The 57,671-nt window shown below is 39.8% G+C and carries 58 protein-coding genes and 1 tRNA gene (2 of these 59 cut by a window edge); 25 read left to right on the top strand and 34 right to left on the bottom strand.

Going from position 1 to position 57,671, the window contains the following annotated elements:
* Positions 1-429: the 3' portion of an NUDIX hydrolase gene (locus BM192_RS17720; protein WP_170844863.1), read on the top strand. Its footprint begins 126 nt before the window's first position; only the last 429 of its 555 coding nucleotides appear in the window; its start codon lies off the left edge, out of view; it ends in the stop codon at positions 427-429.
* Here BM192_RS17720 and dnaA read toward each other — a convergent pair.
* Complete coding sequence (gene dnaA, locus BM192_RS17715) at positions 426-1,856, bottom strand: chromosomal replication initiator protein DnaA (protein WP_037439593.1); 1,431 nt, start codon at positions 1,854-1,856, stop codon at positions 426-428. The two genes, BM192_RS17720 and dnaA, sit on opposite strands and share 4 nt — an antisense overlap.
* Positions 1,857-2,300: 444 nt before the next feature.
* On the opposite strand from dnaA, the gene BM192_RS17710 reads away from it, so the two are divergent.
* A complete protein-coding gene (locus BM192_RS17710) occupies positions 2,301-2,651 on the top strand; it encodes a HesB/IscA family protein (protein ID WP_037439595.1) in 351 nt (116 codons plus the stop codon).
* Between the two features lie 86 nt (positions 2,652-2,737).
* Positions 2,738-3,970, top strand: a complete 1,233-nt coding sequence (locus BM192_RS17705; RefSeq protein ID WP_037439596.1) for an ABC transporter permease — start codon at positions 2,738-2,740, stop codon at positions 3,968-3,970.
* A gap of 93 nt (positions 3,971-4,063) precedes the next feature.
* On the opposite strand, the gene rfbB is transcribed toward BM192_RS17705, so the two are convergent.
* The 5 genes from rfbB to BM192_RS17680 are packed head-to-tail and all read right to left on the bottom strand — an operon-like array spanning position 4,064 to position 9,031.
* On the bottom strand, positions 4,064-5,119 hold the full coding sequence (rfbB, locus tag BM192_RS17700; RefSeq protein ID WP_037439598.1) for a dTDP-glucose 4,6-dehydratase: 1,056 nt from the start codon (positions 5,117-5,119) through the stop codon (positions 4,064-4,066).
* Between the two features lie 22 nt (positions 5,120-5,141).
* Positions 5,142-5,708: a hypothetical protein gene (locus tag BM192_RS17695; RefSeq protein ID WP_037439600.1), complete on the bottom strand. Its 567-nt coding sequence runs from the start codon at positions 5,706-5,708 to the stop codon at positions 5,142-5,144.
* Complete coding sequence (gene galE / locus BM192_RS17690) at positions 5,709-6,731, bottom strand: UDP-glucose 4-epimerase GalE (RefSeq protein ID WP_037439602.1); 1,023 nt, start codon at positions 6,729-6,731, stop codon at positions 5,709-5,711. It abuts the gene before it with no gap.
* Positions 6,732-7,721, bottom strand: coding sequence for a UDP-glucuronic acid decarboxylase family protein (locus tag BM192_RS17685; RefSeq protein WP_037439604.1), 990 nt, complete (start codon positions 7,719-7,721; stop codon positions 6,732-6,734).
* Positions 7,721-9,031 (bottom strand): UDP-glucose dehydrogenase family protein, encoded by a 1,311-nt coding sequence (locus BM192_RS17680; RefSeq protein ID WP_037439606.1) that lies wholly within the window; start codon positions 9,029-9,031, stop codon positions 7,721-7,723. The genes BM192_RS17685 and BM192_RS17680 overlap by 1 nt, the downstream gene beginning before the upstream one ends.
* A gap of 134 nt (positions 9,032-9,165) precedes the next feature.
* On the opposite strand from BM192_RS17680, the gene BM192_RS17675 reads away from it, so the two are divergent.
* Complete coding sequence (locus BM192_RS17675; RefSeq protein ID WP_037439609.1) at positions 9,166-10,386, top strand: 3-deoxy-D-manno-octulosonic acid transferase; 1,221 nt, start codon at positions 9,166-9,168, stop codon at positions 10,384-10,386.
* On the opposite strand, the gene hemH is transcribed toward BM192_RS17675, so the two are convergent.
* The 4 genes from hemH to BM192_RS17655 form a co-directional block, all read right to left on the bottom strand.
* Positions 10,383-11,408, bottom strand: a complete 1,026-nt coding sequence (gene hemH, locus BM192_RS17670; protein WP_037439611.1) for a ferrochelatase — start codon at positions 11,406-11,408, stop codon at positions 10,383-10,385. The genes BM192_RS17675 and hemH overlap by 4 nt on opposite strands.
* 120 nt (positions 11,409-11,528) lie before the next feature.
* A complete protein-coding gene (locus BM192_RS17665) occupies positions 11,529-12,377 on the bottom strand; it encodes a 4-hydroxy-3-methylbut-2-enyl diphosphate reductase (RefSeq protein WP_037439613.1) in 849 nt (282 codons plus the stop codon).
* A 79-nt stretch (positions 12,378-12,456) separates the two neighbouring features.
* A complete protein-coding gene (locus BM192_RS17660) occupies positions 12,457-13,482 on the bottom strand; it encodes a hypothetical protein (protein WP_037439614.1) in 1,026 nt (341 codons plus the stop codon).
* A gap of 5 nt (positions 13,483-13,487) precedes the next feature.
* Positions 13,488-13,997, bottom strand: a complete 510-nt coding sequence (locus BM192_RS17655; RefSeq protein ID WP_037439616.1) for a phosphoribosyltransferase family protein — start codon at positions 13,995-13,997, stop codon at positions 13,488-13,490.
* Between the two features lie 134 nt (positions 13,998-14,131).
* Here BM192_RS17655 and BM192_RS17650 point away from each other — a divergent pair, with 134 nt between their 5' ends.
* Positions 14,132-14,848 (top strand): head GIN domain-containing protein, encoded by a 717-nt coding sequence (locus BM192_RS17650; RefSeq protein WP_037439619.1) that lies wholly within the window; start codon positions 14,132-14,134, stop codon positions 14,846-14,848.
* Between the two features lie 84 nt (positions 14,849-14,932).
* Here the strand turns inward: BM192_RS17650 and BM192_RS17645 are convergent, their stop codons facing one another.
* The 5 genes from BM192_RS17645 to kbl all read right to left on the bottom strand — a co-directional run bounded on the left by BM192_RS17645 (position 14,933) and on the right by kbl (position 20,145).
* Complete coding sequence (locus BM192_RS17645) at positions 14,933-15,331, bottom strand: hypothetical protein (protein WP_037439622.1); 399 nt, start codon at positions 15,329-15,331, stop codon at positions 14,933-14,935.
* A gap of 18 nt (positions 15,332-15,349) precedes the next feature.
* On the bottom strand, positions 15,350-16,765 hold the full coding sequence (rlmD, locus tag BM192_RS17640) for a 23S rRNA (uracil(1939)-C(5))-methyltransferase RlmD (RefSeq protein WP_051759765.1): 1,416 nt from the start codon (positions 16,763-16,765) through the stop codon (positions 15,350-15,352).
* 348 nt (positions 16,766-17,113) lie between these two features.
* Positions 17,114-17,689, bottom strand: coding sequence for a TetR/AcrR family transcriptional regulator (locus BM192_RS17630; protein WP_037439624.1), 576 nt, complete (start codon positions 17,687-17,689; stop codon positions 17,114-17,116).
* A gap of 98 nt (positions 17,690-17,787) precedes the next feature.
* On the bottom strand, positions 17,788-18,825 hold the full coding sequence (pheS, locus tag BM192_RS17625; protein ID WP_037439626.1) for a phenylalanine--tRNA ligase subunit alpha: 1,038 nt from the start codon (positions 18,823-18,825) through the stop codon (positions 17,788-17,790).
* 132 nt (positions 18,826-18,957) lie between these two features.
* Positions 18,958-20,145: a glycine C-acetyltransferase gene (kbl, locus tag BM192_RS17620; protein ID WP_037439628.1), complete on the bottom strand. Its 1,188-nt coding sequence runs from the start codon at positions 20,143-20,145 to the stop codon at positions 18,958-18,960.
* Between the two features lie 241 nt (positions 20,146-20,386).
* Here kbl and BM192_RS17615 point away from each other — a divergent pair, with 241 nt between their 5' ends.
* From BM192_RS17615 to BM192_RS17595, 5 genes are all read left to right on the top strand, one after another.
* Positions 20,387-21,082, top strand: coding sequence for an XRE family transcriptional regulator (locus tag BM192_RS17615; protein WP_037439630.1), 696 nt, complete (start codon positions 20,387-20,389; stop codon positions 21,080-21,082).
* A 323-nt stretch (positions 21,083-21,405) separates the two neighbouring features.
* Positions 21,406-22,386: a hypothetical protein gene (locus tag BM192_RS17610; protein ID WP_037439632.1), complete on the top strand. Its 981-nt coding sequence runs from the start codon at positions 21,406-21,408 to the stop codon at positions 22,384-22,386.
* Positions 22,387-22,456: 70 nt separating this feature from the next.
* Positions 22,457-23,527: a sensor histidine kinase gene (locus tag BM192_RS17605; RefSeq protein WP_051759767.1), complete on the top strand. Its 1,071-nt coding sequence runs from the start codon at positions 22,457-22,459 to the stop codon at positions 23,525-23,527.
* Positions 23,499-24,263, top strand: coding sequence for a LytR/AlgR family response regulator transcription factor (locus tag BM192_RS17600; protein ID WP_234797588.1), 765 nt, complete (start codon positions 23,499-23,501; stop codon positions 24,261-24,263). Before BM192_RS17605 ends, BM192_RS17600 begins: the two co-directional genes overlap by 29 nt.
* Before the next feature lie 131 nt (positions 24,264-24,394).
* Complete coding sequence (locus BM192_RS17595) at positions 24,395-24,631, top strand: hypothetical protein (protein ID WP_037439634.1); 237 nt, start codon at positions 24,395-24,397, stop codon at positions 24,629-24,631.
* Positions 24,632-25,193: 562 nt separating this feature from the next.
* On the opposite strand, the gene BM192_RS20980 is transcribed toward BM192_RS17595, so the two are convergent.
* The 6 genes from BM192_RS20980 to BM192_RS17570 all read right to left on the bottom strand — a co-directional run bounded on the left by BM192_RS20980 (position 25,194) and on the right by BM192_RS17570 (position 28,958).
* Positions 25,194-25,331, bottom strand: a complete 138-nt coding sequence (locus tag BM192_RS20980; RefSeq protein WP_157282810.1) for a hypothetical protein — start codon at positions 25,329-25,331, stop codon at positions 25,194-25,196.
* A 339-nt stretch (positions 25,332-25,670) separates the two neighbouring features.
* Positions 25,671-26,687, bottom strand: a complete 1,017-nt coding sequence (obgE, locus tag BM192_RS17590) for a GTPase ObgE (protein WP_037439636.1) — start codon at positions 26,685-26,687, stop codon at positions 25,671-25,673.
* 75 nt (positions 26,688-26,762) lie between these two features.
* The gene (locus BM192_RS17585) at positions 26,763-27,332 is read right to left on the bottom strand and encodes an adenylate kinase (protein ID WP_037439638.1); all 570 of its coding nucleotides are present in this window, start codon (positions 27,330-27,332) and stop codon (positions 26,763-26,765) included.
* Positions 27,333-27,396: 64 nt separating this feature from the next.
* Positions 27,397-27,470, bottom strand: a tRNA-Arg gene (locus BM192_RS17580).
* Positions 27,471-27,569: 99 nt separating this feature from the next.
* Positions 27,570-28,034 carry a redoxin domain-containing protein gene (locus BM192_RS17575; protein ID WP_037439641.1) on the bottom strand — a complete coding sequence of 155 codons (465 nt, stop codon included), beginning with the start codon at positions 28,032-28,034 and terminating at the stop codon, positions 27,570-27,572.
* 12 nt (positions 28,035-28,046) lie between these two features.
* Complete coding sequence (locus BM192_RS17570; protein WP_037439643.1) at positions 28,047-28,958, bottom strand: SDR family oxidoreductase; 912 nt, start codon at positions 28,956-28,958, stop codon at positions 28,047-28,049.
* A gap of 150 nt (positions 28,959-29,108) precedes the next feature.
* On the opposite strand from BM192_RS17570, the gene atpD reads away from it, so the two are divergent.
* The 14 genes from atpD (at position 29,109) to ilvA (ending at position 46,143) form a co-directional block, all read left to right on the top strand.
* Positions 29,109-30,614, top strand: coding sequence for a F0F1 ATP synthase subunit beta (gene atpD, locus BM192_RS17565; protein WP_037439644.1), 1,506 nt, complete (start codon positions 29,109-29,111; stop codon positions 30,612-30,614).
* A gap of 22 nt (positions 30,615-30,636) precedes the next feature.
* A complete protein-coding gene (gene atpC, locus BM192_RS17560; protein ID WP_037439646.1) occupies positions 30,637-30,879 on the top strand; it encodes an ATP synthase F1 subunit epsilon in 243 nt (80 codons plus the stop codon).
* 769 nt (positions 30,880-31,648) lie between these two features.
* Complete coding sequence (locus tag BM192_RS17555; protein WP_037439741.1) at positions 31,649-32,539, top strand: branched-chain amino acid transaminase; 891 nt, start codon at positions 31,649-31,651, stop codon at positions 32,537-32,539.
* Between the two features lie 12 nt (positions 32,540-32,551).
* A complete protein-coding gene (gene ilvD, locus BM192_RS17550) occupies positions 32,552-34,252 on the top strand; it encodes a dihydroxy-acid dehydratase (RefSeq protein ID WP_037439648.1) in 1,701 nt (566 codons plus the stop codon).
* 26 nt (positions 34,253-34,278) lie between these two features.
* On the top strand, positions 34,279-36,015 hold the full coding sequence (ilvB, locus tag BM192_RS17545) for a biosynthetic-type acetolactate synthase large subunit (RefSeq protein WP_074591687.1): 1,737 nt from the start codon (positions 34,279-34,281) through the stop codon (positions 36,013-36,015).
* An 8-nt stretch (positions 36,016-36,023) separates the two neighbouring features.
* Positions 36,024-36,626, top strand: coding sequence for an acetolactate synthase small subunit (ilvN, locus tag BM192_RS17540; RefSeq protein WP_037439650.1), 603 nt, complete (start codon positions 36,024-36,026; stop codon positions 36,624-36,626).
* Between the two features lie 35 nt (positions 36,627-36,661).
* Positions 36,662-37,129, top strand: a complete 468-nt coding sequence (locus BM192_RS17535; protein ID WP_037439652.1) for a DinB family protein — start codon at positions 36,662-36,664, stop codon at positions 37,127-37,129.
* Between the two features lie 34 nt (positions 37,130-37,163).
* A complete protein-coding gene (gene ilvC, locus BM192_RS17530) occupies positions 37,164-38,645 on the top strand; it encodes a ketol-acid reductoisomerase (RefSeq protein ID WP_037439654.1) in 1,482 nt (493 codons plus the stop codon).
* Positions 38,646-38,699: 54 nt separating this feature from the next.
* Complete coding sequence (gene leuC / locus BM192_RS17525) at positions 38,700-40,115, top strand: 3-isopropylmalate dehydratase large subunit (RefSeq protein WP_037439656.1); 1,416 nt, start codon at positions 38,700-38,702, stop codon at positions 40,113-40,115.
* A gap of 35 nt (positions 40,116-40,150) precedes the next feature.
* Positions 40,151-40,735 carry a 3-isopropylmalate dehydratase small subunit gene (leuD, locus tag BM192_RS17520; RefSeq protein WP_037439658.1) on the top strand — a complete coding sequence of 195 codons (585 nt, stop codon included), beginning with the start codon at positions 40,151-40,153 and terminating at the stop codon, positions 40,733-40,735.
* Complete coding sequence (locus BM192_RS17515) at positions 40,735-42,204, top strand: ATP-binding cassette domain-containing protein (protein WP_170844862.1); 1,470 nt, start codon at positions 40,735-40,737, stop codon at positions 42,202-42,204. Before leuD ends, BM192_RS17515 begins: the two co-directional genes overlap by 1 nt.
* Before the next feature lie 78 nt (positions 42,205-42,282).
* The gene (leuB, locus tag BM192_RS17510; protein ID WP_037439662.1) at positions 42,283-43,374 is read left to right on the top strand and encodes a 3-isopropylmalate dehydrogenase; all 1,092 of its coding nucleotides are present in this window, start codon (positions 42,283-42,285) and stop codon (positions 43,372-43,374) included.
* Between the two features lie 8 nt (positions 43,375-43,382).
* Positions 43,383-44,891 (top strand): 2-isopropylmalate synthase, encoded by a 1,509-nt coding sequence (locus BM192_RS17505; RefSeq protein WP_037439664.1) that lies wholly within the window; start codon positions 43,383-43,385, stop codon positions 44,889-44,891.
* Between the two features lies 1 nt (position 44,892).
* On the top strand, positions 44,893-46,143 hold the full coding sequence (gene ilvA / locus BM192_RS17500) for a threonine ammonia-lyase IlvA (RefSeq protein WP_037439666.1): 1,251 nt from the start codon (positions 44,893-44,895) through the stop codon (positions 46,141-46,143).
* 75 nt (positions 46,144-46,218) lie between these two features.
* Here ilvA and BM192_RS17495 read toward each other — a convergent pair whose 3' ends face one another.
* Positions 46,219-47,079, bottom strand: a complete 861-nt coding sequence (locus tag BM192_RS17495) for a cupin-like domain-containing protein (protein WP_051759770.1) — start codon at positions 47,077-47,079, stop codon at positions 46,219-46,221.
* 308 nt (positions 47,080-47,387) lie between these two features.
* Here BM192_RS17495 and BM192_RS17490 point away from each other — a divergent pair, with 308 nt between their 5' ends.
* Complete coding sequence (locus BM192_RS17490) at positions 47,388-47,804, top strand: hypothetical protein (protein ID WP_037439668.1); 417 nt, start codon at positions 47,388-47,390, stop codon at positions 47,802-47,804.
* Between the two features lie 32 nt (positions 47,805-47,836).
* Here the strand turns inward: BM192_RS17490 and BM192_RS17485 are convergent, their stop codons facing one another.
* From BM192_RS17485 to hemB, 12 genes are all read right to left on the bottom strand, one after another.
* Positions 47,837-48,829, bottom strand: coding sequence for an ABC transporter ATP-binding protein (locus tag BM192_RS17485; RefSeq protein WP_037439744.1), 993 nt, complete (start codon positions 48,827-48,829; stop codon positions 47,837-47,839).
* Positions 48,830-48,936: 107 nt separating this feature from the next.
* Positions 48,937-49,755: an outer membrane beta-barrel protein gene (locus tag BM192_RS17480; protein ID WP_037439670.1), complete on the bottom strand. Its 819-nt coding sequence runs from the start codon at positions 49,753-49,755 to the stop codon at positions 48,937-48,939.
* Positions 49,756-49,775: 20 nt separating this feature from the next.
* A complete protein-coding gene (locus BM192_RS17475; protein ID WP_037439671.1) occupies positions 49,776-50,525 on the bottom strand; it encodes a hypothetical protein in 750 nt (249 codons plus the stop codon).
* Positions 50,506-51,075, bottom strand: a complete 570-nt coding sequence (locus BM192_RS17470) for an RNA polymerase sigma factor (RefSeq protein WP_037439674.1) — start codon at positions 51,073-51,075, stop codon at positions 50,506-50,508. Before BM192_RS17470 ends, BM192_RS17475 begins: the two co-directional genes overlap by 20 nt.
* A gap of 60 nt (positions 51,076-51,135) precedes the next feature.
* Entirely contained in the window at positions 51,136-52,275 is a 1,140-nt protein-coding gene (locus BM192_RS17465) for a hypothetical protein (RefSeq protein WP_037439676.1), read from the bottom strand.
* Between the two features lie 30 nt (positions 52,276-52,305).
* Entirely contained in the window at positions 52,306-52,854 is a 549-nt protein-coding gene (locus tag BM192_RS17460; RefSeq protein ID WP_037439678.1) for a CopD family protein, read from the bottom strand.
* Complete coding sequence (gene hemE / locus BM192_RS17455; RefSeq protein ID WP_037439679.1) at positions 52,854-53,876, bottom strand: uroporphyrinogen decarboxylase; 1,023 nt, start codon at positions 53,874-53,876, stop codon at positions 52,854-52,856. Before hemE ends, BM192_RS17460 begins: the two co-directional genes overlap by 1 nt.
* A 65-nt stretch (positions 53,877-53,941) precedes the next feature.
* On the bottom strand, positions 53,942-54,457 hold the full coding sequence (locus tag BM192_RS17450) for a hypothetical protein (RefSeq protein ID WP_037439681.1): 516 nt from the start codon (positions 54,455-54,457) through the stop codon (positions 53,942-53,944).
* On the bottom strand, positions 54,457-55,164 hold the full coding sequence (locus tag BM192_RS17445; RefSeq protein WP_037439683.1) for a response regulator transcription factor: 708 nt from the start codon (positions 55,162-55,164) through the stop codon (positions 54,457-54,459). The genes BM192_RS17450 and BM192_RS17445 overlap by 1 nt, the downstream gene beginning before the upstream one ends.
* Before the next feature lie 5 nt (positions 55,165-55,169).
* Positions 55,170-56,036 (bottom strand): sensor histidine kinase, encoded by an 867-nt coding sequence (locus BM192_RS17440; RefSeq protein ID WP_037439685.1) that lies wholly within the window; start codon positions 56,034-56,036, stop codon positions 55,170-55,172.
* A gap of 30 nt (positions 56,037-56,066) precedes the next feature.
* On the bottom strand, positions 56,067-57,440 hold the full coding sequence (hemL, locus tag BM192_RS17435) for a glutamate-1-semialdehyde 2,1-aminomutase (RefSeq protein WP_074591694.1): 1,374 nt from the start codon (positions 57,438-57,440) through the stop codon (positions 56,067-56,069).
* Between the two features lies 1 nt (position 57,441).
* A protein-coding gene (gene hemB, locus BM192_RS17430; protein WP_037439689.1) for a porphobilinogen synthase crosses the window boundary here: on the bottom strand, positions 57,442-57,671 show its 3' end. The gene runs 739 nt beyond the window's last position; 230 of the gene's 969 nt are visible here — the last part of the coding sequence; its start codon lies beyond the right edge, outside the window — the gene reads right to left on this strand; it ends in the stop codon at positions 57,442-57,444.

Below are 57,671 nucleotides of genomic sequence, written 5' to 3'. Positions count from 1 at the left end.
TATCCAGACTGGGCTAATGCCGTGGCATTGACTTCCGACAATAAAATCATCATGGTCAGACAATATCGCCATGGAGCAGACCTGGTTTCCCTGGAAATCCCGGGTGGCGTAATAGATCCGGGTGAAAAGCCAGAAGATGGTGTCAAACGGGAGCTACTGGAAGAAACCGGTTATTCATTTACTCATTGTGAACTGATTGCTACCCTGTACCCTAATCCTGCCACATCGAATAACAGAACGTTCACCTATCTGCTGACAGGAGGTGTAAAGACACATGCACAGCATCTGGATGAACATGAGATCCTGAATGTAGAGGAGTATACCATTGAAGAGGTAAAAGTATTACTGGAAAACAACCAAATCGCTCAGGCACTCCACAGCTCAGCTTTGTTCTACGGACTGCTCAAACTTAAAGCTATAGGTTTTTAACTCATTTTTAGCTTCTTCTGGATATCCTGAACGTAGTTTTTAAACTTTTTATCCGTCTCAATAAGATCTTCTACGGTCTGACACGCATAAATTACAGTAGAATGGTCTCTGCCACCAAAAAAGGCACCAATAGATTTTAAAGAAGACTTAGTATGGGATTTGGATAGATACATAGATATTTGCCTCGCCTGTACTATTTCTCTTTTCCGGGTGGCTGACTTTACCATCTCAATGGGAACCTCGAAGTAATCGCAAACCAGTTTCTGTATATACTCCATTGAGATTTCTTTCGTCGTATTCTTAATAAAGTTTTTTAACATCTGTTTGGCCAGATTCAGATCTATATCTTTCTTATTCAATGTTGACTGCGCCAGCAAAGACACCATTGCCCCTTCCAGCTCCCGTACATTGTTATCAATATGATTCGCAACGTACTCGACCACTTCCTGAGGCAGTTCTATACCATCTGCATACATTTTCATCCTTAGAATAGCTATTCGGGTTTCCAGATCTGGAATTTGCAGATCTGCCGACAGCCCCCACTTAAACCTGCTTAACAACCGCTCTTCCAAACCTGCGAGATCTTTCGGTGATTTATCCGAAGTGAGTATCACTTGTTTTCCGGTCTGATGCAGGTGGTTAAAAATATGAAAGAAGATATCCTGGGTTTTTTCTTTTCCGGCGAAATTATGCACATCATCCATAATGATAACATCCATTGCCTGATAGAAATTAACAAAATCATTAATAGAGTTATTCTTCAGTGAATCTACGAACTGCTGGCAGAATTTTTCACAAGAGACGTATATAACCAGTTTATCAGGTGAACTGCGCTTTATTTCGTTACCGATTGCCTGTGCAAGGTGCGTCTTTCCTAAACCCACCCCTCCATAGATCATGAGGGGATTAAATGAGGTGCCCCCTGGTTTTCCGGCAACTGCAAAACCGGCTGAACGGGCAAGACGATTACAATCGCCCTCAATGTAATTCTCAAATGTATAACTGGAATTGAGCTGTGGGTCTACATTAAGTTTCTTAAGCCCCGGTATAATAAATGGATTTTTGATATCCTTATTGATCGAAACGGGAATAGGCATGGCCTGCAATTTTGCCGCAGCGCCATTTCCATTAGAAGGCATATTCGTAGTGTATGGAGACCCGCTGTTGGAAGATTGGTCAACCACAATATTATACTCCAGTCTTCCCTGCTCACCCAACTGTTTTTTTACCGTTTTGCGAAGCAGCCCGACATAGTGTTCTTCGAGCCATTCATAGAAGAATAAACTGGGCACCTGGATGGTTAAAACATTGCCTTCCAGTCTAAGGGCAGAGATCGGTTCGAACCAGGTTTTAAAACTTTGGGTCGGGATATTGTCCTTTATGATCTGAAGACAGTTTTTCCATACTTCGGTACACGTTTTTTCCATAGGTATACTAAAATTTGTTGGTTTAAGAGACGGGAACGACCTTATTATTAGCGCTTTCCCGGAGATCGAATATTGAAAAAATTATCAACAAAAAAAACTAAAATATCATTTATTTAGTAACTGCTTAATCAGCAGCAGCATACCCTGCCTAACCTAAATTTTTTATGTGGATAACTTTATATTAACCTTTAAATCAGTAAACTCCACTCCTATTTTTTATTATTTTAAGGTTTATATGCCTTGAATGCATGCAGGCATTACAAAAGGAGCTTCGGAAATAAAACTGGATGGAATTTTCGCAGAATATTCAGGAGCCTGAGTAATATTTACATCAAATTGACCCAGCATTTTTTTTAGGGATACAGATTCCTTCATTTGTTCCTATCTTTGTGTATAAACCAGTCTTGAGGACCGGTAATTTAGGACCCCAAATTTGACAAGATCATGAGTACAGTTGATACCACATTTGCACCAGTTTCTTTTACTGAAACCGCATTGAAAGAATTGATAAAATTAAGAGATCAGCAGGAAATCGCAGAGGACTTTGGCTTACGTGTAGGTGTAGAGGGCGGTGGATGTTCAGGAATGAGCTACCTGCTTGGGTTTGATCAGAAAAAAGATGGAGATCAGGAATTTTTAATCAATGGAATTAGAGTTTTCATGAATAAAGCACATCAGATGTATCTTTTAGGGATGCAGGTAGATTGGCAAGATGGATTGAATTCACGTGGTTTTACCTTCAGCAACCCTAATGCTGAAAGTACCTGCGGTTGTGGTACAAGTTTTTCGGTTTAGTACGACCAAAACTTGTAACATTTCAGAAGTCCTGTTGTCTAAACAACGGGACTTTTTATTTTTGGTCTACCCTTATACCCGAACCAATGACTTATACAGAAAACGTGAGACTTGCGCTGCAGTCCATCCAGAGTAACCGCCTGCGGACTATGCTTACCGCTTTGATTATAGCAATTGGTCTTACTGCATTGGTTGGTATTCTAACTACACTGGACGCGGTTAAAAAAAGTATGACTGATGCATTCTCTAACATGGGAGCCAACTCGTTCACTATCCGTAACCGCGGTACGGGAATTAGAATCGGGGGCCCGGGACAAGGGCCGAAACCATTCAATTCCATCCGTTATGAAGACGCTGTAAATTTCAAAGAAAGATTACAGGCACCCGCAACTGTGACTATCAGCGTTGTCGCTACAAGTGGTGCAACAGCAAAATATAATCAGGAAAAGACAAATCCAAATATTCTGATGCGCGGTATTGATGAAAATGGACTAGCAGCTCAGGGACTTGATCTGAGTCTTGGTAGAAACATCAGCCAGACAGAAGCTAGCCAAGGAAGTAATGTTTGTATAATCGGAAGTGAAATCAGTAGCTCATTATTTAAAAAGGCCTCCCCTATTGACCAAATCATTACGGTGGGTAACCATCGCTTAAAAGTAATTGGCGTGCTGGCCAGCAAAGGTTCAAGTATGGGGATGAGTACAGACCGGGCAGTATATATTCCTATCTACAAGGCAAAAGTGATTAATACCGGCTCAAATCCGTCGTATACAATATCTGTTATTGTACCTAATGCTAACCTAATGGATAATGTGATTGGTGAATCGACAGCTGAGTTCCGGAATATTCGTAAAATAAAAATAAAAGAACCTAATAATTTCGAGATCACTAAAAGCGATGCAGTCGCTCAGACGTTATTTGAGAACCTTGCATTCATCGCAATAGGTGGGGTAGCAATTGGTGTAATTACTTTAATTGGAGCCTCTATAGGATTAATGAATATTATGCTGGTTTCTGTTACTGAAAGAACGCGCGAGATTGGAATCCGTAAAGCCATTGGCGCTAACCCTTCTGTGATTCGTAAACAATTCCTCATCGAAGCTGTAGTAATTTGTCTGATGGGCGGCGGAATGGGAATCTTATTCGGAATACTACTAGGCAATGCGATTTCACTAATGATGGGCGGAGCATTTATTATCCCCTGGTTATTTATCATTGGCGGATTCGGATTATGTGTCCTTGTTGGTGTTGTATCTGGATATTACCCTGCTAAGAAGGCATCCAGATTAGATCCTGTTGAAGCATTGAGGTACGAATAATAATCGCCTAAAAAAGCCTGAAGACTTTTCTCTAAATGATTAAAGTCTTCAGGCTTTCTAACTAATTTATGAGCCAGATCAGCGGCTTATTTTTTATGATCTCGAGTGGTACTGGCCCTCATAATACTTCTGATAATTTCCTGAAGTCACGTCTTTAAGCCACTCCTCGTTTTCCAGATACCAGTCAACGGTTCTCTCTAATCCTTCCTCAAACTGAAGACTTGGTACCCAATCTAGTTTTTCCTGTAATTTAGTAGAATCAATTGCATAGCGCAGATCATGTCCCGCTCTGTCTGTCACGAAAGTAATGAGCTTAGCGGATTCGCCAGGTTCACGCCCAAGCTTTTCATCCATTATTTTACATAAAAGATGAATCAGGTCAATATTTTTCCATTCATTATGACCGCCAATATTATACGTTTCACCGGTGGTAGCTTGATGAAAGATTACATCTATAGCTCTGGCATGGTCCTCAACCCATAACCAGTCGCGAATATTTTCACCTTTACCGTAAACAGGAACGGGCCGGTTATTTTTGATATTATTAATCGCCAGCGGAATGAGCTTTTCTGGAAAATGGTGTGAACCATAATTATTAGAGCAGTTAGAGATCACCACATTCAATCCATATGTATCATGGTAAGCACGGACAAAGTGATCTGATGCCGCTTTTGACGCGGAATAAGGACTGTGCGGATCATAGGCTGTAGTTTCGATAAACATACCGGATTCCCCTAAGGCACCATAAACTTCATCTGTAGAAACGTGATAAAAACGTTTACTGTCATAGTCACCTTTCCAGTATTCTCTTGCTGCATTAAGCAAGTTTACGGTACCAATCACATTCGTCATTACGAAAGCAGAAGGGTCGATAATCGAACGGTCTACGTGTGATTCTGCAGCCAGATGAATTACAGCGTCAAAATTCTCTTTAGCAAATAAAGCATTTATGGCTTCGGCGTCAGTGATATCTGCTTTGATGAATTGATAATTAGGTTTCTGCTCAATGTCAGTCAAATTCGCCAAATTTCCGGCATATGTCAATTTATCCAGATTTAGAATATGATAGTCCGGATAAAGGTTTACAAATCGTCGCACAACATGCGAGCCTATGAAACCTGCTCCTCCGGTAATTAGAATCTTCTTCATAATAGTTTTATTTAGCTTTTTATTAAACCTGATTTGGCAGACCAAGCTCGGCCGCCGTTTTATGGAGTTGTTCCCGGATGATTTTATCCAGAATTGAATTCATCTTTTCATTCAAGTCGTACTGAAGATCTTCATGAAGCTTCACATACTTTTTGTATAATGCCAGTACAGACCTCAAAAAATAGGTTTTTAATCTCTCGTTATATTTGCCCAAAGATGAAAAAACACTTTCATTATAATCAACAGGAATCAGTTCCAGTAATAACAGGCGGAGTTCTGCATCGGTTTGCGGGTCTTTAGTAACCTTATAATGATGATTAACCCGTCCGTTTAATCGCCTGAGTAAAACCAAAGCCTCTCTGGAACCCACTTTAGCGCCGAACTTCAAACCTTGAATTGCAGTGGTTATTTCTTCCTCCAGAGCCTGCTGCCTCAACTCCAAATCCGAAGGGTCTTCCAGCAATTTAAAATGAAGGTGCTCGGTGAGCACCTTATCTTTTGCAATCAGTCTGAGCAGCAACTTATCCTTTTCCTTAACAGGAAGTCCGGTAATTGCAGTTTTCAGTTCTTTCTGATCTTTAAGAAGCATTTAAAACGGGTTATCTTTCAGGTAATTCTCCCACTTCCAGGCGGAGCTCATCATTTCATTAACATCTAGCGCAGCCTTCCAGCCCAACTGATCCGCAGATTTATTCACATCACCCCAAACCTGCTCAATATCACCCTCGCGTCTTGCTCCGATTGTATAATTAAGCTTTACACCTGTTGATTTTTCGAAGGCACTGATAATCTCCAAAACTGAACTTCCTTTACCAGTTCCCAGGTTAAAGACTTCATAATTCTGATCTGCATCTCCTCCTTCTAATCTTCTGATAGCTGCAACATGTGCTTTAGCCAAATCAACAACGTGAATATAGTCACGTACTGCACTACCGTCAGGAGTTTGGTAATCATTTCCATAAACAGTAATCGGTCCTCTCTTACCTATAGCAGACTGTGTAATAAAGGGAACCAGGTTCTGCGGCACTCCGATAGGAAGCTCACCAATCAACGCACTATCATGTGCACCAACCGGGTTAAAATAACGAAGAGAGATTACCTGTAAATCAGCATTGGCTGCACAGGTCTCGGCAAGAATTTCCTCTGCGATCTGTTTAGTATTACCATAAGGTGATTCGGCCTTTTTTACTGCTGCATTTTCTGTGACCGGTAACTGATCAGGCTGACCATAAACTGTACACGATGAGGAGAAGACCAATTTAACTTTACTATGAAAAGCGTTAATCACGTTAATCAGGGAGTAAAAGTTATTACGGTAATATTTTAACGGCTCCTTCACAGATTCTCCGACGGCCTTAAATGCTGCAAAATGAATTACTCCTGTAATTTCAGGATGTGAAGCGACAAATTCAATGACCGCTTTTTCATTACACAAGTCTAATTCTGCAAACTCGGGCTTAACCCCAAGAATCTGCTCTAACTGATTCAGAATCTTTGGATTCGAATTAGAAAAATCATCAACTAAAATTACTTCGTATCCTGCATTAATCAGCTCTACGGCTGTATGAGAACCGATGAACCCGGTGCCACCAGTTACTAGTATCTTTCCCATTTAACGATTATATGTGGTAAAATCTTTATGTTCTTTATTAACCAATGCCTCCGCCGGAAGATTTTTGAAATACTCGTAAGTAATCTTTAATCCATCTGCTCTATTAACTTTAGGTTCCCAATCTAATATCGCCCTGGCTTTTGTAATATCCGGACGACGCTGTTTAGGATCATCAGTAGGCAGTTCTTTATAAATAACTTTTTGTGTGGTACCAGTAAGTTTGATAATTTCTTCTGCAAATTGCCCTATAGTGATCTCATCAGGATTGCCAATATTTACAGGCTGCGAATAATCGCTCAGTAATAAGCGGTAAATTCCTTCTACTAAATCATCGACATAACAGAACGAACGGGTTTGCGATCCATCGCCAAATACGGTAAGGTCTTCACCTCTAAGTGCTTGCCCGATAAAAGCTGGTAATACACGGCCATCATTTAATCGCATTCTCGGACCATAGGTATTAAAAATACGCACTATTCTCGTCTCCAAACCGTGAAAAGTATGGTAAGCCATGGTCATCGCTTCCTGAAAACGTTTGGCTTCATCATATACACCGCGTGGCCCTACCGGATTTACATTACCCCAGTATTCTTCGGGCTGTGGATTGACACTAGGATCACCATAGACTTCGGAAGTAGATGCGATAATCATCCTCGCATTTTTATTTTTGGCGAGTCCCAATAAATTATGTGTACCCAGTGATCCCACTTTTAAAGTCTGAATCGGAATCTTAAGATAATCAATAGGACTTGCCGGTGATGCGAAATGCAGGATATAGTCCAGTTTTCCCGGGACATATACGTACTTGGATACATCATGATGGCAGAACTCAAAATTCTCTAACGAGAACAAATGCTCAATATTCTGCAGATCGCCAGTAATGAGATTATCCATCGCAATAACATGATAATCTTCTTTTATAAATCTATCACACAGATGGGATCCGAGGAATCCTGCTGCACCTGTAATTAATACTCTTTTACGCTCCATTAATCTATTAGTTTACGGCCAATACTGTTATAGTAATAACCCAGGTCTATCATTTTCTGCAAGTCATACAGATTACGTCCGTCAAATACGACTTTATGTTTCAGAGATGTCTCCATTAATTCGAAATCGGGGTTACGGAAAACCGACCATTCAGTTGCAATTAGCAGAGCATCAGCGCCGGAGAGAGCCTCATACTGATTTGATGCATAGTTGACCTTATCACCAATCAAATTTTTAACATTTTCCATTCCTTCCGGATCAAATACAGTAACGGTCGCTCCCTTACTCACCAAAGCGTCAATAATATATAAAGCCGGAGCTTCACGGATATCGTCAGTTTCTGGTTTAAATGCCAGTCCCCAAAGTGCAAAGTGCTTACCCTTTAAATCATCTTTATAATAGGTGGAGACTTTATCTACCAATACAGTTTTCTGTCTCTCATTAATTTCCATCACAGCTTTCAGGATTTGAAAATCGTACTGGTGCTCTTCAGCTGATTTCGCCAGTGCCTGTACATCTTTGGGGAAACATGAACCTCCATATCCTATACCAGGGAACAGAAAACGTTTACCGATTCTGTCATCTGAACCAATTCCTCTGCGGACAGCATCAACATCAGCACCTACTTTCTCGCATAAATTTGCGATCTCGTTCATGAAAGTAATTTTGGTAGCCAAGAATGAGTTTGCAGCATATTTAGTTAGTTCAGAAGATTTCTCATCCATAAATAAAATAGGGTTCCCCTGACGAACATAAGGACCATACAGCTCTGCCATTAATTTCTGTGCACGTTCGGAACGCGTACCAATCACAACCCTGTCTGGTTTCATAAAATCATCAACAGCCACACCCTCGCGTAAAAACTCGGGGTTCGAAACTACATCAATTTCAACATCCGTATTTTCGGCAAATACTGCGCTAACCAAGTCGGCAGTACCGACAGGAACCGTTGATTTATTTACAATCACCTTATAGGAAGTAACCAGTTTACTGATGTCTTTTGCTGCACCTAATATATAGGAAAGATCTGCAGCGCCATCTCCTCCCGGGGGGGTTGGCAAAGCCATAAAAATAATCTGTGCATCTTTGATCGCATGTGCAAGATCTATGGTGAAAGTCAGCCTTTTCTGCTCGATATTACGAAGAAAAAGCACGTCAAGTCCAGGTTCATAGATAGGGATGATCCCCTGCTGCATTTTTAACACTTTAGCTTCATTGATGTCTACACAGATAACAGTGTTACCAGTCTCAGCGAGACAGGTTCCTGTGACCAATCCGACATAACCTGTTCCGATTACGGCTATTTTCATAAATTATACTTTTAAAGATATATGGTTATCTGATCTATACCCGATTGAATAATTTAAAAACCAAAAACGATAATATTAAAGCTTTTAATATTTATTCAGGTATCTTCGGCTAAGATAATAAATAAACATACAAAATGCTTTTGCTTTATAATTTTGGCATTTCGCTCTATAATTTGCTTTTACACTTAGTTTCTTTCTTTAATCCAAAGGCTAAATTATTCATTGACGGCCGGAAAAACATCTTTGAACTGATCGCCAGAAAAACCAATGCAGATTGTAAACATATCTGGTTCCACTTCGCCTCGCTTGGTGAATTTGAACAGGGCAGGCCAGTACTCGAAGAGCTCAAAAAGCTTTATCCGGATAAGCCTATAGTTATGACATTTTTCTCCCCCTCCGGCTTTGAAATCCGTAAAAATTATCCGTTGGCCGAAGCCGTCTATTATCTGCCACTGGATACACACAGAAATGCGGAGACATTCCTCAGACTCATCAATCCCGAAATCGCTATATTCACCAAATATGAATTCTGGTATCATTATTTTAAAGTTCTAAAAGCTAATAAAGTCCCATTATTGCTTATATCAGGTATTTTCAGACCAGATCAGATTTTTTTCAAATGGTATGGTAGATTTCAGCGGAATATCCTAAAGAATGTTACGCATTTTTTTGTCCAAAATCAAGAAAGCAAGTCTTTACTGAATAATTTAGGAATTGATGCGGTAAGCATTAGCGGAGATACCAGATTCGACCGCGTTGCGGAACAGGCTGCGTCACCGCAACAGTTTGTACAAATTGATGAATTTAAAGGGAATGCTAAAATATTTATTGCAGGAAGCACCTGGCCTCAGGATGAAGAATTAATCGCATTTCTGCAGCAACGTGCTCAGGATTGGAAGTTTATTATTGCACCGCATGAAATTCATGAATCCCATATCAAACAGCTTTCGGCACTTTTCCCAGACGCTTTACACTATACAAAACTAAACGAGAATACAGATTTACAGGCAGCGAAGGTATTAATTATAGATACAATCGGGCTCCTGTCTTCGGCTTATCAGTACGGTGATATAAGTTATATAGGTGGTGGCTTCGGCGCAGGGATTCATAACACGTTAGAAGCCGCAGCATTTGGCAGTCCGGTTATATTCGGCCCGAAGTATCAGAAATTTCAGGAAGCAAAAGATCTCTTAACAATAGGAGCTGCCAAAAGCGTTTCCGGTAAAGATGATCTTTTTGCAGCATTTGAAATACTGCAAAAAGATCAACAGGCAGGTAAAAAAGCTGCCAGCTATGTAAAGCAGCATACAGGGTCTACACTGCAGATTATTAACATGATCAAAAAGCTAATTTAGGCACCTTGGTTATCCTTTATCATTTTGACCAGTGCTGATATCCATTGCGGGTTATCATTTAAACTTGACACAAGCTGAACTTCCTCGCCCCCAAGTTTCCTGAACTCCTCACCATATTCAACAGTGACTTCATATAAAGTTTCCAGGCAATCTGCAACGAAAGCAGGACAAAATACCAGCAGACGTTTTTTTCCGGCGGCGGCGAGTTGCTTAAGGACATCGCTTGTGTAAGGCTGAACCCACGGATCTTTACCCAATCTAGACTGAAAACAAACGCTATACTGCGCTGAAGGTATCTGTAATTCGGCAGCAATAAGTTTTGCGGTATCGTGGCACTGTGCAGAATAACAAAACTTATTAACATCAGTTAGCGTCTGGCAACAGTCTGCAGATTTAAGACAGTGACTTTGGGAATGATCACATTTGATTAATTGTCTTTCCGGCAGCCCATGAAAACTGAATAAAATCTGATCGTAAGTTTCCGGCTGATACTTTCTCGCATTATCGGCGAAAGTGGCAATCATTCCGGGATTATCATGAAAGGAATTGACAAAAGAAACCGGTGGAATAGTCTGCCATTTGCTAACCAATTCCATAACCAACTGAATTACTGATCCCGTACTTGCAGAAGCATATTGCGGAAACATTGGAATTACCTGAATACTCTCTACAAGTCCGGCTTTCATTTTAGCTAATGCTGCCGGGATAGAAGGATTTTGATACCGCATAGCTAGTTCTACATGATAATCCGGACCCAGTTGTTCCTGTACCATTGCAGTCTGAATCTTACTGTAATAAAGTAGAGGCGACCCGTTTTCATCCCATATCTCTTTGTATAATTTCGCTGTTTTGGGACTTCTGAAAGGAACAATAACACCTTTAACGAGCATAGTTCTGCTGAAGGCATTAATATCAATTACCCGTTCATCCATTAAAAACTGATCGAGATATCTTTTTACATCCCCAACCTCCGGACTATCCGGTGTCCCTAAATTCACTAACAATACTCCCTTTTTTCCCATAATTATAGACTAAACCTTCCGGATATAATTTATCGGAAGGCTTTAAAACACAAATATACATTAAGCTGATACCGTCCTGAAACGGTCTGATAATAATTACTTTTTCATGATGTTCAAATATTAAAGCGCTTCTAAACTGGCTTTAACTTCTTCCATTAACCACATCGGAGTTGATGTCGCACCGCAGATCCCAACTTTATCCCCCGGCGTAAACCAGCTGATATCGAGTTCCTCTTTTTTTGATATAAAATAGCTCTCCGCATTGTGTTTCTTACAAACTTCATAGAGCACTTTACCATTTGAAGATTTCTTTCCGGATACAAAAATGATCTTATCAAAATCAGCAACAAATTTCTCCAAATCTTCGTACCTGTTTGAAACCTGCCTGCAGATAGTATCATTAGCTTTCACTTCGTATCCTCTTGATAACAACTGCTCTTTGATATGATAAAACTTCTCAGTACTTTTTGTAGTCTGGCTATATAAGGTGAATTTAGCAGGCAGATCTACTGAATCCAGCTCTGCAAGATCCTGAAATACGATAGCATTCCCATCAGTTTGTCCCTGAAGACCGATTACCTCAGCATGTCCATGTTTACCAAAAATCAATATCTGTTCCTTGTCATCGTAAGAGTTTTTGATCCTGTTTTGCAGTTTTAATACTACCGGGCAGGAGGCATCAATAAGGATCAGATTATTTTCCAGCGCAAGCTGGTAAGTGGAAGGCGCTTCACCATGTGCACGAATTAATACCTTGGCATCCCGGAGTTCTTTAAGCTCATCATGATCAATAATACGTAATCCCATATCGGTAAGTCTTTTGACTTCCTCATCATTATGAACAATATCGCCCAGGCAATACAGAAAATCCTCTTCTGAAAGAATATCCTCAGCCATTTCAATGGCATACACTACCCCAAAACAAAATCCTGAAGCCTTATCAATAGTTACGGTCAAATCGTATTTCATATCTTTCGCTGTCTTTCCCCCGAAAATGGCTGTCCGGGGATAAGCAAAATTACTAAAAATTGGCCGCCCCTCCCAATTGTTATTTTTGTTGTGACCTTATAAACCTGCCAGCAGCTGTAAAAATAAGGCTAACACCGAGAACCAGCATTTGAAGCGGATGAAGAATTAGGTTTTTAACAGGGGATTGGCCCGATAGGAATGATTGCATAATGCGGCTTAAAAAAATAAGTCCCGCCGGAAGAATAAGCAGATTCAGGTTTAAACTGAAAAACATTGCAACCGGGCCGGCTACAACTAAAACCAGGTAACACAATAAAGCGAAAATATTATTTCCCAATAAACCGTATACACGATTGCCCGTGCGTTTAAAAATCACTTCTGCAGAGCCATGAGCATAGCTTTTGACGAGCCGCCCTCCTAAAAGGGTTTCCGTTTTCAACCGGTGTTCTTTAACGAGTTTAATCATTTCTATACCGCCGATGTCGGCTGGAAATAATCCGTCAAGCCAATGCTCTTTAAGGTATACTTTTTTGTCAAAAAGCATACATTCGCTGCTACCTGCAGAAAACAAAGGACTGCCAGATAGGCGAATTAATCGCAGAGGGACCAGACCGAGCAACACGAAGTTATAAAGAGGCTGAAAAAAGATATCAGGGAAACCTGTAGAAACCTGAGCAGGAATAACACTCAGAAGTGTCAGGCGAAAAGTCTTCATCCGGTGCATCATACTTTGCAAACTTCCATTCTTCAATACTACCGACGGCTTCAGAAAAAGCAGATAGTTTCCGGAAGCTTCTTTCCTGCTATCCACTCCTGGTCCAAGTAAATGGACACTTCGATGATGCCCGTAGGCAGTATTCCAATGGTAATCCAGCATTGGATCACCTGTTAGCTTTACCAGAATTTCTATCTGCTGATAATCCTGTGTGAGTAAATCATCCAGGGGATTTTCCCCTGTAAAGTCTTTGGCATCTACACAAATACTGATCAGATCTGTATAATGCCTTAGACTTAATCCGAGTTTCGGGTTGGAAAGGAAATTAAATAGGGTAACACTGAATCTCAGTACCAGAAAAACGAGGATGGCGTAGAGAAACGATATCAAGATTATTAACTTAAATAGACTCCATCTGTCTGACCATCTACATCTATCACCACATCGACATGTTCTTTCAGGACTGTTGCCATCTGCAATCCTACGTAATCTGTTGAGATGGGAAAGATTTTATGACTTCTATCCACAAGCACCACAGTGCGTATCTTTTTGTGCGGGGTATTAAGAAACACACCAAAACCATAAGCAAGTGTTTTACCACTATTCAGTACATCATCAACCAAAATGATAACTTTATTTTTGACTTTTGCCGGCTCTGGTTCTGCAACAGCTTTAAGCTTACTGGCATCTTTATCCAGTTCAATTTTCACCAGAATAACCTGTAGTTCGGAAATTTCCGCCAATACCTTCTGAAGACGTAATGCGATCTTATAACCCCGGTCCCAGATACCAGCCAGCACAATTTCTTTTTCAGTTATATTATCTTCCAGGATCTGATAAGCAATACGATTAATCTTCTGCTGGATCTGCTGTTCGTTTAAAATTAATAATCGGGATTCGGCCATTTGAAATAAATAAGATATTACAAAAAGAAGTAATTTCTGGTTCAGAATCAAATATCAGGAAAATATTTTCAATTCGCTGCAACGTTTCACCTGTAGAAACGTCTAATGCTATATATAAACCTAATTCTAAAACCATGAAAACTCATTCCCTTACTAAAAAACTATGCCTGTTGTTCACACTGGTTACACTCGGAACTTTTATAGTAAAGGCTCAATCCACTAAAAACGTAAGCCTAAACTCTTTTAATTCTGTCAGTGTAAGTGCAGGGATACAATTAATCATTACACAGTCTAATTCTGAAAGCGCGCGGATCGAAGCGAATTCTAATAATATAGATGACGTTGTACTGGAAAACTCTGGAGGTCGGCTAAATGTGAAATGGAAGAAACTAGATGGATTTTTCTCTAAAAACCGAAATCGTGAAGCTAAGGTATACCTGAACTATAAAAACTTAAATAGTGTTTCTGCAAGCAGTGGAAGTCTTCTAAAATCAACGAATGTGCTGAAAGCTGACAGACTTTCTGTAGATGTTTCTTCCGGTGCTAATTTAAACCTGCAATTAGCTTGTAATAACCTGGAAGTAAACACCAGTAGCGGAAGCAATGCGAAACTTTCCGGTTCAGCGAAAAACATAGCTATAGACTCCAGTTCCGGAAGTACAGTTTCTGCTGTAGAAACCAACACAGAATATGCAAAAGCACAAGCCAGTTCAGGAGCAAATATAAGGGTCAGTGTGAGTAAGGGTATTGAAGCATCTGCAAGCAGTGGTGGTAATATCAATTATAAAGGAGATGCTGCTCTGAACAAAAAAGGATCGTCCAGAAGCGGAAGTGTAAACAAAATTGGATAAATTATCCTGCTAACAAAATGTTGTATATTAAGAAAGGGTATCTTTAATGGATACCCTTTCTTAATATAACCGTATGCGTGGATACTAACTTTTATACGGATAGTAAATAAAGTTCGCTCCTTCAGGGACAATCACAAAAACACACATAAAGTCTTCCGGCTTTTTATAGTTTTTGATGAATAGCTCTTTTAACTCTGGTTTAATAATTCCCTTTTCTACAAATTCTTCAAATGTAGAAGCCTGAATAGTCCAGTTTGTATTCAGCTCTTCTTTATTAAGGATAACTTCTCCAATAGACACCGTATGTTGATGTGCTACAAAAATCGGATATTGTGTAATTCCTTCTGCAATAATCTCTACCGCAATTTCTCTCACTGAATCATTATATAGCTCGAGATCTTTTTCCAGGCTAACCAGCGGACTTACCTTTTTCGCGGTATTTCCATTCTCAGGTTGCTGAGGCATTAAATCTTCTACATCCATCTGTTCTTCTTTTAGATATTACTTTATTAGTGTTAACAATACAACATTCTCCACATGCTGGGTATGTGGAAACATGTCTACGGGTTTAATCCGGCTGACTTCATACTTTTCTTTAAGTATCGCCAGGTCTCTGGCCTGAGTTGCAGCGTTACAGCTAACATACACGATTTTTTCAGCTTCCATCTCCATTAGACGCTCTACAACATCAGCATGCATACCTGCCCTTGGCGGATCTGTGATGACCACATCAGGTTTACCATGTTCTGCTATAAAGTCACGTGTAAGGATATCTTTCATATCACCTGCATAAAACAGGGTATTATTAATTCCATTAAGTTGAGAATTGAATTTGGCGTCTTCTATCGCTGTAGGCACATATTCAACACCAACTACCTGCCTCACACTATCCGCCACAAAATTGGCAATAGTACCAGCACCAGTATAAAGATCGTAAACAAGTTCATCACCTTTAAAACCGGCGAACTCTTTGGTTATTTTATAAAGTTCGTGAGCCTGTAGGGAATTGGTCTGATAAAAGGACTTGGCTCCAATCTTAAACTTAAGACCGTTCATCTCTTCAAAAATATAATCACGACCTGCATAAGTAATAACTTCCTGATCAAAAATAGTATCATTCTTTTTTTGATTCATAATATACATCAGGGAAGTAATTTCCGGAAAATTCTGCTGAAGATCTGCCATCAGTCCGTCCACTTTCTCCTGCTCAGCATAAGCAAAAACAACCACTATCATTACTTCCCCGTTAGAAGAGGTGCGGATAATCAGATTTCTCAGATCACCTTCATGGTTCCTCAGGTCGTAGAAGCTAAGTCCGTTTTGCAGTGCATATGCCCGAACATGATTTCTGATCGTATTAGATGGCTCTGCCTGCAGATAACAATGATTGATATCAAGAATTTTATCGAACCTTAAAGGTACATGAAAGCCAAGTGCATTCATTTCCAGCCCTTCTACGCCATCCATGTCTCCCTGGTCCAACCAGCGTTTATTGGAAAAAGTATATTCTAATTTGTTTCTGTAATATTTATTTTCTGCCGAACCCAGAATAGGTTCCATACCTGAAGTGTCAATTTTAGCCAGACGCTGTAATGCAGCTTCTACATTTTTTTGTTTAAAATGTAGTTGCGCATCGTACTGCATGTGCTGCCACTTGCAACCACCGCACGTTCCAAAATGTGCGCAAAATGGGTCAGTCCTCAAATCAGATGCTGTGTGTAGCTTCTCTATAACAGCCTCCGCAAAATTCTTTTTCTTTTTAACGACCTTAACGTCTACGATATCTCCCGGTACAGCTTTATCAACAAAGACAACCAATTCGTCCGCTTTAGCAACGCCTTTTCCTTCTTCCGCAATATCAATAATCTGCAGTTCCGGCAGGATAGTTACTGTTCCACTTCTTTTATTTCTGCTCATTCTGCTGCAAAGCTAAAATTTGTAATCAACAGTTCCTATTTTTTGAGTAGGAAGAGGCTAAAAGATTGAAGAAAATGCGAGACAAGAGAAGTTCAGCGTGCTCTGGAACGGAGCAGATCAGTTATTGTGCTTATTAAGATTTTAATACCCGAAAAATTTTAGAATTAATCCAAAAAACCCAAGATCCAGATTAAAACTGACATCAAATTTTTCTTCTACCAAAATGGTTATCTCCAAGACTTCCTTGCTCATTATCTTGACGTTATTTCGTAAAGGTAATAGAAAACATACCGAAAACCAAATTGGTCCAAAAGACATAATGAGACAAAAAACTAGAAAGATTTACAATTACAAAGCAGCTTTAACGAGGAAAGGCAAAAGTTCTTTTTGAAAACTCACAAAATTCTTCCTGACATCTGCATCGCTGACAGATGTGAACGCAAAAGAAAACACAATACTCTTACTGGCTTTCAAAAGAAATGCTAACCCTTCCCTTCTTGATGGATTGTTTTTAAAGTGATCCAAACCTAGATATGCAGAAAGCAATAGCGATTCCAGCTGATCTGAAAGGTGTTTCAGAAACTCTTGTGAGTTGGCGTTCTCACGAACAAAGTCCCAACCAATAAATTCGTTGCAAACGGTATAGGTTAGCCGGCATGTTTTCATAACAAGGGCTTTCAGATGCTCTTCTTCGTCAGAAAATTGGGCTTTGTTTTTTAAAATCTCATGTAGATTGAGGTCCAGATAATTCATGAGAATTGCGTCAAGGATCTGTTCCTTACTCTCAAAGTATTTATAAATTGTAGCTTTTGCTATGCGTGCCTTCTTTGCAATTTCATTTACACTAGTCTTGTGATAGCCGTATTTTCTGAATAATTCTTTAGCAGCTCTAATGATGCTTTCTTTAATTTTTTCTGGTTCCATCAATTAGTTATACTGGTAAGTTATTCCGGTGATATAATGCTGTATTGCCGGCTGCATTAATTCTTTTTCAGCTATGAAAGAGTAAATCCGGCCAATTATCAAATTAAGGACGTTTTAAACTGCTTAAGGAACCTTGCATCATTTTCTGAGAAGAGACGCAAATCCCGGATTTCAAACTTTAAGTTTGCAATCCTTTCAATTCCCATCCCAAATGCAAATCCGCTATATTTCTTACTATCAATTCCACAGTTTTCCAGCACATTAGGGTCAACCATGCCACATCCCAAAATCTCTACCCAACCGCTATATTTACATAGTTGACAGCCCGCGCCTTTACAGATTGTGCAGGATATATCCATTTCTGCAGATGGTTCTGTAAAAGGAAAATAAGACGGGCGAAAGCGCACTTTTGTCCCTTCGCCATAAAGTTCCTGTACAAAATAGAATAAGGTTTGTTTCAGATCGGCAAAAGAAACATTTTCATCTACATATAGACCTTCAACCTGATGGAAAAAGCAATGTGCTCTGGCAGATATTGCCTCATTGCGGTATACACGTCCAGGCATCAGCGCACGAAACGGTGGTTTTCCTGCTTCCATCATCCTGACCTGGACTGAAGAAGTATGGGTTCTTAATGCGATATCTCCACTCTCGCCACCTTTTCTAATGAAAAATGTATCCTGCATATCCCGCGCAGGATGTTCTTCAGGGAAATTAAGTGCAGAGAAGTTATGCCAGTCATCTTCAATCTCCGGTCCTTCCGCAACAATAAATCCTAGTTTATTGAAGATATCAACGATTTCTCTGCGAACCAGTGCCAAAGGGTGGCGGGCGCCCAACTCAATACCATTTCCAGGCAGTGTAAGATCCATTCCGGCAGTTTTCTGATCACCGGTCACCGGTTCATTTGCTTTCAGTGAAAGATATTTGGCTTCTGCAAGTTGCTTAAATTCGTTTAACACCTTTCCAAGGGTTCTTTTTTCCTCTGGAGATACCGCCTTAAACTCGTCAAATATGTCTTTTATGATTCCTTTAGTCCCTAGGAATCTGATTCTGAATTGTTCCAGTTCTTCCGCATTTTCAGTAGAAAAGGCGTTAATTTCCTGGGTATACTGGGTGATCTGATCTTGCAACATAAGGCCAAATATAGCAATTTCATTAATATGTGAATACAGATATAGCGGCAGAGATAGTTTTGACGGCTTTAATATAAATTAAAAAGGCCTCCCGTAAAACAGGAGGCCTTAAAAAATATAAATCAGCAAAAACTAGATTACCTTCAGTTCTTTACCAATTTTTATAAATGCAGCAATTGCTTTATCTAAATGGTGCTGCTCATGCGCAGCAGAAAGCTGAACACGGATTCTCGCTTTGCCCTGAGGAACAACGGGATAATAAAAACCGATTACATAAATTCCTTCTTCCAGCATTCTGGCTGCAAATTCCTGCGCCAATTTAGCATCGTAAAGCATAACCGGAACAATCGGATGAATACCTTCCTTAATATCAAATCCGGCAGCAGTCATCTGCTCGCGAAAATACATTGTGTTTTTTTCTAATTTATCTCTTAAGGAAGTTGTTTCACTTAACAGTTCAAGAACTGCCACGGAAGCACCCGCAATTGCCGGTGCAAGTGTGTTAGAGAAAAGATACGGTCTGGAACGCTGACGCAGCATGTCAATAATTTCTTTTTTACCTGCGGTAAATCCTCCTGAAGCACCACCTAGAGCTTTACCCAATGTACCTGTAATAATATCTATCCTGTCCATTACTCCGCAATGCTCATGTGTGCCCCTGCCTGTCTTACCCATGAATCCAGAACAATGAGACTCGTCAATCATTACAAGTGCTTGGTATTTATCAGCCAGATCACAGATCTTATCTAGTGCTGCAATCGTGCCGTCCATTGAAAATGCTCCGTCAGTAACAATTATGCGGTGACGACATCCGGATGCAGCTTTTAACTGTGCTTCCAGATCTTCCATATCACTGTGTTTATAACGGAACCTTTTAGCTTTACACAAGCGAACACCATCAATAATAGATGCATGATTCAGTTCATCAGAGATAATAGCATCCTGATCGTTAAACAATGGTTCAAACACACCGCCGTTAGCGTCAAACGCAGCAGCATACAATATGGTATCTTCTGTACCCAGGAAATCGGAGAGCTTTTGCTCCAGTTCTTTATGTATATCCTGGGTTCCACAAATAAATCTTACAGACGACATTCCATAACCATATTTATCAATTGCGTCCTTAGCAGCTGCAGTAACTCTAGGATCCGAAGATAAGCCAAGGTAGTTATTTGCACAGAAGTTAATGACCTCCTGCCCGGTACTGACTTTGATGTCTGCCCCCTGTGGAGTTATAATTACCCGTTCTCTTTTATACAGTCCGTCTTTTTCTATTTGCTCCAGTTCTTGCTGAAGAACCGGTTGTAAAGTTTTGTACATATTGATCTTTGTTGGTCAACCAAAGTTAACAATTCTAAGCGCATGCTTAAAATTCAGGACGATAAAATTCAATGCCAACTATTTCAATCTGATTTCTATAAAAATAATTAAAATATTTTAATTAGAAATATAATTTCTAATAATAAGTAATATTTCATATATTGCAATATAAATTCTCACGAAGAAATAACAAAGAACTAAAGAATGCTATATATTTATAAAACCTCTTATACAATAATACATGATTGATCACCAAAGAAAAAACGTAGGGCCCAGATTAAAAAAAATCAGGATTCATCTAAAGATGACTCTTCAGGAATTTTACGGACCAATTGCTAAACACGTCAATAATTTCTCCCCCATTGAAAATGGAGCAAGATCAATCGGTAAAAGGTTATCAGAGGAGATTATCCGATACTATAATCTGAACACCCATTTTCTAGACACGGGACACGGAGATATGTTATTAAAAACCAATCCGCCCCAGGAACAGCAACCAACATCTGGTTATCACGCAGAATCAAAAAAAGAGGGAGTGCCCTATCTTAATGTAAATCTTTCCGATTTCAGCGGAGACAGGAATATTCTTAACGAAAGCCCTGAATATTATGTAAACTTCAGACCTTTTAACGATTGCGACGCCTATCTACCTGTATTCGGTGACAGCATGTATCCTAAGTTTGCAAGTGGCGAAATCATAGCAGTCAGAGAAGTTCTTCATAAAGATATTATACAATGGGGAGAAGCTTATTTAATCCAAACGGATGAAACAGCGAACAGCCTGATTACCATAAAGCTTTTGTTTGAACATCCATCATCCGAAAAAATTATAATGAGGGCTTCAAATCCCAATTTCAGAGGCGACACTGTATTACAAAAAATCTCTATCAGAAAACTATTTATGATTAAAGGGAAAATTACCCGGAATCTGCTCTAAACTGTTTTACAAAACCATTTACTTTAAAAATAAGAAAGGGATGTTCAACCAAAACATCCCTTTTCTAACCAAATAGTAAACCTGTCTAAACCAGACATTGTTATTAACCTAAAATACCAGTAGAAACTGGTATAAACCGTTTAGAGTTAATCATGAATTATGCCAAAAAGCTAAAAATTATTCGTTTTACAAAAATATGACGAGAACAAAATTACCGCAGATATTACACCATTTAAATGAAACGTTTCAGGGAAGCAATTGTCCGGTTCACCGCGAAAAGGCTTTAAACAAACACATGTCCTTCGCATTTTTAGCGAAAAAATATGAAGATACCTTTGTTTCTGTTAGTAGCACAGCTTTCAATATCGGCAAAAGCCCAGGATACCTTAAAATACAGTACTCAGACAACAATACCTTATCCCGCCTTCAAAAGACTGACAATTCAGCAGGATTATTTTGGCAATTCCGACTACAAAATATCTAATAAAGGTGGCGAACTACAGGAACAAGGTGAAGTTTCAGGATCAAGATTCAAAATCAACGGCGCAATCCCAATCTATAAGAAAAATCGGTTTTCATTAATCGCAGGTGTGCTATATACCAGACAGTCAATCAATCACTATAAAAAGGTTGACGATATGAATAATCAGTATCAGAAAACTGAAACGAAGTATAGCGATTTCGACGCATTATTATCAGCTACCTATATTGGAAAGCTGTGGAATAAAGTGCTTATCACCAACGGAACTGTAATTATAGGAAGTACTAATTTTTTTGGCATAAAAAAGATCAACGGATTGGTAACCTCCACACTTGTGATTAAAGCTTCTGCGTCGACAATCTCGACATTAGGCCTCTCATTAGTCCTGGATAAATCCAGTTTGGTTCCCGTAATTCCGGTTTATTCCTACTGGCATAAATTCTCAGGAAGTGACTGGGAAATTGACGCTATACTCCCTCAGAAACTGATATTCCGGCGTTCTGGCGTATTGAACGGATGGCTGAGTGCCGGAGCAGAACTCCGTAATGATTCATTTTTTCTTAAACTCGACGGCGACGGCGTAAACCGTAGTGGCAATTACGAATGGATCTCAAACGAAATCTTCAGTAATATCGGCTATGAATATCTTTTAGGAAAGAACTTTTTACTTGGGATAAAAGGCGGATTCAGAAACACACTGACAACCAGGCTTATCCGCGTAAATGACAAATACGATGATTACCGTGCAAAAACAAAAATAGCGTCAACATTCTTCAACATGAGCTTATCTTTCGTATTACCAAGTCCCGGATCGCGCAGATAAACGCATCTCACCATTGCTATATTCATGATTATATTTGCATATTATTCCAGACACCAAAAAATATTTTGCCATGACGAATAAGCTTCCGTTGAAAAACCTTCTGAAGTTAAGTATATACTTTTCTATCGGTATGAGTTTTTTCTTGCTGTTGTCGGCTACAATGGAGGATGAAAGCTTCCTGGGAGCTTTAAACCGGGTAATAAACGTATTCATCTTATTGAATCTAATGAGCCTGGGAAATATAGGGCTCCTGCTCTTCACTGAAAAGAGAAAACATGGCAATGAGCTGTTTTACGATTGTTTTTTCTATACCTCGAGTTTATTAATGAGTATTCTGGTCATTCTTGGTCTCTATTTTATAAACACGGAACTGGTTGACAGGGGTTATACTACAGCTCCAACCACCCCATTAAGAGTAAAAGGCGATGTGGTTTACTTTTATTTAAGCCTCCAGGGAATGCTCACTAATGGAATGCTGCTATTACTTCAAAACTTTATTATCGTCCAGGATGCGAATAATAAAGCACAACTGGAGAATTCATTATTGAATACTGCCAGATCTGAAGCAGCATACCAACTGCTGCTGCAACAAATACACCCTCACTTCCTTTTTAATGCACTAAATATTCTAAAATCGCTCATAAAAAAAAGTCCGGAACGTGCGGAGGATTACCTGATGCGTCTTTCGAACTTCCTTCGAGTATCCGTCTCCAATAATAAAGATGGTATAGCGACACTAAAAGAAGAGCTGAAACTCTCTATGGATTATCTGGAAATGCAAAAAGTCCGTTTTGGTAGCGCATTAAATTTCACCTTTAACGTTATCGACGCAGAAAACTCTGCCTGTGTCCTCCCGGTCTTTTCTCTGCAACCACTCCTGGAGAACGCAATTAAACATAATGAATTAACAGTCGCGACTCCTTTAGATATAGAAATCATCCAGCAAGGGAACTGGATTGTCGTCACGAACAACATTCAGTTAAGAAGTACTATCGATTATCATACAGGGAGCGGACTGGCCAACCTGGCTGAAAGGTATAGACTAATTTCAGGAGATGATATTGAAATCAGAGACAACAGTCTGTTTTTCTCAGTAAGCTTAAAAATTTTAAATGATGAAGATTGTAATCATAGAAGATGAACAGTTAACGGCAGATGACCTGGCCGATATTATTCAGGACCTGCAATCTGACGCAGAGATCGTGGGCATTCTGAAATCTGTTAAGGAAGCCATTGCTTATTTCAAGAATAACCCGGCTGTCGATCTTATATTCAGTGATATTCAACTTGGCGACGGAAATAGCTTCGATATATTTAAAGCAACGGATATTTCTGCCCCCATAATCTTTTGTACGGCATATGACGAATATGCCTTAAATGCATTCCGGACGAACGGAATAGATTATATATTAAAACCTTTCACTCCGGAAACGGTGGGCCAGGCTTTAAAAAAATATCATGCGTTACGTAAAGAATTCTCTGCTGAAATTGTTTCATATGAATCCATATACGACTTATTCTCCGGAAAAGCACATCAAAAGACAAGTTCAATTCTTATAACTTATAAAGACAAAATTATTCCGGTGAAGAAGAGTAGCATAGCGCTTTTTTATATAGGAAATGAAGAAACTCATTTAATTACCTTTGAACAGAAAGAATATGTACTGAATAAAAATCTGGAAGAATTAGAAAGGCTTTGCGGGGACGAATTCTTCCGTATAAATCGCCAGTTTCTAGTAAATAGAAAAGCTATTAAAGATGCTGCCCATTTTTTCTCCAGAAAGCTGATTATAAATCTCTCCATCCCATTTAAAGAGTCAATTACGATTAGCAAAGAAAAGACACCGCAATTCCTGGAGTGGTTAGCCGGCCGGTGAAATGTGTGGTTTCGCCCGCATTTTTGGCCGCTTCGCCTGTTAAGTGTTTTTTTTGAACCGATACATCTCACATCTTTAAACAAAATCAGACAATCTGGTTCGATTATCTCTTTGAAAATTCAGAACTAAAAATGAACATTATTATATTTAAAACTTCTGTAAACGATCTCAGCGATTTGGAATATTTAAGCCACATATTAGATGCTGTATTAGGCAGTGGAAACTGGTCTTTCGCGCTTGAAGATTCAGATAAAATATTCAGAGTAAATGCGAAATCACTAACGGCCAAGCAGATTAGCAGATTATTAACTGATCAGGGGTTTCTTTGTGAGGAACTACCATACTCATTAGACGAGTTCAAGATTTAATTTCCCAGCAGCAGATTCTCCATAACATTCAATTTCCTATACAATTTCGTTCCTAAAAAAGAAAGGGATGTTCCATCCGGACACATCCCTGTTCTAACCAAATATAAACCTGTATAAACGGGTTTTTCTTAAATACTATTTAAACGCTAAAGTAGATCATAAAAATGAATAATACATACATATTTTCATTTTTATACCGCAAATATGTGCTTTAAATAGATATAAATCTATTTTTTAACTAAAATTAACACATATTGATCAAAATAAACCTACAATAACTAGGTTTATACCAAAAAATACATATTAAAAATCAAAAAGAACAGTAACAAAAGACTAAAACAAAGATAAAGGCGTTTCATAACACAAAAATAAACCGAATTAATCCCATGAAAACCAGAATTTGACAAATAAAACATTTATCTGCTCTTTACCCCATGAAATATCTTAATGATTTTATATATAACGGCAGAATACCATTATGAAGTATACGATTAGGTTGAATACCTAAAAATAGAGAGCCCTGCCCGCACCATTTAAGGTCGGGCAGGTCCAATTCAGCATATTATTTATGCGTTTTATTTACAGTGTTTTGAACCGGAGTCTCAGACTGATTAATTTTCTTAGTTATCTTAAATGTTCCCAGGGCAACCATTGACAATACAACAACTGTAAGAAGGAAGTTAAATGATTTCTTTTCCATACTGATATTTTTAAAAGGTCATACAAAATATGTGCCTTAAGCATGTAATATTTATCAGATCCGATAGATTATTTTGTGTTCGATTTAAATCTTTGAATATTTACGGCTCTGCTTGATTGCAGCAGGCGTTTTACATTTTATTCAAAAACAAGCTATAAACTTTATAACCCAATAAATAAAACAGGCTCTATATCATTTGCAGGATGGATTTCGGGTTTCCGGGTTTTGAGTCAGGGAAGAAAAACAGTCCTGTAAATGATAAAGCACTGACTGTTAATCTCTAATTTAGAAAAAATTAAGCACAATACCAAATATCACAGGAAGTATTTAAAAACTTTATTATCCGTTAGCGGGCTGATCGGCACCTATCGCTGTCCAAATCATATCTTTGAGCTCAGTTAAGCCCTTCTGCGCAACTGAAGATATAAAAACAGCTGGTATTCCCTGTGGTAAATCTTTTTTGATCTCAGCCGTTAATTCTTCGTCTAGCATATCCGCCTTCGTTACTGCTAGCAAGTGTGGCTTTTGCATCAGCTCCGGATTGTATTCTAAGAGCTCACTTTTAAGAATTCCATATTCTTCGGCAATCGTGCGACTGGTATCTGCAGGAACCATAAAAAGAAGCACAGAATTCCTTTCGATATGACGAAGAAAACGATATCCCAACCCCTTACCTTTTGAAGCTCCTTCTATAATACCAGGAATATCGGCCATCACGAATGACTTATTAGCACGATATGATACAATTCCTAGATTAGGAACTAAGGTAGTAAAAGGATAATCTGCAATTTCAGGTTTAGCAGCAGACACAACAGATAATAAAGTAGATTTACCTGCATTTGGAAAACCAACTAACCCCACGTCAGCCAGCACCTTTAGTTCCAGAACAACCCACTGTTCTATACCTGCTTCACCTGGCTGGGCAAAACGGGGTGTTTGTAATGTCGATGTTTTAAAGTGCCAGTTACCAAGTCCTCCACGGCCACCTGGAGTTAAAATCTCAGTCTGTCCGTCTTCAGTAATTTCGAAAAGCACCTCACCCGTTTCCGCATCCCTGGCGATAGTGCCTAAAGGCACCTCCAATAATTCGTCTTTTCCGGATTTCCCTGTACTGGTAGAACTCGAACCAGGGCCTCCATCTGAAGCAAGAATATGTTTACGGTATTTTAAGTGCAGCAAAGTCCAGAACTGGGCATTTCCTTTCAAAATAATGTGTCCACCTCTTCCGCCATCTCCACCATCAGGACCTCCAGTTGATGTCATTTTATCACGGTGTAAATGCGAAGAGCCTGAACCACCCTTACCTGAACGGCAGCATATCTTTACATAATCTACGAAATTTGAACCCTGTGACATAACTTTATTATTTTTTAACAAAAAAAAGCGGGAGAACATACATTCGTCCCGCTATATTCTATATGCGTTTTTTAATTAGAACTTATCTACTACCTGACATAGCTCAGCAAAGATAGTATCTATATTCCCAATTCCATTTACCTTGTTCAGCTTATTCTGATCTTCATAGTACGGTAAAACATGAATAGTCTTAGTGAAATATTCGTCAATTCTCTTTTGCAGTTTATCTGCCTGGTCATCTACTCTGTTTGTCTGTTTATGACGTTCAGCAATTCTTTTGGTCAACTCATCCTGATCTACATCAAGCGCGATAACAGCAGCAATACTTGTGCCTTTACCCTTCAGAAAAGCATCCAATGCAGCAGCCTGAGCAACTGTTCTTGGAAAACCATCAAAAATAAATCCTTTAGCTTCAGGATTCTTTTCAACTTCCTCTTCCAGCATAGCTATAGTAATTTCATCGGGAACCAACTGACCATCTGCGATTAAAGCGCTGACCTGTTTACCTAAAGAAGTCTGATTACTGATATGTGCTCGGAAAAGATCTCCTGTAGAGATGTGTATTAATTGATAACGATCAATTAGTTTTTGAGATTGGGTGCCTTTGCCTGCACCCGGTGGGCCAAAGAGAACAAAATTTAGCATTTGGGTTTCTTTAAAATTTAAAAAGCCTCACTGCCTATGGCAGCAAGGCTTTCTCGGTTGTTTGTGCACTTGTAGGGATTCGAACCCCAAACCTTCTCATCCGTAGTGAGATGCTCTATCCAATTGAGCTACAAATGCGTTTCCGATCGTTTCGGGATTGCAAAAGTAGTATTTGTAATTGGATTTCAAAACTTTTTTAAAAAAAAAGATTCAAATAATTACAAATACTATTGCGTTCTAACCCTCTACAACCTCTTTAATCGATTTAAAATCAGGAAGATCTCCAGCTGACTCCAGAACTTCTGCATAAACAATTTTTCCTTCTTCGTCTATTACAAAAGCCGCTCTTTTAGATACACCTTTCAGATTATATACGAATTCTTCGTATAAAGCTCCGTAAGCAGCCGACACTTCTTTATTGAAATCTGATAACAAAGGAAACTGATATTGCTGCTCTTCTTTGAATTTAGCCAGCACAAAAGGCGAGTCAACAGAGATACCGAGTACGACAGCATTCATACCTTCATAGAAACCAAAACTGTCACGCATAGTACAAAGCTGTGTGGTACAAGTTCCGGTAAATGCCATTGGAAAAAACTGCAAGACAACTTTCTTACCCTTTAGGTCTGCCAGTGATACTTCTTTCAGTTCCGAACTGAATAATTTAAAATCAGGTGCCTGATCTCCTTTTTGTAAAGCCATTTTTTATGTTGTTTAATTTTTAATATTTAACATTTGCTGCTCTAGTAAGGCGAAGCCTTCCTCCAGCGTATGCGGCCGGTAGCCTAATTCATTGTATGCCTTCTCGAGTATAAAACCGGTACCCTCAGGCCTTGCTGCCGGCTGACTAAGCGACGATGCGGAGATCCTCTGAATTAAACTCTTATCTAACTTCCAGAAATCTGCAATACGGATAACAAGCTCCCATATGGAAAGGTATTCATTGCCGCTGATATGAAATACACCGTGTGCGTCTTTCTTAACAGCAAGAAGACATGCACGGGCTAAATCCTCGGCAAGCGTGGGCATTCTCCACTGGTCGTTTACCACACGAATAACCTCACCTTTTTCGAGCGCATTTTTAGCCCAACTTACGATCGTCCCCCGACTGCCATCGGCAATAACGCCATAAACCAAAATAGTCCGGATAATTACCCATTTGGCCGTCGAATTTTTAATGATCTCTTCCGCCTCCAGTTTATTATGACCGTAGACATTTAAAGGCCCTGGAACATCCAGTTCAGTATAAGGACCGTTTTTTCCATCAAAAACAAAATCTGTAGAAAGAAAAATAAACTGAATATTGAATTCTGCACATATACTTACAAGGGTTTCAACCGCCCGTACATTTGCCAGTTCTGCAGCCACCGGATCCTGCTCACACTGGTCGGCGTTTGTCATGGCAGCGGTATGAATAATTACATCAGGTTGAAAACTGGTGACCGTTTCTCTCACGGATTTTGCATCAAGCATATCCATTTCCGAATATTGATATTCACCACCGGCCGGATAACGGTCCGCAGCCCTGCCTGTGGCAACTAATCTGAAGTGATTTTCAGCTAATATAAGGTCAGTTAACTTCTGGCCCAGAAGGCCATTGCTGCCCGTTACCAATATCGTTTTCATATCTGCTAATTTACCGATAAAAAAACTGTGGAAAAACTTTTTATTTATATATAAAAGATATATCGAAAACTCTTAACTTTGCAAACCGAATTGAAGCCTATAAAACGGCCTTTAACAATTTGATATTTATAATTTTACCAAAAACAATATATGCCTAACATTGGAAAAATAGCGCAGATTATAGGTCCGGTAGTAGACGTGAGTTTTGCTGACGATGCTCATTTACCTCAAATTTTCTCTGCCTTAGAGATTGAAAAAGAAAACGGACAAAAGATCATTTTAGAAGTTCAACAACATCTTGGTGAAGATCGTGTACGTGCAATTGCCATGGATTCGACTGATGGTCTGGTTCGCGGAATGGCCGTAATTGATACAGGTTCTCCTATTAAAATGCCTGTTGGTGACCAAATTAAAGGTCGTTTATTCAATGTTGTAGGCGAAGCTATCGACGGTATCAACACAGTTGATAAAACCGGCGGTAAATCTATCCACAACGCGCCTCCACGCTTTGACGAGTTGTCAACTGAATCTGAAGTACTTTATACAGGTATCAAAGTTATCGACTTATTGGAACCTTATGTAAAAGGTGGTAAGATCGGTTTGTTCGGTGGTGCGGGTGTTGGTAAAACAGTTTTGATTATGGAGCTGGTAAACAACATCGCTAAAGCTTATGCAGGTCTTTCTGTATTTGCTGGTGTAGGTGAGCGTACACGTGAAGGTAATGACCTTTTACGTGAATTTATCGAATCCGGTGTAATCAACTACGGTGAAGAATTCTTGCACTCTATGGAGAAAGGCGGATGGGATTTATCTAAAGTAGACACTGAGAAGCTAAAAGAATCTAAAGCTACACTGGTATTCGGTCAAATGAACGAGCCTCCTGGAGCACGTGCTCGTGTCGCCCTGTCAGGTTTAACTGTTGCTGAATATTTCCGTGATGGTGATGGAGAAGGCGCTGGAAAAGACATCCTTTTCTTCGTTGATAATATCTTCCGTTTCACTCAGGCTGGTTCTGAAGTATCCGCACTGCTTGGCCGTATGCCATCTGCAGTAGGTTACCAACCAACACTGGCAACTGAAATGGGTTTAATGCAGGAGCGTATTACATCTACTAAACGCGGATCAATTACTTCTGTACAGGCGGTTTATGTACCGGCAGATGATTTAACTGACCCGGCTCCGGCTACAACTTTTGCCCACTTAGACGCAACAACTGTATTGTCACGTAAAATTTCTGAGCTTGGTATTTATCCTGCAGTAGATCCACTGGATTCTACTTCACGTATCCTTTCTCCAGCAATCCTTGGTGATGAGCATTACAATACTGCACAACGTGTGAAAGAAATTTTACAACGTTACAAAGAGCTGCAGGATATTATTGCAATTCTTGGTATGGACGAATTGTCTGAAGAAGATAAATTAATTGTACACCGCGCACGCCGTGTTCAACGTTTCCTTTCTCAACCATTCCACGTAGCTGAGCAATTCACTGGATTAAAAGGAGTTTTAGTAGACATCAAAGAAACCATCAAAGCATTCAACATGATTATGGATGGAGATGTTGATGAGTATCCTGAAGCTGCATTCAACCTGGTTGGTGGCATTGAAGATGCAATTGAAAAAGGTAAGAAACTATTAGCTGAGGCAAACGCTTAATCTAAGCGCATATACACAACTTATGACACTAGAAATATTAACACCAGATAAAAAAGTCTTTGAAGGCGAAGTAACCGCAGTTACAGTTCCGGGAACAATGGGATCTTTCCAGATATTAAGGGACCATGCTCCGATTATTTCAACTCTTGAAGATGGACCAGTAATTATAAAAAGTAAAGCTGACGAACAGGTCTTTAATATTAAAGGCGGCGTTGTCGAAGTTTTAAAAAACAAGATTATTGTTTTAGCCGAAGGGGTTGCTTAATATTTAATCATCTTATTATATGAAGGGATATACTTAGGTATATCCCTTTTTTTGTGCCTTATTTTTTCTGATTCATCATAACTTCCAATCCCCTCATTCTGGTCTCGCCCTGCTCATGTTCGGGTCTCCTTCTTGGTTGCCCCATTTATATAAGGGGTTGTATCAACTCTACCCCATCCTTGACCCATTTATAATGTTTTAATCATAATTAACGAATTAAGTAAAACTGGCAAATTTACGCTTTAGTTTGTTGTAGCTATCGAGTAAGAGCAGGAGATAAAAACTGAAAAAAGGCGGAAAAATAGATCTGGATAAAATATAGTTTTTGAGCAAGTTCAAAAGGGATTTTAAGCATTTCAGGAAGAATTCAAGCAAAATTACAATGCTAGCATAATATGCATACCGAATACCGATATCATATTCGGTCTACCTATCGCCACTTTTTGATATGTAAAATATAATAAACGCAATATTTAATACCGAATTATAGAAGTATTATTACTATATATTTTTTTTGATTTATTTTCATTCAGCTATTGACAGTATCTGAAGCATAAACTAAATTGGATTTACAAACCAACAGCAAAAGAAATACAGATGTTAAGCTTATTCATTGTCCTGCTAATTGTCATTATTATCCTGAATCTACTAGTGATTCCCAGGAAGTGTGGCGCTGCACAATGAATATTTAAAAAATAGATCAGAAAGCGCCTTCGAAAGAGGCGCTTTTTTTAATACAATCATACCGAACGAAATAAAACAAACCAAAATGCAATACTACGACGCCAACACATTCCTTTATTTAAACGGTAAGTTTGTAAAGGCCAGCGAAGCCAGCACAGATCTGTACAGTCAGTCACTTCATTATGGCTATGCCGTCTTTGAGGGAATTAAATCGTATCATACGCATAATGGTACCCGCATATTTAAGGCTAGAGAGCATTATGAGCGTCTGAAGCGCTCTGCAGAATTGATGCACATCCCTTTTCCTTACGAGGTAGATGATCTAATCAGGCAAACCTATAAATTGCTGGAGAAAAATAATTTTAAGGATGCGTATATCCGCCCGCTGGTATATTGTGGCCCGCACATGACTCTTAGTCCGGGAGCAGAAGTATCTATTCTTATCTGTGCATGGGAATGGGGCGCATATCTGGGCTGTACCTTACAAAAAGCCTGTATCTCATCTTATCAGCGCCCAAACCCTAAATCAACACATATTGAAGCTAAAGCAAGCGGACATTATATCAACTCCATCCTGGCTACAACAGAAGCTAAAGCAAAGGGTTTTGATGAAGCTATCCTGCTGGATATGAACGGCCATGTAGCTGAAGCATCCGGAGCCAATATTTTTATTGAAAAGAACGGTAAACTATATACACCTGCGTTAGGACATATCCTTCCGGGTATAACCAGAACGACAGTTATACGCCTGTGTAAAACACTGGATATTGAATGTATTGAAAAACAAATTACTGTAGATGAACTGAAAGCAGCAGACAGTGCCTTTTTCTGTGGTACAGCAGCAGAAATTGCAGGAATAGCATCTATCGATGAGACCGTTTTCCCTTCCCTGTGGACAGAAACTATCGGCGCAACTATCCAGCGTACTTATAAAGCACTGGTATTAGAAAAACAGAACTACGAAGTTATTATCTAACCTAAAAATTAAATGTCACAACAACCAGAACTCAACCGCTACAGTAAAGTATTTACCCAGGATCCGACACAACCGGGTGCTCAGGCCATGCTCTATGGTATTGGTTTAACCTCCGAAGACATGCATAAGGCACAAGTCGGGATTGCCAGTATGGGCTATGACGGAAATACCTGTAACATGCATTTGAATGACCTTGCTAAAATCGTAAAAGATGGTGTATGGAAAAACGATATGGTGGGCTTAACTTTTGGTACAATAGGCGTGAGCGATGGGATGTCAAATGGTACAGATGGTATGCGCTATTCTCTGGTATCCAGAGATGTGATTGCAGATTCTATTGAAACTATCTGTGGCGGACAATATTACGACGGGCTAATTACAATCCCTGGATGCGATAAAAACATGCCAGGTTCAATCATGGCTATGGGACGTCTGAACAGACCCTCTATCATGGTCTATGGCGGAAGTATCCATTCGGGAAATTACAAAGGTAAATCGCTTAATATCGTATCTGCTTTTGAAGCCCTGGGTGAAAAGCTTGCCGGGAATTTATCAGAAGAAGATTACCAGGGAATTATTAAACATACTTGTCCTGGTGCGGGTGCATGTGGTGGTATGTACACTGCAAATACCATGGCTTCTGCTATTGAAGCTCTTGGCATGAGCTTACCTTATAGTTCTTCCTACCCTGCTTTGAGCGACGAAAAGAAAAATGAGTGCGCAGCAGCAGGAAAAGCTATTCGTAATTTGCTTGAGAAAAACATCCTTCCTTCCGATATCATGACTGATAAAGCATTTCATAATGCTATTGTTACTGTGATGATTCTGGGTGGTTCTACCAATGCCGTTCTGCATTTAATTGCAATGGCTAAATCGGTCGGGCTATCTTTAAAACTAGATGATTTCCAACGCATCAGTGATCAGACTCCAGTACTCGCCGACCTTAAACCAAGTGGCCAGTATCTGATGGAAGATGTTCATGAAATAGGCGGTATCCCGGCTGTGCTGAAATATTTGTTAAAAGTAGGCCTGATCCATGGTGACTGCCTGACGGTAACCGGTAAAACTCTAGCAGAGAATGTAGCCGACGTTCCAGAGCTGAACTTTGAAACTCAAAAGGTAATTTTTCCAGTTGAACAAGCTCTTAAATCAACCGGGCACCTCCAAATGCTGTACGGTAACCTTGCTGAAAAAGGTGCTGTTGCAAAGATAAGCGGTAAAGAAGGTGAAAAATTTGAAGGCCCTGCACGCGTTTTTCAGGGCGAGCAATCCCTTATCGCTGGTATTCAAAGCGGCAAGGTTAAACGTGGTGACGTAGTAGTTATTACGAATGTCGGTCCGAAAGGAGCTCCGGGTATGCCCGAAATGCTCAAACCCACATCAGCTATTATCGGTGCAGGCTTAGGTAAATCTGTAGCCCTAATTACCGACGGTCGTTTTTCAGGTGGAACACATGGTTTTGTCGTTGGTCATATCACTCCCGAAGCATGGGACGGTGGAAATATCGGACTGGTTCAGGACAACGATATCATCACCATTGATGCGGTAAATAATAAAATTGAATTGCATATCACCGATGAACAATTAGCGGCACGCCGTGCAGTATGGAAACAACTGCCGCCTCCGGTAAAAAGCGGTGTACTATATAAATATTTAAAACAGGTGAGTAATGCCAGTGAAGGCTGTGTTACTGATGCCTATACAGAACAATAATAAGCAAGACCCCTAAAACTAATAAAATGGATACACAAGAGGAAGCATTGGCAGTAGCTGAACCAAAAAAAACCACGCGGGTTTCAGGATCTGTTGCGTTGCTGGAAGGCTTAATTGCCGAGGGTACCGAAACTATATTCGGATATCCGGGCGGTGCAATTATGCCTATTTATGATGCGATTTATGATTACAAAGAAAAGTTAAACCATATTCTTGTCAGACATGAACAAGGTGCAACTCATGCTGCTCAAGGTTTTGCGCGCACTTCTGGTAAAGTGGGTGTTGTATTTGCAACCAGCGGACCGGGTGCAACCAACCTGGTTACGGGTCTCGCAGATGCGCAGATAGACAGCACACCACTGGTCTGTATTACAGGACAGGTATTTGCACACCTGCTGGGTACAGATGCTTTTCAGGAGACAGATGTGATCAATATAACCACACCTGTAACCAAATGGAATTACCAGGTAACAGATGCTAATGAAATTCCTGCCGCTTTAGCTAAAGCTTTTTATATAGCCAGAAGTGGCAGACCAGGACCGGTTCTGATTGATATTACTAAAAATGCACAGATTCAACTATTTGATTACGAAGGCTATGTACCTTGTAACCATATCCGCAGTTACCGTCCTAAACCTATTATCAGGAAAACATATGTCGAACAAGCTGCTGCTTTAATTAACGAAGCTAAAAAACCTTTCATCTTATTCGGTCAGGGTGTACTGCTTGGGAATGCTGAACAGGAGTTTAAAGCCTTCGTGGAGAAATCTGGAATCCCAGCTGCGTGGACTATACTTGGTGCTGGCGCGATTCCTACAGATCACCCTTTGAATGTTGGAATGCTAGGTATGCATGGCAATTATGGCCCCAATGTACAAACGAATTCATGCGATGTATTAATTGCAGTCGGGATGCGTTTTGATGATAGGGTAACCGGAAGACTGGATAAATATGCGACACAAGCCAAAGTTATTCATCTGGATATTGATCCTGCTGAAATTGACAAAAACGTCAAAGCTGATGTTCCGGTATGGGGCGACTGTAAAGAGACGCTTCCTTTACTGACCAGCCTTATTAACGAAAAAACCCATGATAGCTGGCTCGCAGAATTCAATGCATTTGCAAAAATAGAAGAAGAAGAACTGATCCGTAAAGAACTGGAACCGGCCTCAGGGGAATTAACTATGGGAGAGGTTATTAATCAGCTTAATATTCTGACTAAAGGTGAAGCGGTAATCGTAAGCGACGTCGGTCAACACCAGATGGTAGCCTGCCGGTACGGCAAACTGAACACAACCCGCTTAAGTGTAACCAGCGGTGGCCTGGGTACTATGGGATTTGGTTTACCAGCAGCAATTGGTGCAAAGATCGGTGCTCCGCACAGACAAGTTATTGCGGTAATCGGCGACGGTGGTTTCCAGATGACGTTACAGGAGCTGGGCACAATTATGCAATTTGGTGTAAATGTTAAAATCCTGATTCTGAATAATCAGTTCCTGGGAATGGTTCGTCAATGGCAGCAGCTGTTTAATGATAAACGTTATTCGTTTGTAGATATCACCAGCCCTGATTTTGTAAAACTTGCTGAGTCTTATTATATATCCGGTCAGAAGGTAACAGCAAGGGAAACCCTTGTTCAGGCACTCGAGACGATGCTTAATCATGACGGTTCTTACCTGCTGGAAGTAATGGTAAGCAAGGAACACAACGTGTTTCCAATGGTACCACAAGGATGCAGTGTAAGTGAAATCAGACTTAAATAATAAAGAAAATGAGTAATTCAACCGAACAACAGGAATTTACCATAACGGTATATACAGAGAATCAGATCGGTATCCTGAACCGGATCGCTATTATCTTTTCAAGAAGAAAGATCAATATAGAAAGTTTGAACGTCTCTCCGTCTGAGATCGAACATATCCATCGTTTCAACATTCTGATCACTGAAACAGAAGAAGTGGTTCGAAAACTTGCACGTCAGATTGAAAAACAAGTAGAGGTATTAAAAGTATACTATAATACCAATGAAGATATTATCTGGCAAGAACTTGCACTTTATAAAGTTCCGACTGAAACTATTGTGGAAAAAGTAGTAGTAGAAAGACTTCTGCGCGAAAATGGGGCAAGAGCTGTTGTGATCCGTAAAGATTATACTGTCTTTGAGACTACTGGTCACCGTCAGGAAACAGATAAGTTGATTCAGGTTCTTCAACCTTACGGGCTAATTGAATTCGTCCGCAGTGCAAGGGTTGCCATTATCAAGGACAGTGAGGGCTTTAACAGCAAACTCAGAGAATTTGAGCGCATGGAACCAGGTCAGGAAGTGATAGAAAATGAATTCCTTGACCAACCAAAAAATGTATTTACCATGTAAACGTCTCCGGACATTTATTTAAAGCTTTGAAGAAATTGGAAAACCTATTAAAAACCATCAGACAAACCAGAAAAAACTTTATTCAGCTTATTGACAGGTCAACTGTAGAGGAGTTAAATCAGGTACCTGCCGGTTTTAATAACAATATGATCTGGAATTTCGGGCATATCATTGCAAGTCAGCAGATACTTTGCTATAAGCTTGCCGGTCTTGAGCCCCGGATTGATCCTTCATACCTGTTAGCCTATCAAAAAGGTACAAAACCAGAAAGATTCATTGAAGTCCGGGAAATTGACACTTTAAAAGAATTGATGTTGAGCACTATTGACGTATTGGAACATGACCTCAAAAATGAGGTATTTGAAAGCTACAATGTGACGACGACCAGTTATGGGGTTACCTTAAACAATACAGTAGAAGCAGTGCAGTTTTTCCCGGTTCATGATGCCTTTCATTATGGTTGCGCCTCCTCAATTCAGAAAGTATTAAATAACAAACTATAACAATAAGAACCTTAAACAATAAACCAATAAAACGATGTCAAATTATTTTAACACACTACCTCTTAGAGAAAAATTAAACCAGCTTGGTGTATGCGATTTCATGGATAGTTCCGAATTTCTGGATGGCGTAAATGCACTGAAAGGAAAGAAACTAGTTATCGTAGGTTGCGGAGCACAAGGCTTAAATCAGGGTTTAAATTTAAGAGATAGCGGTTTAGATGTTTCTTATACTTTACGCAAAGAAGCGATTGAAGGCAAAAGAGATTCCTGGAAAAATGCGACAGAAAACAACTTTAATGTTGGTACATATGAAGAGCTGATTCCTAATGCAGATGTAGTGGTAAATCTAACTCCCGATAAACAACATACAGCAGTTGTCAATGCAATTATGCCTTTGATGAAACAAGGTGCTACTTTATTGTACTCACATGGTTTTAATATTGTGGAAGAAGGCATGCAGGTCCGTAAAGATATTACGGTGATCATGGTTGCTCCTAAATGTCCGGGAAGTGAAGTAAGAGCAGAATATGTCAGAGGTTTCGGAGTACCTACCCTAATCGCAGTACACCCGGAAAATGATCCTGAAGGAAAAGGTTTATTACAGGCAAAAGCATATTGCGTTGGAACTGGCGGTCACAAAGCGGGTGTCTTAAGATCTTCTTTTGTAGCTGAAGTAAAATCAGATCTGATGGGCGAGCAGACAATCCTTTGCGGATTACTGCAAACTGGTTCTATCCTTTCTTTCGATAAAATGGTAGAAAAAGGAATCGAGCCTGGTTATGCTTCAAAGCTTGTTCAATATGGCGTTGAAGTAATTACTGAAGCCTTAAAACAAGGTGGTATCACTGCAATGATGGACAGATTAAGCAATATTGCCAAGCTTAAAGCTTTTGAGATTTCAGAAGAACTTAAAACGATCATGCGTCCTTTATTTGAAAAGCACCAGGACGATATCATGAGCGGAGAATTCAGCCGCATCATGATGGAGGATTGGGCTGCAGGTGATAAGAACTTACTGGCCTGGCGTGCTGCAACCGGTGAAACTGGTTTCGAGAAAACACCTGCAGGTAACGTTAAAATCGGTGAGCAGGAATATTTTGATAACTATACATTAATGGTTGCTTTCGTAAGAGCAGGAGTTGAACTTGCTTTTGAAACTATGGTCGAAGCAGGAATTAAACCTGAATCTGCTTATTATGAATCTCTGCACGAGACGCCATTAATTGCAAATACTATTGCCCGCAAAAAATTATTTGAAATGAACCGCGTGATCTCTGATACTGCTGAATACGGCTGTTATTTATTTGACCATGCATGTAAACCTTTATTGGCAGACTTCATGACCAGAATCGATACCGACCTGGTTGGTAAGAACTTCAACGAAGGTAAAGACGGAGCTGTCGACAACAGAACTTTAATCGCAGTGAATGAAGCCATCCGTACGCATCATGTAGAAATAGTCGGTGCTGAATTAAGAAAGGCTATGACAGCAATGAAATCTATAAAAACTGCCTAATAATATAAAAACGGCCCTTGTGTTAAATCAAGGGCCATTTACAATTAATAAAAAATGTCAAAAACGTTAGTAGAAAAAATCTGGGATGCCCATGTGGTAAAAAGTGAAGTTGGATTTCCTGATATTTTATATATCGATACCCACCTGATCCATGAGGTAACCTCACCACAGGCTTTCGATGGCTTGCGTAAAAGAGGATTACCTGTTTTCCGTCCACAACAAACTGTAGCAACTGCAGATCATAATGTACCTACATTAAATCAGCTGTTGCCGATTAAAGAAGAACTGTCCCGGTATCAGGTAGATATGTTAACCAAAAACTGTGCTGAATTTGGCATTGAGCTTTACGGTTTGGGCCATCCTTTTCAGGGAATTGTACACGTTATTGGTCCCGAGCTGGGCATTACCCTACCGGGTAAAACTATGGTTTGCGGTGACAGCCATACCTCTACACACGGAGCTTTTGGTGCGATTGCATTTGGTATCGGCACTTCTCAGGTAGAGCAGGTTTTTGCCACGCAATGCCTGTTGCAGCAGAAACCAAAAACCATGAAAATTGAGGTAAATGGCGAGCTGGGTACCGGTGTGACTGCAAAAGATATTATCCTTTACATTATCTCAAAAATTTCCGCGGCCGGTGGTACGGGTTATTTTATTGAATATGCGGGTTCTACCATCGAAGCGTTGAGCATGGAATCCCGTATGACCATTTGTAATATGAGCATCGAAATGGGTGCAAGAGGCGGTTTGATTGCCCCTGACCAGATTACATTTGACTACATTAAAGGCAGGGAATTTGCACCTGCTGGAGCGCAATGGGAAGAGTCTCTTGCTTACTGGAAAACGTTATACAGTGATGCCGATGCAAAATTTGATAGCGTGCTTTCATTTAATGCAGAGGATATCACTCCTATGATTACTTATGGTACCAACCCTGGTATGGGTATGGGTATCGCAGAACATATTCCTGCGACAGCCGATCAGGTTTCTTCTGAACAAGCTTCTTTCCAGAAAGCGCTGGATTATATGGGTATTACCGGCGACACAGAACTAGTGGGTAAACCTATTGATTATGTATTTATTGGTAGCTGCACTAATTCCAGAATGGAAGACCTGCGAGAAGTCGCCGAATTTGTGAAAGGCCGACAAAAAGCTGAAAACGTCACAGTCTGGATTGTTCCTGGTTCCAAACAGATCGAGCAACAAGCAATTGCCGAAGGTCTGGACAAAATATTTGAGGCCGCAGGTTTTCAATTGCGTGAACCTGGATGTAGTGCCTGCCTGGGTATGAATGAAGATAAAATTCCGGCCGGTAAATATTGCGTCTCGACATCAAACAGAAACTTTGAAGGCAGACAGGGACCAGATTCGCGTACTTTTTTAGCCAGTCCGCTTACTGCTGCTGCTGCTGCAATTACCGGAAAGGTGACAGATGTGAGGACCTTATTAAAAGATACTGTTAACCACTAATACAAGAACGGAATATCCGATTTCTATATATACTGATGAAAAAATTCGAGAAACTAACATCGGCTATTGTGCCTTTAAACATAGAGAATATTGATACCGACCAGATTATTCCAGCTCGGTTTCTAAAAGCTACAACCCGTGAAGGTTTTGGTGAAAATTTATTCCGTGACTGGCGTTACAACGGCGACAATACGCTTAAAACTGATTTCGTGCTTAACAACCCGGAATTTAAAGGGCAGATTCTGGTTGCGGGTAAAAATTTCGGTTGCGGAAGCAGTCGTGAACATGCGGCCTGGGCAATTCAGGATGCCGGCTTTGATGTCGTGATCAGCAGTTTTTTTGCCGACATCTTTAAAGGAAATGCGTTAAATAACGGTTTATTACCGATACAAGTCAGCGATGAATTTTTGGCGAAGATTTTCACAAAAGTAGGTCAGAGCCATGGTACACAACTTACTGTTGATCTGGAAAACCAAACGGTGACTATAGCTGATACAGGCGACCAGGCAGAATTTGAAATCAATGCTTATAAGAAATCATGCCTGATAAACGGTTATGATGATATCGATTTCATTCTGAACCAAAAACATTTAATAGAGGAATTTGAGCAAGCCAGATAATGTCAGAGCCTTTCGTCCATATCGCAAATCTTACCGTTAAATACCAGCAGAAACTTGTATTACAGGATCTGAATTGGGTAATTAACCGCCATGAAAACTGGTTGTTATGTGGAACAAGCGGCAGTGGAAAAACTACTTTAGCTAAAGCAATCGCCGGTTTGATCCCTGTATATAATAATGAAATCCAACTTAATTTCACTCTGGATACTCATTTACCGGCCCAGGTTTATTATGTGGCGAACTGGTATCAGTTTAAAGATCTGGAAGGAGGTGCTAACTTTTATTATCAGCAACGCTATAATAGCCAGGCCACAGCAACTACGGCAACTGTAAGAGTTGAACTGAATGAATTTGGTAAAGAAAATAATTTGGAATGGGACAAGTTGGACCATATATTATCTGCTCTCGGATATGCTAAAGTAATTGACGCTACATTAATCCAGTTATCAAGCGGAGAACACAAAAAACTGCAATTGGTTAAAGCTATATGGCTAAAGCCGCAGTTATTAATATTGGATCAGCCATATAATGGTTTGGATACACGCTCGCGCCAGAATCTAAATGTATTGCTTGAAGAGATTTCGGCAGAAGGAACTCAGCTAATTATAGTAGGCAATGAAACTGAACTACCTGCGACTATTAACCGCTTCGCTGAAATTAAGGATGGCGTACTTCAGGAAATTTCTAGCGAAAGCCGTAAGGTAAATGCAGCTGAAATACTCAGCAAGCCCGTACCTGCTTTTCTTAACCAGTCTGCAGTTCCGGTATCTGAAGAGCATATCATCCGCATGATTGATGTAAATATCACCTATAGTGGGAAAAGAGTTTTAAAAGATATCAACTGGGAAGTTATTTCTGGCGAAAAATGGCTCTTACAAGGACATAATGGATCTGGAAAATCAACTTTGCTCAGTTTAATCTGCGGAGATCATCCACAGGCTTATGCTAATAATTTCCATCTGTTTGGCAATAAAAGAGGAAGCGGCGAAAGTATCTGGGATATTAAAAAACGTATCGGTTTAATTTCACCAGAGTTACACTGGTATTTTGATGCGTCAGCAACCGTATGGCAAACTGTTGCTTCCGGCTTCTTCGACAGCTCGGGCTTATTCTGCAATCCTGGTTCTACCAAACATGCCCAGGTGGATGAGCTGATCGGTTACTTCGGACTAACTGCTTATCAAAATACATTAATGAATGTACTCCCTTTAAGTAAACAAAGACTGGCATTATTAGCCCGGACAATTATTAAGAATCCTGAAATATTAATTCTGGATGAACCTTGCCAGGGTTTGGATGAGCAGCAGACACAACATTTTAACAAACTGGTAGACGAGCTGTGCGGATATGGAACAACCCTTATTTATGTGGGACATTTTGAATCCCAGCTACCTTCCTGCCTGGAAAAAAGAATTTTATTGGAACACGGTGAAGTTAAATCCATTGAATCCATTTTACAAAGTATTTAAATATAAGGTCCTGTATCGTTTTGTTCAAAAGCAACATCCGCAAACAGGTTCCAAAATCATAAAAAACATAATACACTGATGAAGAAAAATATATTAGTGATACCAGGAGATGGTATAGGTCCTGAAGTTACTGCCTGGGGAAAAGCTGTTCTAACAGAGATTGCTGAGCTTTCAGGTCACGAATTTACATTCGATGAAGGCCTAATGGGGCACGCTGCAATTGAGGCTGAAGGGAATCCGCTGCCAGATGAAACGCTGGAAAAAGCCAGACGTAGTGATGCCATTCTGTTTGGAGCGGTAGGCCATGCCTTATATGACAACGATCCTTCCTTGAAAGTGCGTCCTGAGCAGGGTTTGCTTAAAATCAGAAAAGAACTAGGATTATATGCGAACCTCCGCCCTATCCTGTTGTTCGATGAATTACTCGAAGCTTCCAGCATTAAATCCAGTATTCTGAAAGGCACAGATATTCTATTCTTCAGAGAACTTACCGGCGATGTTTATTTCGGTGAGAAACAACGTTCAGAAGACAGAAATACCGCTTCCGACTTAATGATCTATCATAAATATGAAGTAGAACGTATTGCTCATAAGGCTTTCGAAGCGGCAATGCAGCGTGGTCGTAAATTATGTTCAGTGGATAAAGCTAATGTTCTCGAAAGTTCACGTCTATGGCGGGAAACTGTTCAGGAAGTTGCGAAATCTTACCCTGAGGTGGAAACTGTACATATGTTTGTGGATAACGCAGCAATGCAGCTGATTAAAGATCCTAAACAATTTGATGTGGTATTAACAGCTAATTTATTTGGCGATATTCTGACAGATGAAGCTTCACAGATTGCAGGATCTATGGGTATGCTGGCTTCAGCGTCTGTGGGTGATGGTACTGGTTTCTTCGAACCAATTCACGGTTCTGCACATGATATTGCTGGTAAAAATATCGCTAATCCACTGGCTTCTATTCTATCTGTTGCACTGATGCTGGAAATAAGCTTCGGTCTGAAAGAGGAAGCTCAATTAATTATTTCCGCTATCGATCAGGTATTAAAAGAGGGCTACCGTACAGCTGATATTGCTGACAAAAATACATCTGCTTCTCATTTACTAGGTACTGCAGAAATGGGCGGCCTGGTCTTGAAATTCATCAAACAAAAATCTACTACTAACTAAAACACGATATGTTACACGATCCAAACAGAGTATATATATTTGACACTACCCTTCGTGACGGTGAGCAGGTTCCTGGTTGCCAGTTATCTACTCCGGAAAAGATAGAGATTGCAAAAGCACTGGAAGCTATGGGAGTAGATATTATTGAAGCGGGTTTTCCGATTTCAAGCCCCGGAGATTTTCAAAGTGTGGTCGAGCTATCCAAGGCTGTACAAGACCCGGTTATCTGTGCTTTGACCAGAGCTAATAAGGGCGATATTGATGCAGCTGTAGCAGCATTAAAGTTCGCTAAACGCCCAAGGATTCATACTGGCATCGGTTCTTCTGATATGCACATTAAATATAAATTCAACAGTACGCGCGAGAAAATTCTGGAGCGTGCAGTTGAAGCGGTTAAATATGCCAAGCAATTTGTAGAGGATATCGAATTCTTTGCCGAAGATGCTGGTCGTGCAGATAATGTGTTTCTTGCCCAAATGGTAGAGGCCGTTATTGCTGCCGGTGCAACTGTAGTTAATATTCCGGATACCAATGGTTACTGCCTGCCGGATCAGTACGGTTCCAAGATTCTTTTTCTGAAAGAGAATGTTAAAAATATTGATCAGGCTATCATCTCTGTTCACTGTCATAATGATTTAGGTCTGGCCACCGCAAATTCGCTTGCCGGCGTAATTAATGGTGCAAGACAGGTGGAATGTACGATCAATGGTATTGGCGAACGTGCGGGAAATACAGCGCTTGAAGAAGTGGTCATGGTATTAAAAACGCACCATGCACTTAATTTGCATACCAATATTAACGCTAAACATTTCCACGACATCAGTTCTAAAGTGAGTCGTATGATGCGCATGCCGGTTCAGCCTAATAAAGCTATCATCGGACAAAATGCTTTTGCACATAGCTCTGGTATTCATCAGGACGGTTTCCTGAAACACCGCGAAAACTATGAAATTATAAACCCAGAGGATGTTGGTATCAATGAAGCCGATATCATTCTGACCGCCAGAAGCGGAAGACATGCGCTGAAGCACCACCTGGAAAGATTAGGTTACACTATAGAAAAAATCAACCTGGACCAGGTATATGAGAACTTCCTGATTCTTGCTGATGCGAAAAAGGAGATTTCTGACGACGATTTGCTAACGCTGATGAGTGATGGCGAAGAGTCTACCTACAAAAATGGATATAAACTTAATGGTTTAAGTGTAAGCTGCGGGGACCAGCAACAACCAACTGCCTCTGTTCAATTAGAATATGAAGGTCAGGTTCATACAGCGGAAGCGGAAGGTAATGGTCCGGTAAATGCGACTATTAAGGCTATTGAAAAGATTATAGGTAAAAATATACAGCTTAAAGAATTCACTATTCAGGCAATGCATGGTGGAAGTGATGATACAAGCAAGGTAAATATGCGGGTATCTTATGCTGATAAATCTTATCTGGGTTATGGTTTCAGTACAGATATCGTGAAAGCCTCGGCCGACGCTTATTTAGATGCACTGAATAAATTTTTATAAAATGATGCAGGAAAAAGAAATAGAACTGGACTTTAAAGCAGCGGCTGAAAGACTTTCCAATACGGTTAAACGTACTCCGCTGGAATATAATGAGAGCTTATCCCTTAAATATAATGCAGAGATTTATCTGAAAAGAGAGGATTTGCAAATAGTCAGGTCTTATAAACTGCGCGGTGCCTACAATATGATCAGCACACTTTCCCAGGAAGAAATGAAACGGGGAGTGGTTTGTGCAAGTGCAGGTAATCATGCGCAGGGTGTGGCTTATTCCTGTAAAAAATTAAATATCAAAGGTGTCATTTTCATGCCGGAAATTACACCGAGGCAAAAAATACAGCAAACAGAAATGTTTGGTGGCAGCAATATCGAAATAATTCTTGTTGGAGATACTTTCGATGATTGTATGAAAGAAGCACTAATCTACACTGCTGCGCATCAAATGGTTTTTGTCCCTCCTTTTGATAATATCAAAGTTATTGAGGGACAAGGAACGGTCGGCCTTGAAGTTTACGAAGATCTGCCGGATGCTGAGGTAATCATTATGCCTATAGGCGGTGGTGGCCTGGCTTCTGGTGTAGGAAGTTTCTTCCGAAACATCAATCCTGACATCCGTTTAGTCGGTGTAGAGCCAGAAGGTGCTCCTTCCATGAATCAGGCTTTAACAAATGGTTGTCCCGTTACACTGGACTATATTGACCGCTTTGTTGACGGCGCCGCTGTGAAGCGTGTCGGCAATCTGACTTTTGAATATTGCAGCGAATTATTAAATGATATGCTGTTAATTCCTGAAGGGAAAATCTGCACGACTATTCTTAAATTATATAATGAAGATGCGATCGTCGTTGAACCTGCCGGGGCTTTGGCCGTAGCCTCTCTGGATCAGCTAAAAGACTCAATTGCAGGTAAAAAAGTAGTTTGTATTGTTAGTGGTGGTAATAATGATATAGAAAGAATGCAGGAGATTAAGGAAAAATCTCTTTTATTCGAAGGCCTCAAACATTATTTTATAGTCCGCTTTCCGCAGCGTCCGGGAGCATTGAAGTCATTTGTGAATAATGTGCTTGGCCCGCATGACGATATCACCCGTTTCGAATTTATTAAAAAGACGAACCGCGAGAACGGACCTGCTCTGGTTGGCATCGAACTGCAACAGCCTTCTGATTATGACGCGCTGAAACAAAGGATGGCCGACTTTAAATTTGAGGTGCTGGATCTGAACAAAGATCAGATGTTGTTTGAATATCTGGTCTAGAAGACCTATTCATAAAAAATGGGCAATCCTAGTGGGTTGCCCATTTTTTTATTCAGAATTGTTGATTTTAAATTCTCAGACCCGACTAAAGGTATCCTTAATTCTACAACCGGCGCCGGCTGCAAGTGCATATAAATATGCTGCCGCAGCTTTTGACTGGCTGGCTTCTTTCTTGAAATTCCAGACGTCTGCCATGAACAGTGGAAAATTTTTATGATTCAACTGATCAAAAGCAACAGATATAGTTGGATTTACGGAGTATGCAGTATGCCAGATTCCAAAAGGGATATACAGCGTTTCCCCTGCGCTTACTTTAAACCGGACAGGTGTTGCATTCCTGAATTCAGGATGTGCAATATAATCGGGTTCAAATACATTAACCGGCGATCTCCACTCGTTTTTATCTGATACATAGAGAAACTTTTCCTGACCCCTTGGAAATACAGTAAATTCCTTTTCTCCATATAACTGATTGATCCAGGCACTTAAATGATAGTAGTCTTTATGTACATAGGGAAACTTACCTCCAGGCCCACCGACAAACAATTCCACTATACCTCCCCAGTGTCCGCGCTGAAAAGGTTTTTCTTGTAACCAGTTTGGCTTGGCATAGTCAAGACTAAGCGGTGTTAATAGTTCAAGCAGTTCGGGTATCGTCTTTTTAATATCAAAAGTCAGTGGATACGGAGCTGGATTTTCCACACTGCTGTTTTCTACCAGATCCATTACTTCCGAAATTCGATATGGTTTGCCGGAAGTAGTATTGATAACGTCACTTTCGCGGTCAGGGTAATTAGTCCGGAACCAATCTGGAGTGAATAGTTTTTTTGCTTTCCATGCTTCAGTTGCATTGGTAAAGATTACAGGAATACCAGGGTTATGATGTTCTTCCATAAATTCCTGGTAAGTAATGGATCCTTTTCGTTGAATTTCCATAAGAGCTTAATTTTCAGATATATAAATATCATACAAATTGGATGATATTATAAATAATATTTATATTTATCTAAAATCAGCGTATATTTTTCTTCTGAAAGACGGAATCCCGGTAATTAAATTTGATAAATTTACGATTAGAAAAAAATATTACATAATACACTATATTCATGATTAGCGACATATATTTCGGGTATTCTGATTTATTCTTTATATTCAACTATAATTGGCGCTACTAAAATATTGACGGTTATTTATGGCCGTATATTTGTACAAGCAAACAAAAACACACAAAACAATTCTTACCTATGAAAAAAACAGTACTAATAATGCTTTTAAGCATCGTGACACTGGGAATTTCCTCCTGTAAAAAGGAAGTCTTTGTGCCGAATGATGGAATCCCGAACCAAACACTCCTAAAATACGTTGCTTCGGGTGACTGGAGACTTTCCCCGGACAATAACACTTATTCGGTGACTATTCCGGTTGGAGAAATTGACAGGGGCACTTTTGAAAATGATAATATTTCATTAATGATTTCAAGAGGTGACAATGATGTTTACGATGGAATGCCATACTCTGATGAGGCAAGCGGCGATAATTATAGCTTTGACATCACACCTGGCTCTGTTACGATTTACTATCAGAACAAATACAGTGTTCCGCCAGCAAGACCTAATTTAGTGACGAGAGTCAAAATTGTTCTAACTACATCGTCACTATAATATTTTACAAATATAATAGCTGTAATAGACTATCAAAACTCAAGAAAACGACCAATGTTCACCTGAACGTGGTCGTTTTTTTTATGTGTTCCACTATTCAGTTGTATCGCTCTGATCAGAACTCCATTTCTTTCCAACAGCAGTTCTTCATAAAAACCTTTATAGTATACGTCTTTAACTGCAAAGCGTTTACTGTTCCAGGCATTCTTGAGCTCTGCCCATTCAGGGTAAAAAACGATAGTCTCAGCCTTTGTATGTATACCTAAATCCAATGCTTGCTGATGGTTTAAGACTACTGCATTACCGAGTAAACGGGCAGTATAAATGTGCTCAGGATTGTTGTAAATATATTCAGGTTTCCCGATCTGTATCAATTTTCCATCCTGAATCAACAATAGCTTATCTGCCAGAAATAACCCGTCTGCCGGATCATGTGATACCATAATTACAGTAACTCCTGTGTCAGCCACTATCCTTTTAATATCTGCCCGCAATTGATTCTTCAGCAGCGCGTCTACCTGGCTGAATGGCTCATCCAGTAACAGCACCTGGGTATCTGAAACTAACGCTCTTGCGATAGCTACCCTTTGCTGTTCTCCACCGCTTAATTCTGTGATTTTCTTTTGGCTCAGGTGGCTGATGTGCAAATGTTCCATCATTGCAATCGTTTTCTCTTGCTTTGATTTAACATCTGTATTAGATAACATCGAGGCGATATTATCATAAACCTTTGCATAGATATTTAAGGAAAAATCTTGAGTAACAATTTTCATTTCCTTATGTCCGGGGATCAGCTGTTCATCAGGTCCGAGTACACGGTTTCCTCGATATAATACTTCACCACTGTCAGCTTTTAATAAGCCAAACATCGTCTTTAACAAAGTCGACTTACCGCTCCCGCTTTCGCCTATAATAGCTACGATCTGTCCGCTGACAATATCAAAGCTGATATCATTTATTCCCGAAGCCTGACTTGTTTGATATTGCTTGGTTAAAGCTCTTACACTGATTATATTTTCATCCACATAGCAAAGATACATTTCATCGTGAATATTGCAGAGAAAAGCTTCCTGTTAACAAAAAAGCCCTGTTTGCATATGCAAACAGGGCCATGATTTTATTTGTGTATCTCTTAATTCAAACCGAAGGTAATACCAAATGACATGTTTTTAACCCCTTTTTGTGCATCCGTGTCAAACATATCATTGAAATAGTATTTGGTAAACAAACCTATACCACCGTAACCAATACGCGCTGTTCCACCAACTCTGACAGGTTGAAAATGATAGTCATCTTTAAACTTCTGCTTACCTCTTTCATCACTGATCTGCTTAACTTTTCCATTCAGCAGGAAACTAACCTCTGGTCCAAGGACTAAGTAGAAACGTTTTCCTTTGTTATTTTCCTTAGATCTAAATTCAAAATTCAAGGGAATATGTACATAGCTGTTAGAAAGGCGGTTTTTGCTGAAATGGACGTCGTCATCTATCGCAACCAGCTCCGGCATATTTTGCTGAATAGTTACGTCATTTTTCAAGCGAATCATTGTCCAGTCAAAACCACCAGCCACATAGACTTTAAAGTTGGGATTAAACCTGTAACCAAAATAAAGTACATCAAATGATATTGTACTAGTCTTAGCCCCTTTATAAGAAAGGAAGTCATTCTTTGGAGAAACAGAAAAGCTACCGTTATCAATTATCCTGCTAAAGCCGATATCAAGTCTGGTAAATGTTACTCCTCCCAGAAATCTCCCTTTATGTGCTTTAACAACTTTAGTGCTGTCCTGATCAACATTTGTCTGATCATTTGAATCGCCGAAAGATAGATTTATGTTATATTTCTTGTTTTTTGAAAAGGTAAGACTGTTTTCATCCTGTGCTAATAACTGCCCTGAAGATAATGCCGTAAGGCTACTTAACACCAGCAGATTCATTAAAAATCTCTTCATATTTTTTTATTATTTGTGCGTTACTTTTGTTTTTTCTGATTTAATTTGAGCATTCCGATATTGATTGCGATTAAAGATGAATTGTCATCATCAGTTTTAAATTTCAAAATCTTCTCCGCTCTTTTATCCACTTTATCCACTACATAATTAACAAGATCACCAACATTACGAATCCCTCGCTGCTGGTCTGCATCTTCTACCCCACTATCTGTTTCCAAAGAAATCTCGTTCGACGCCTGTAAAAATGCTAATTTATCAGGTTTATATAATGTTTTGTTATCTACATGACGAGCAATGTCTGAAGAAGGTTGCAATGAACTTAGCATTATTTCTTCTTTCATCGGAATAACCGGTTGCGCTTCGATATCGCTCTTCTCAGATTCAGCCTTTCCTACTTCGACCGTTGGAGCCAAACTAATGCGCCCGCGTACAGGCAAATCAGGGTTATTGCTATCAACACGCTCTGTAATTACCTTTTCCTTATTTTCGACTACAGTACTCCGCTCTTGCCTGGTAGAAGTATTTAAGGCTAGCCTCTCTTTACTTATCACCTGGTGACTGGCATAATAACTCATATATGCACCTAGAGATGACAGCAACAAAACAGATGCAGCCACTAACCACCGGCGCCTGTACAAGGCTCCTCTTTTTTTCTGAAGATGAAGTACATGTTCCAGATCGGACCAACTGCTTGCAGGTAACTCAATTTCTGAATTTTCAAATTGATCCCTGAGTCGTTGATCGAATTCTTTATCCTGTATATGTTGCATAATCAATACCCTCCATTTTAATTATTTCCTGCTTCAAAACTGCCCTTGCTCTTGATAACTGAGATTTACTGGCGCCAGCAGAAATACCTAAACTATCTGCAATTTCCTGGTGAGAAAAACCTTCCATTACATACATATTAAATACTACCCTTGTCCCATCTGATAACCCCTGAATGAGTTTAAGTAACACTTGCATACCCATTCTGCTAAAATCAAAATCGGCAGCAATCTGCTCTTCGTTTTCAGTAATCGGAACGATATTCATCATACGAAGATTCCTCCGGTAACTTTCAATTGCAGTATTTACCATTATTCTTCTTATCCAACCTTCTAACGAACCGGCACTACGGAATTCCGAGATTTTCCCAAATACTTTAATATACCCTAGCTGGAGTATATCTTCGGCCTCCATCCTGTCACGGGCGTATCGCATGCAAACAACCATCATCTTGGGCGCAGTTTGTTTATATAACAACTCCTGCGCCTTTCGGTCTCCGGCTCTACATCCTTCCAGTAAATTGTCTAGGTTTAGCTTTGGCGTCAATTTCATTTGTTCAGTTAAAGATAAGATGAACAAACTGTACAAAAGGTTGCAACCAAATAAGAATATTTATTTTTTCACTTTGAACAGCCTGAAATTCTCTTTATAGGTCAGGAAAAATGAATGTTGAAATTGCAGGGATTCTTTTCTCGAAGTACCGAGGTCAATATGCGGCTCAAGTCTGACATCGAGATATAGATTTGGAATAAGCTCCTTTTGATAGGCATAACGCAATAAGAAAATACTCCTGCTGCTTTCCTTATAACCAAATTCATAGAGGTTAGATGAAACCGACTCGTATAAAGGCATTCCTTTAATGGTCATAAAGTTATTACCCTTCCAGTAAGAAGCTGCCAGGCTCCCGTATTTTGACTCCACTCCGGCATTTAACCATAAGCCGAACCCTCCTTGAAAAGCTTGTTGTTTAGTTGGCGAGAAATCTTTGTATCCCACGATATAGTTAGATGTATAAATAGAGCTAACGGGTCCGTAAGTCGCTTTCGAGACTTTAAAACCGGTGGCTCCATTAAATAGCGTCTGCAAAGGAATATCCTTTTCAAGATCAATCTGTCCACCTTTATGGTAGGCAATAAACTGAGCCGGTATACTTAAATTCCAACCATTCTTTTTATATAGAGAAACCTCTGTGGTCAGTCCTCCTATAATTTGTTCCTTCACAGGTGACGCCCGGTAAATCATTTTTTGCCATGCAATCCACGCATCCAGTTTAAACTTATCTTTTTCGATCAATAACTGTGTCCCATATTGAATAGGATCAGTTATCTGTCTTTCAAAATCCCATAAAGGTTCAATATAACCATGGTGTATTCCGCCCTCAAGCGAACCGAAATTTAAAGTTAGATCCTTCTTATGATATTTTAAAGCAAACAGTAATTTAGAATCATATAACCCCCGGTCATTACCAAAGTCCTTGCGCATATACGCACCCATAACAATAGCAAGGTTCGGATGTGCGTAATAAACAAGTTCAGGCTGCAACTGCGTACCATACAAGGTATATCCATCGTGAAAAGGATTAGAGTACTCGTAATTCCTTACGTAATTGAAATTATAAAAATTCAAATGGACTTCACCTGTTGCTGTACTATCAGGTCTGATACGGTTTTCAATTGCTGTTGAATTAAATTGCGCATAACTGCTGCCTGCAATGCTTAAGAGGAGGAAAAGACTGAGTAGAAGTGATCTCATGGGAAAGGAATAAATGGAGAGCGGTAATCCTTATTGATTATTTTTTTGTCTGTAGTTTTTATACAATTTTACGGCTGTCATGATTACTACAGAAAATATAATCAACCCTATAAGGCCATAAAACCAGTCAACTGCGCTTTTTAATACGACAGTAAAAACAATAGCGACTAATAATACTGTAGCCAGCTCATTCCACAAACGTAATTTAAAAGAGGTTAATTTGAATATGCCAGATCTCAGCTGCTTCATAATCTGCTGACATCTGAAGTGATATAACAGCAGCAGAAAAACAAAGCCGAGCTTAACAGGAAGCCAGGACGTCAAAAGTAAGCCTGGTCTGATTGAAATCATGGCTATTCCGGCCAGGACCGCTAAGATCATGGCCGGAGTAGTGATAATATTCCATAATTTCTTCTCTATTTTTATAAATTCCTGCTGAAGGATATTTTTTTCCATCTCAGGTCTGTCATTTGCTTCAGTATGATAAATGAAAAGGCGGACTATGTAAAACAGGCCTGCCATCCAGCTTACCACAAAGATAATATGGACAGATAGAATATATAAATAGTATTGGTCCATTAATAACGGAATTCTTTGATCAGATCGACTGCATATTTCACATTGTCAAAAGGAATATCAGGCATAATACCATGTCCCAGGTTAAAAATAAAACCTTTCTCTCCACGCATTCTTTCAAACAGCTGATGAATAGTCTTCTTGATCACAGCTTTATCTGCGTAAAGAATATGTGGATCCATGTTACCCTGAACGGCAATTCCCGAAGGTAATATATTTTTAATATTAAGTAAGTCGGCATTCCAATCTACAGAAATCACATCTGGTTTAGCTTCCGCCATCATTGGAGCGAAAACGGAACTACCTTTACAGAATGAGATTACCGGAATATCTTTACGGTTCAGATTAGAAATGATCTCCTGGATGTAACGGTGTGAGAACTCTGCATAGTCATTCCAGGATAGCGCAAGTGCCCAGCTATCAAAAATCTGGATAGCATTAACGCCGGCAGCAATCTGCAGGTTTAAATAATCAGCCGTTACCTTGGCAATTTTTGCCAGCAGACGATGTGCAACTTCCGGATGGTTATGAATAAATAATTTGGTGAGTTTAAAATCTTTAGATGAACCTCCCTCAACGAGGTAGCTCATTACCGTAAACGGTGCACCGGCAAAACCGATTAAAGGAATACTACCATTAAGACGCTGCTGAATAACTTTAATAGCATCAGCTACATACTGCAGTTCATCCAGACAATCTACATTTAGATTTTCTACATCCTGCATATTTCTGACCGGATTAGCAAACCTTGGGCCTACGCCTTGAGTAAAGCTTAAATCTCCGCCCATTGCTTCACCAGTAACCAATATGTCGCAAAATAAAATAGCGGCATCAATACCTAGTAAGTCAACAGGCAGCATAGTCACATCTGCAGCGATTTCAGGTGTCTTGCACATTTCCAGGAATGAATACTTGTTTTTGATCTCCCAGTATTCAGGCATAAAACGACCAGCCTGGCGCATCATCCATACCGGTGGACGTTCTGTTTGTCTGGACCATGCCGCATCTAAAAATAAAGTGTTCATCTGATAGTAATTTGTTGATTTACGTTTTGAATTGACCTGCGTACACGGCAGGCCTTATATTTACATTATAAGTTATTTGCTTCTTTGAGGAGTTTCTGTACGATCTCTTTCGCTCTTTCTGTATTTGCCAGTTCACCGGCTTTCTCTGCATAGGCCAACGTCCTGACTTTATCCTTTTTGCGCAATGCAAGATTAGCGAGATGGATGAGCACAAAAGACTTATCGGTTTTCGTGCCAAGCGGAAAACGGCTGGCAATCTGAAAATGCATTTCCGCCGATTCATAATCACCATTTTTCAAGGCAATATTAGCCATCATGAATTCATAGTAGCCTCTTCTATTTTTCGAAAGACGATCTGGATCAGGCACTTCAGCCAATAAAATCGAGGCGCGTGTATAATCGCCATTTTTGAAATTTTTGGAGGCCATCAATATTGAACTGCTTTTAAAATGACTCCAGATTATGAACAACAACATCAGCCCTGCCAGTGCAGCCAGCTGATGTTGTTCGTAATAGAGGCTTATGCCTGCGGCAATTGCAAAAACTGCCATCAGAATATATCTGCCGGTAGCGTTAAACATTAGCTATGAATATCCGTGAATTTATAGCCTACACCACGTATAGAGTGAAAATAGACCGGGTTTTTCTGATCGGGTTCAAAATATTTACGGAAAGTCAATATAAAATTATCAATTGTCCTTGTAGAAGGATATACATCGTAATTCCAAACCGTTTCCAGAATTTGCTCGCGGGAAACTGCTTCGTTCTTACGTTCAATTAATAGTTTTAATAACATAGTTTCCTTCTTAGTTAAAGGAACAATAACACCGTCGTCCTGCTTTAACTCAAATGAGTTGAAATAGATAGTCTTATCACCAATTTTATAAGAATTCAGTTCTTTCAGGTCATCAGATTTCATACTGCGTTTCACCAAAATACCCACACGTAGAATTAACTCCTCCAGGTTAAACGGCTTAACCAGATAATCATCCGCGCCTTTTTTAAGGCCCATTACACGGTCTTCACTAGTGTTTTTAGCTGTTAAAAATAGGATGGGCACTTCAGTATTTTCCAATCTGATCGTTTCACATACCTGGAAACCATCCATCTCAGGAAGCATCACATCCAGAATAATCAGGTTGAAACGTTCTTCCTTAAATATTTTAAGGGCAGTTTTCCCGTCTTTTACGGCATGAACTTTATACCCTTCCAGCTCAAGGTTTAATTTGATAGCGTCTAATAAGTGGTCTTCATCTTCGACCAATAAGATTCTTAATTTCTGTTGCATAACAATCAACTAAATGTAATTTCAAAAATTGTACCCTGTGGTACATTGTCTTTAACGCTAATGTCGGCATCATGCCGCTGTAGTACTTCCTTAACTATAAACAAGCCAAGTCCAGTTCCTTTTGCTTTCCGTGTATGTTCTTGACCTACCCTGTAAAACTTATCAAATATGAGCATTTTTTCGCCATCCGGGATACCCGGGCCTTTATCACCTACACTAAGAAAAGCATGTCCGTCCTGCATTTTAAGTTCCACAGTGATTTCAGCACATTCTCCAGAGTATTTAACGGCATTTTCAACCAAATTATTGACTACTGATGACAGTGCAAACGGGTCTCCCGTAATAATAATCTTAGGCTCAATAAAAGGCGTAATCACCTGTTCACAACCACAAGAATGGATCTGAAGCCTATCAGTGATTTTAGTGACCAGTTCAGATAAATCAAACTCCTCTGCAGGGAAAGAATAAGACCTGTTTTCAATTTTAGTAGCCAACAGCATATTTTCTACCAGGTCATCCAACCTTTCTATATCCTTTAGCGAATTGTTCAGTAATGAAGTCTGACGAGCTTTATCCAGGTCACGTTTCACGATAGTCTGAAGTGATAACTTAATTGCCGCTAAAGGAGACTTTAACTCATGAGTAACAGATAACAGGAAATTTTGTTGTTGTTCCCGGAGTTTATCTTCCTTTTTAATGGATTTGTGAAGGAAATAAGCGCCAACACCCAGCATAAAAAGAAACACGGATCCCTCCCCCATAACCATAGCCATGCGCGAGGGCTGAAGTTTTACAACCAGAGTTCCCCATGAGATCAGCTGAACCAGTGAGTAGAGCAGCAGAAAGTAAAATATGATAATTGATTTCTTCAATTGATATAATCCTCTTTAAAGATAGTTAAATTATTTATTTCTGAACACAATATCCAAAGCTTCCAAAATGGCACGTTTCGCCTTTTCAAGTTCTATTTTAGTATGTGCCGCAGATACAAACCCAACCTCATAACCAGATGGCCCCAGATAAATACCACGGTTTAAAAGTTCACGATGCATAATTTTGAATTTCTCCATACTCGCAGGATCAATGTCCTCGGCGCAACGGATAGATTCTTTATCTGTGAAAGCAAACCAAAAAATAGAGCCAACATAGAATACCTTAAATTTATAGTTTCTGGTTGTTGCGAAACGCTGGATACTTTCCGCGAACTCAGCAGCTTTATTATTAAGTTCCTTATAAAACCCGGAACGTAACAGCTCTGTAAGCTGCGCTATCCCTGCCGCCATTGCAACGGGATTACCGGATAATGTACCTGCCTGATAAACACCTCCGTCAGGGGATATATGTCCCATTATTTCAGCAGATGCTCCGTACATACCCACAGGAAGACCTCCACCGAGTATCTTTCCATAAGTTACGATATCCGGTTTTATACCGTAATAACCTGCAGCGCCCTCGAATCCGATCCGGAAACCTGTAATTACCTCGTCAAAAATTAATAGCGTGCCATTCTCATTACAGATCTGCTGAAGAAATTCTACATAAGATTTTTCCTGCATCAGCAAACCATTATTTGCCGGAATACCTTCAATAATAACAGCTGCAAGCTGATCTTTAAACTGAGTAAAAGCTTGCTTAATAGCCTCAATATCATTCAAAGGAATAACAATAGTCTCCTCAGCAAATGACTTAGGAACACCCAGTGAAGACGTTTCGCCGAAAGTAACTAACCCAGAACCAGCCTTAACTAACAGAGAGTCACTATGCCCATGATAACAACCTTCAAATTTAAGTATTTTATCTCTCTTGGTATATCCTCTGGCCAGTCGGATTGCAGACATAACAGCCTCAGTACCAGAACTTGTAAAGCGGATTTTTTCTACAAATTTGTTGTTTTTTATAATAAGTTCGGCTAATTCGTTTTCCAGAGCTGTGGGTGCACCGAAACTCATACCATTCTGCATAGTTTCAATTACCTTCTCTCTCACCTTTGGTGGGTTATGCCCCAGAATAAGCGGTCCCCAGCTCGCACAAAAATCAATAAACTGGTTTCCATCAGCATCCCACACAAAGCATCCATCGCCCTTTTGAATAAAAAGCGGAGTACCATACACAGATTTGAATGCTCTTACCGGAGAATTAACCCCACCTGGAAAATACGTTTTTGCTTTTTCATAAAGCTCCGCCGATTTTTCCCTTGAGATATCAGGTTTACTACCCGGAGAAACCGGCATTTCGCCCTCGTTTCCAGAAAATATTTTTTTTAATGATTCTAACATATTACATCCAATTCTTTTCAGCGATATCCCTTATATGATAAGTAGTGATAATACTAGCCCCAGCCCTCGCGAAAGCGTACATAGTTTCCATCACAATTTTTTGTTCGTCAATCCATCCCTTTTCGGCCGCTGCCTTAACCATCGCATACTCGCCTGATACATTGTAGCAAGCAATAGGCAAATTGGAATGCTGTTTTAAGGTCTGCATTACGTCCAGGTAAGCTAGCGCTG

This window comes from Pedobacter antarcticus, from assembly GCF_900112985.1.
Classification (GTDB): Bacteria; Bacteroidota; Bacteroidia; order Sphingobacteriales; family Sphingobacteriaceae; genus Pedobacter; species Pedobacter antarcticus.
This window is presented reverse-complemented; position numbering and strand designations above follow the sequence as displayed.

Excerpts from the sequence above, each read along its gene's own strand:
- dnaA (WP_037439593.1), bottom strand. The coding sequence starts at position 1,856 with ATGGAAAAAACGTGTACCGAAGTATGGAAAAACTGTCTTCAGATCATA.
- BM192_RS17710 (WP_037439595.1), top strand. The coding sequence starts at position 2,301 with ATGAGTACAGTTGATACCACATTTGCACCAGTTTCTTTTACTGAAACC.
- BM192_RS17705 (WP_037439596.1), top strand. The coding sequence starts at position 2,738 with ATGACTTATACAGAAAACGTGAGACTTGCGCTGCAGTCCATCCAGAGT.
- rfbB (WP_037439598.1), bottom strand. The coding sequence starts at position 5,119 with ATGAAGAAGATTCTAATTACCGGAGGAGCAGGTTTCATAGGCTCGCAT.
- BM192_RS17695 (WP_037439600.1), bottom strand. The coding sequence starts at position 5,708 with ATGCTTCTTAAAGATCAGAAAGAACTGAAAACTGCAATTACCGGACTT.
- galE (WP_037439602.1), bottom strand. The coding sequence starts at position 6,731 with ATGGGAAAGATACTAGTAACTGGTGGCACCGGGTTCATCGGTTCTCAT.
- BM192_RS17685 (WP_037439604.1), bottom strand. The coding sequence starts at position 7,721 with ATGGAGCGTAAAAGAGTATTAATTACAGGTGCAGCAGGATTCCTCGGA.
- BM192_RS17680 (WP_037439606.1), bottom strand. The coding sequence starts at position 9,031 with ATGAAAATAGCCGTAATCGGAACAGGTTATGTCGGATTGGTCACAGGA.
- BM192_RS17675 (WP_037439609.1), top strand. The coding sequence starts at position 9,166 with ATGCTTTTGCTTTATAATTTTGGCATTTCGCTCTATAATTTGCTTTTA.
- hemH (WP_037439611.1), bottom strand. The coding sequence starts at position 11,408 with ATGGGAAAAAAGGGAGTATTGTTAGTGAATTTAGGGACACCGGATAGT.
- BM192_RS17665 (WP_037439613.1), bottom strand. The coding sequence starts at position 12,377 with ATGAAATACGATTTGACCGTAACTATTGATAAGGCTTCAGGATTTTGT.
- BM192_RS17655 (WP_037439616.1), bottom strand. The coding sequence starts at position 13,997 with ATGGCCGAATCCCGATTATTAATTTTAAACGAACAGCAGATCCAGCAG.
- BM192_RS17650 (WP_037439619.1), top strand. The coding sequence starts at position 14,132 with ATGAAAACTCATTCCCTTACTAAAAAACTATGCCTGTTGTTCACACTG.
- BM192_RS17645 (WP_037439622.1), bottom strand. The coding sequence starts at position 15,331 with ATGGATGTAGAAGATTTAATGCCTCAGCAACCTGAGAATGGAAATACC.
- rlmD (WP_051759765.1), bottom strand. The coding sequence starts at position 16,765 with ATGAGCAGAAATAAAAGAAGTGGAACAGTAACTATCCTGCCGGAACTG.
- BM192_RS17630 (WP_037439624.1), bottom strand. The coding sequence starts at position 17,689 with ATGGAACCAGAAAAAATTAAAGAAAGCATCATTAGAGCTGCTAAAGAA.
- pheS (WP_037439626.1), bottom strand. The coding sequence starts at position 18,825 with ATGTTGCAAGATCAGATCACCCAGTATACCCAGGAAATTAACGCCTTT.
- kbl (WP_037439628.1), bottom strand. The coding sequence starts at position 20,145 with ATGTACAAAACTTTACAACCGGTTCTTCAGCAAGAACTGGAGCAAATA.
- BM192_RS17615 (WP_037439630.1), top strand. The coding sequence starts at position 20,387 with ATGATTGATCACCAAAGAAAAAACGTAGGGCCCAGATTAAAAAAAATC.
- BM192_RS17610 (WP_037439632.1), top strand. The coding sequence starts at position 21,406 with ATGAAGATACCTTTGTTTCTGTTAGTAGCACAGCTTTCAATATCGGCA.
- BM192_RS17605 (WP_051759767.1), top strand. The coding sequence starts at position 22,457 with ATGACGAATAAGCTTCCGTTGAAAAACCTTCTGAAGTTAAGTATATAC.
- BM192_RS17600 (WP_234797588.1), top strand. The coding sequence starts at position 23,499 with ATGATGAAGATTGTAATCATAGAAGATGAACAGTTAACGGCAGATGAC.
- BM192_RS17595 (WP_037439634.1), top strand. The coding sequence starts at position 24,395 with ATGAACATTATTATATTTAAAACTTCTGTAAACGATCTCAGCGATTTG.
- BM192_RS20980 (WP_157282810.1), bottom strand. The coding sequence starts at position 25,331 with ATGGAAAAGAAATCATTTAACTTCCTTCTTACAGTTGTTGTATTGTCA.
- obgE (WP_037439636.1), bottom strand. The coding sequence starts at position 26,687 with ATGTCACAGGGTTCAAATTTCGTAGATTATGTAAAGATATGCTGCCGT.
- BM192_RS17585 (WP_037439638.1), bottom strand. The coding sequence starts at position 27,332 with ATGCTAAATTTTGTTCTCTTTGGCCCACCGGGTGCAGGCAAAGGCACC.
- BM192_RS17575 (WP_037439641.1), bottom strand. The coding sequence starts at position 28,034 with ATGGCTTTACAAAAAGGAGATCAGGCACCTGATTTTAAATTATTCAGT.
- BM192_RS17570 (WP_037439643.1), bottom strand. The coding sequence starts at position 28,958 with ATGAAAACGATATTGGTAACGGGCAGCAATGGCCTTCTGGGCCAGAAG.
- atpD (WP_037439644.1), top strand. The coding sequence starts at position 29,109 with ATGCCTAACATTGGAAAAATAGCGCAGATTATAGGTCCGGTAGTAGAC.
- atpC (WP_037439646.1), top strand. The coding sequence starts at position 30,637 with ATGACACTAGAAATATTAACACCAGATAAAAAAGTCTTTGAAGGCGAA.
- BM192_RS17555 (WP_037439741.1), top strand. The coding sequence starts at position 31,649 with ATGCAATACTACGACGCCAACACATTCCTTTATTTAAACGGTAAGTTT.
- ilvD (WP_037439648.1), top strand. The coding sequence starts at position 32,552 with ATGTCACAACAACCAGAACTCAACCGCTACAGTAAAGTATTTACCCAG.
- ilvB (WP_074591687.1), top strand. The coding sequence starts at position 34,279 with ATGGATACACAAGAGGAAGCATTGGCAGTAGCTGAACCAAAAAAAACC.
- ilvN (WP_037439650.1), top strand. The coding sequence starts at position 36,024 with ATGAGTAATTCAACCGAACAACAGGAATTTACCATAACGGTATATACA.
- ilvC (WP_037439654.1), top strand. The coding sequence starts at position 37,164 with ATGTCAAATTATTTTAACACACTACCTCTTAGAGAAAAATTAAACCAG.
- leuC (WP_037439656.1), top strand. The coding sequence starts at position 38,700 with ATGTCAAAAACGTTAGTAGAAAAAATCTGGGATGCCCATGTGGTAAAA.
- leuD (WP_037439658.1), top strand. The coding sequence starts at position 40,151 with ATGAAAAAATTCGAGAAACTAACATCGGCTATTGTGCCTTTAAACATA.
- BM192_RS17515 (WP_170844862.1), top strand. The coding sequence starts at position 40,735 with ATGTCAGAGCCTTTCGTCCATATCGCAAATCTTACCGTTAAATACCAG.
- leuB (WP_037439662.1), top strand. The coding sequence starts at position 42,283 with ATGAAGAAAAATATATTAGTGATACCAGGAGATGGTATAGGTCCTGAA.
- BM192_RS17505 (WP_037439664.1), top strand. The coding sequence starts at position 43,383 with ATGTTACACGATCCAAACAGAGTATATATATTTGACACTACCCTTCGT.
- ilvA (WP_037439666.1), top strand. The coding sequence starts at position 44,893 with ATGATGCAGGAAAAAGAAATAGAACTGGACTTTAAAGCAGCGGCTGAA.
- BM192_RS17495 (WP_051759770.1), bottom strand. The coding sequence starts at position 47,079 with ATGGAAATTCAACGAAAAGGATCCATTACTTACCAGGAATTTATGGAA.
- BM192_RS17490 (WP_037439668.1), top strand. The coding sequence starts at position 47,388 with ATGAAAAAAACAGTACTAATAATGCTTTTAAGCATCGTGACACTGGGA.
- BM192_RS17480 (WP_037439670.1), bottom strand. The coding sequence starts at position 49,755 with ATGAAGAGATTTTTAATGAATCTGCTGGTGTTAAGTAGCCTTACGGCA.
- BM192_RS17475 (WP_037439671.1), bottom strand. The coding sequence starts at position 50,525 with ATGCAACATATACAGGATAAAGAATTCGATCAACGACTCAGGGATCAA.
- BM192_RS17470 (WP_037439674.1), bottom strand. The coding sequence starts at position 51,075 with ATGAAATTGACGCCAAAGCTAAACCTAGACAATTTACTGGAAGGATGT.
- BM192_RS17465 (WP_037439676.1), bottom strand. The coding sequence starts at position 52,275 with ATGAGATCACTTCTACTCAGTCTTTTCCTCCTCTTAAGCATTGCAGGC.
- BM192_RS17460 (WP_037439678.1), bottom strand. The coding sequence starts at position 52,854 with ATGGACCAATACTATTTATATATTCTATCTGTCCATATTATCTTTGTG.
- hemE (WP_037439679.1), bottom strand. The coding sequence starts at position 53,876 with ATGAACACTTTATTTTTAGATGCGGCATGGTCCAGACAAACAGAACGT.
- BM192_RS17450 (WP_037439681.1), bottom strand. The coding sequence starts at position 54,457 with ATGTTTAACGCTACCGGCAGATATATTCTGATGGCAGTTTTTGCAATT.
- BM192_RS17445 (WP_037439683.1), bottom strand. The coding sequence starts at position 55,164 with ATGCAACAGAAATTAAGAATCTTATTGGTCGAAGATGAAGACCACTTA.
- hemL (WP_074591694.1), bottom strand. The coding sequence starts at position 57,440 with ATGTTAGAATCATTAAAAAAAATATTTTCTGGAAACGAGGGCGAAATG.